General features: G+C 43.0%; 61 protein-coding genes (2 of these 61 running past the window's edge). 20 read left to right on the forward strand and 41 right to left on the reverse strand.

The features are described from left to right. Positions 1-880, forward strand: partial view of a ribonuclease J1 gene (gene rnjA, locus ACTWPX_RS15960; protein WP_128522935.1) — the 3' portion only. Its footprint begins 788 nt before the window's first position; the window shows 880 of its 1,668 coding nt (coding positions 789-1,668); the start codon falls outside the window, past its left edge; its stop codon occupies positions 878-880. A gap of 41 nt (positions 881-921) precedes the next feature. Here rnjA and ACTWPX_RS15965 read toward each other — a convergent pair whose 3' ends face one another. The 5 genes from ACTWPX_RS15965 to ACTWPX_RS15985 form a co-directional block, all read right to left on the reverse strand. Beyond that, a complete protein-coding gene (locus tag ACTWPX_RS15965) occupies positions 922-2,643 on the reverse strand; it encodes a pyruvate oxidase (protein ID WP_443120590.1) in 1,722 nt (573 codons plus the stop codon). A 319-nt stretch (positions 2,644-2,962) separates the two neighbouring features. Further along, on the reverse strand, positions 2,963-4,276 hold the full coding sequence (locus tag ACTWPX_RS15970; RefSeq protein ID WP_443120591.1) for a hypothetical protein: 1,314 nt from the start codon (positions 4,274-4,276) through the stop codon (positions 2,963-2,965). Between the two features lie 86 nt (positions 4,277-4,362). Then, positions 4,363-4,644, reverse strand: a complete 282-nt coding sequence (locus ACTWPX_RS15975; protein ID WP_443120592.1) for a hypothetical protein — start codon at positions 4,642-4,644, stop codon at positions 4,363-4,365. Next, positions 4,637-5,200, reverse strand: a complete 564-nt coding sequence (locus tag ACTWPX_RS15980) for a hypothetical protein (protein ID WP_443120593.1) — start codon at positions 5,198-5,200, stop codon at positions 4,637-4,639. Before ACTWPX_RS15980 ends, ACTWPX_RS15975 begins: the two co-directional genes overlap by 8 nt. Positions 5,201-5,545: 345 nt before the next feature. Then, positions 5,546-6,217, reverse strand: coding sequence for a hypothetical protein (locus ACTWPX_RS15985; RefSeq protein WP_443120594.1), 672 nt, complete (start codon positions 6,215-6,217; stop codon positions 5,546-5,548). Positions 6,218-6,538: 321 nt separating this feature from the next. Here ACTWPX_RS15985 and ACTWPX_RS15990 point away from each other — a divergent pair, with 321 nt between their 5' ends. From ACTWPX_RS15990 to ACTWPX_RS16000, 3 genes are all read left to right on the forward strand, one after another. Next, positions 6,539-7,591 (forward strand): hypothetical protein, encoded by a 1,053-nt coding sequence (locus tag ACTWPX_RS15990; protein WP_443120595.1) that lies wholly within the window; start codon positions 6,539-6,541, stop codon positions 7,589-7,591. Between the two features lie 10 nt (positions 7,592-7,601). Next, positions 7,602-8,003 carry a M67 family metallopeptidase gene (locus ACTWPX_RS15995; RefSeq protein WP_443120596.1) on the forward strand — a complete coding sequence of 134 codons (402 nt, stop codon included), beginning with the start codon at positions 7,602-7,604 and terminating at the stop codon, positions 8,001-8,003. A gap of 62 nt (positions 8,004-8,065) precedes the next feature. Continuing rightward, entirely contained in the window at positions 8,066-8,200 is a 135-nt protein-coding gene (locus tag ACTWPX_RS16000) for a hypothetical protein (protein ID WP_443120597.1), read from the forward strand. Positions 8,201-8,526: 326 nt separating this feature from the next. Here the strand turns inward: ACTWPX_RS16000 and ACTWPX_RS16005 are convergent, their stop codons facing one another. From ACTWPX_RS16005 to ACTWPX_RS16035, 7 genes are all read right to left on the reverse strand, one after another. Then, entirely contained in the window at positions 8,527-9,192 is a 666-nt protein-coding gene (locus ACTWPX_RS16005) for a potassium channel family protein (protein WP_128522942.1), read from the reverse strand. A 505-nt stretch (positions 9,193-9,697) separates the two neighbouring features. Then, on the reverse strand, positions 9,698-10,711 hold the full coding sequence (locus ACTWPX_RS16010; protein WP_128522943.1) for a cytochrome d ubiquinol oxidase subunit II: 1,014 nt from the start codon (positions 10,709-10,711) through the stop codon (positions 9,698-9,700). Next, the gene (locus ACTWPX_RS16015) at positions 10,708-12,072 is read right to left on the reverse strand and encodes a cytochrome ubiquinol oxidase subunit I (RefSeq protein WP_443120598.1); all 1,365 of its coding nucleotides are present in this window, start codon (positions 12,070-12,072) and stop codon (positions 10,708-10,710) included. Before ACTWPX_RS16015 ends, ACTWPX_RS16010 begins: the two co-directional genes overlap by 4 nt. 1,048 nt (positions 12,073-13,120) lie before the next feature. Next, on the reverse strand, positions 13,121-14,953 hold the full coding sequence (locus ACTWPX_RS16020) for an ABC transporter ATP-binding protein (RefSeq protein ID WP_443120599.1): 1,833 nt from the start codon (positions 14,951-14,953) through the stop codon (positions 13,121-13,123). A gap of 13 nt (positions 14,954-14,966) precedes the next feature. After that, positions 14,967-16,724: an ABC transporter ATP-binding protein gene (locus ACTWPX_RS16025; RefSeq protein WP_443120600.1), complete on the reverse strand. Its 1,758-nt coding sequence runs from the start codon at positions 16,722-16,724 to the stop codon at positions 14,967-14,969. Positions 16,725-17,000: 276 nt separating this feature from the next. Next, positions 17,001-17,453, reverse strand: a complete 453-nt coding sequence (locus ACTWPX_RS16030; RefSeq protein WP_281975639.1) for a redoxin domain-containing protein — start codon at positions 17,451-17,453, stop codon at positions 17,001-17,003. A 90-nt stretch (positions 17,454-17,543) separates the two neighbouring features. Beyond that, complete coding sequence (locus ACTWPX_RS16035) at positions 17,544-18,086, reverse strand: peroxiredoxin (RefSeq protein WP_128522947.1); 543 nt, start codon at positions 18,084-18,086, stop codon at positions 17,544-17,546. A 315-nt stretch (positions 18,087-18,401) separates the two neighbouring features. Between ACTWPX_RS16035 and ACTWPX_RS16040 the strand changes: the two genes are divergently transcribed. Next, positions 18,402-19,241 (forward strand): mechanosensitive ion channel family protein, encoded by an 840-nt coding sequence (locus tag ACTWPX_RS16040; RefSeq protein WP_128522948.1) that lies wholly within the window; start codon positions 18,402-18,404, stop codon positions 19,239-19,241. A gap of 130 nt (positions 19,242-19,371) precedes the next feature. Here ACTWPX_RS16040 and ACTWPX_RS16045 read toward each other — a convergent pair whose 3' ends face one another. The 6 genes from ACTWPX_RS16045 to cbpB all read right to left on the reverse strand — a co-directional run bounded on the left by ACTWPX_RS16045 (position 19,372) and on the right by cbpB (position 25,082). Next, on the reverse strand, positions 19,372-20,661 hold the full coding sequence (locus ACTWPX_RS16045) for a hemolysin family protein (protein ID WP_443120601.1): 1,290 nt from the start codon (positions 20,659-20,661) through the stop codon (positions 19,372-19,374). 77 nt (positions 20,662-20,738) lie between these two features. Next, the gene (locus ACTWPX_RS16050; protein WP_443120602.1) at positions 20,739-20,951 is read right to left on the reverse strand and encodes a hypothetical protein; all 213 of its coding nucleotides are present in this window, start codon (positions 20,949-20,951) and stop codon (positions 20,739-20,741) included. A 66-nt stretch (positions 20,952-21,017) separates the two neighbouring features. After that, a complete protein-coding gene (locus ACTWPX_RS16055) occupies positions 21,018-22,133 on the reverse strand; it encodes an N-acetyldiaminopimelate deacetylase (RefSeq protein ID WP_443120603.1) in 1,116 nt (371 codons plus the stop codon). Between the two features lie 161 nt (positions 22,134-22,294). Continuing rightward, positions 22,295-23,014 (reverse strand): 2,3,4,5-tetrahydropyridine-2,6-dicarboxylate N-acetyltransferase, encoded by a 720-nt coding sequence (gene dapD / locus ACTWPX_RS16060; protein WP_443120604.1) that lies wholly within the window; start codon positions 23,012-23,014, stop codon positions 22,295-22,297. A gap of 62 nt (positions 23,015-23,076) precedes the next feature. Further along, a complete protein-coding gene (locus ACTWPX_RS16065) occupies positions 23,077-24,549 on the reverse strand; it encodes an MDR family MFS transporter (protein ID WP_443120605.1) in 1,473 nt (490 codons plus the stop codon). A 65-nt stretch (positions 24,550-24,614) separates the two neighbouring features. Next, complete coding sequence (gene cbpB / locus ACTWPX_RS16070) at positions 24,615-25,082, reverse strand: cyclic-di-AMP-binding protein CbpB (RefSeq protein ID WP_443120606.1); 468 nt, start codon at positions 25,080-25,082, stop codon at positions 24,615-24,617. Between the two features lie 257 nt (positions 25,083-25,339). Between cbpB and trhA the strand changes: the two genes are divergently transcribed. After that, positions 25,340-25,978, forward strand: a complete 639-nt coding sequence (gene trhA / locus ACTWPX_RS16075; RefSeq protein ID WP_443120725.1) for a PAQR family membrane homeostasis protein TrhA — start codon at positions 25,340-25,342, stop codon at positions 25,976-25,978. Between the two features lie 91 nt (positions 25,979-26,069). Here the strand turns inward: trhA and ACTWPX_RS16080 are convergent, their stop codons facing one another. The 4 genes from ACTWPX_RS16080 to ACTWPX_RS16095 all read right to left on the reverse strand — a co-directional run bounded on the left by ACTWPX_RS16080 (position 26,070) and on the right by ACTWPX_RS16095 (position 29,454). Next, positions 26,070-26,222, reverse strand: a complete 153-nt coding sequence (locus ACTWPX_RS16080) for a hypothetical protein (RefSeq protein ID WP_443120607.1) — start codon at positions 26,220-26,222, stop codon at positions 26,070-26,072. Between the two features lie 272 nt (positions 26,223-26,494). Continuing rightward, a complete protein-coding gene (locus ACTWPX_RS16085; protein ID WP_443120608.1) occupies positions 26,495-26,695 on the reverse strand; it encodes a cation transporter in 201 nt (66 codons plus the stop codon). 22 nt (positions 26,696-26,717) lie between these two features. Beyond that, entirely contained in the window at positions 26,718-29,123 is a 2,406-nt protein-coding gene (locus ACTWPX_RS16090) for a heavy metal translocating P-type ATPase (RefSeq protein ID WP_443120609.1), read from the reverse strand. A 13-nt stretch (positions 29,124-29,136) separates the two neighbouring features. Beyond that, complete coding sequence (locus tag ACTWPX_RS16095) at positions 29,137-29,454, reverse strand: metal-sensing transcriptional repressor (RefSeq protein WP_443120610.1); 318 nt, start codon at positions 29,452-29,454, stop codon at positions 29,137-29,139. Between the two features lie 151 nt (positions 29,455-29,605). Between ACTWPX_RS16095 and ACTWPX_RS16100 the strand changes: the two genes are divergently transcribed. Continuing rightward, positions 29,606-30,262, forward strand: a complete 657-nt coding sequence (locus tag ACTWPX_RS16100; protein WP_443120611.1) for a DUF4396 domain-containing protein — start codon at positions 29,606-29,608, stop codon at positions 30,260-30,262. A 353-nt stretch (positions 30,263-30,615) separates the two neighbouring features. Here the strand turns inward: ACTWPX_RS16100 and fadH are convergent, their stop codons facing one another. After that, positions 30,616-31,383 (reverse strand): 2,4-dienoyl-CoA reductase, encoded by a 768-nt coding sequence (gene fadH / locus ACTWPX_RS16105; protein ID WP_128522958.1) that lies wholly within the window; start codon positions 31,381-31,383, stop codon positions 30,616-30,618. A 141-nt stretch (positions 31,384-31,524) separates the two neighbouring features. Between fadH and ACTWPX_RS16110 the strand changes: the two genes are divergently transcribed. From ACTWPX_RS16110 to ACTWPX_RS16125, 4 genes are all read left to right on the forward strand, one after another. Continuing rightward, the gene (locus tag ACTWPX_RS16110; protein ID WP_443120612.1) at positions 31,525-32,385 is read left to right on the forward strand and encodes a metallophosphoesterase; all 861 of its coding nucleotides are present in this window, start codon (positions 31,525-31,527) and stop codon (positions 32,383-32,385) included. Positions 32,386-32,483: 98 nt separating this feature from the next. Next, positions 32,484-33,059, forward strand: coding sequence for an SCO family protein (locus tag ACTWPX_RS16115; RefSeq protein WP_443120613.1), 576 nt, complete (start codon positions 32,484-32,486; stop codon positions 33,057-33,059). Positions 33,060-33,127: 68 nt separating this feature from the next. After that, on the forward strand, positions 33,128-33,598 hold the full coding sequence (locus tag ACTWPX_RS16120; RefSeq protein ID WP_128522961.1) for a YkyB family protein: 471 nt from the start codon (positions 33,128-33,130) through the stop codon (positions 33,596-33,598). A gap of 70 nt (positions 33,599-33,668) precedes the next feature. Continuing rightward, on the forward strand, positions 33,669-33,884 hold the full coding sequence (locus ACTWPX_RS16125; protein WP_241655923.1) for a hypothetical protein: 216 nt from the start codon (positions 33,669-33,671) through the stop codon (positions 33,882-33,884). Positions 33,885-33,940: 56 nt separating this feature from the next. Here ACTWPX_RS16125 and ACTWPX_RS16130 read toward each other — a convergent pair whose 3' ends face one another. The 6 genes from ACTWPX_RS16130 to ACTWPX_RS16155 form a co-directional block, all read right to left on the reverse strand. After that, the gene (locus ACTWPX_RS16130; RefSeq protein ID WP_443120614.1) at positions 33,941-34,846 is read right to left on the reverse strand and encodes a chemotaxis protein; all 906 of its coding nucleotides are present in this window, start codon (positions 34,844-34,846) and stop codon (positions 33,941-33,943) included. A gap of 602 nt (positions 34,847-35,448) precedes the next feature. After that, positions 35,449-35,649 carry a PLDc N-terminal domain-containing protein gene (locus ACTWPX_RS16135; RefSeq protein ID WP_241655924.1) on the reverse strand — a complete coding sequence of 67 codons (201 nt, stop codon included), beginning with the start codon at positions 35,647-35,649 and terminating at the stop codon, positions 35,449-35,451. 65 nt (positions 35,650-35,714) lie between these two features. Beyond that, complete coding sequence (locus ACTWPX_RS16140; RefSeq protein ID WP_128522964.1) at positions 35,715-36,122, reverse strand: hypothetical protein; 408 nt, start codon at positions 36,120-36,122, stop codon at positions 35,715-35,717. 62 nt (positions 36,123-36,184) lie between these two features. Continuing rightward, positions 36,185-36,889, reverse strand: coding sequence for a DNA alkylation repair protein (locus tag ACTWPX_RS16145; RefSeq protein ID WP_443120615.1), 705 nt, complete (start codon positions 36,887-36,889; stop codon positions 36,185-36,187). A 154-nt stretch (positions 36,890-37,043) separates the two neighbouring features. Then, entirely contained in the window at positions 37,044-37,895 is an 852-nt protein-coding gene (locus ACTWPX_RS16150; RefSeq protein WP_443120616.1) for a patatin-like phospholipase family protein, read from the reverse strand. Positions 37,896-38,010: 115 nt separating this feature from the next. Next, entirely contained in the window at positions 38,011-38,157 is a 147-nt protein-coding gene (locus tag ACTWPX_RS16155) for an FbpB family small basic protein (RefSeq protein ID WP_443120617.1), read from the reverse strand. Between the two features lie 108 nt (positions 38,158-38,265). Here ACTWPX_RS16155 and ACTWPX_RS16160 point away from each other — a divergent pair, with 108 nt between their 5' ends. Beyond that, positions 38,266-39,420, forward strand: coding sequence for an aminotransferase A (locus tag ACTWPX_RS16160; protein WP_443120618.1), 1,155 nt, complete (start codon positions 38,266-38,268; stop codon positions 39,418-39,420). Positions 39,421-39,683: 263 nt separating this feature from the next. Here the strand turns inward: ACTWPX_RS16160 and ACTWPX_RS16165 are convergent, their stop codons facing one another. After that, positions 39,684-39,842 (reverse strand): Spo0E family sporulation regulatory protein-aspartic acid phosphatase, encoded by a 159-nt coding sequence (locus ACTWPX_RS16165; RefSeq protein WP_443120726.1) that lies wholly within the window; start codon positions 39,840-39,842, stop codon positions 39,684-39,686. Positions 39,843-40,134: 292 nt separating this feature from the next. Here ACTWPX_RS16165 and lepB point away from each other — a divergent pair, with 292 nt between their 5' ends. Further along, positions 40,135-40,656 carry a signal peptidase I gene (gene lepB / locus ACTWPX_RS16170; protein ID WP_443120619.1) on the forward strand — a complete coding sequence of 174 codons (522 nt, stop codon included), beginning with the start codon at positions 40,135-40,137 and terminating at the stop codon, positions 40,654-40,656. 61 nt (positions 40,657-40,717) lie between these two features. Here the strand turns inward: lepB and ACTWPX_RS16175 are convergent, their stop codons facing one another. The 3 genes from ACTWPX_RS16175 to ACTWPX_RS16185 form a co-directional block, all read right to left on the reverse strand. After that, positions 40,718-40,858 carry a YvrJ family protein gene (locus tag ACTWPX_RS16175; protein WP_128522971.1) on the reverse strand — a complete coding sequence of 47 codons (141 nt, stop codon included), beginning with the start codon at positions 40,856-40,858 and terminating at the stop codon, positions 40,718-40,720. A 64-nt stretch (positions 40,859-40,922) separates the two neighbouring features. Beyond that, entirely contained in the window at positions 40,923-41,135 is a 213-nt protein-coding gene (locus tag ACTWPX_RS16180) for a DUF2922 domain-containing protein (RefSeq protein ID WP_128522972.1), read from the reverse strand. A 16-nt stretch (positions 41,136-41,151) separates the two neighbouring features. Continuing rightward, entirely contained in the window at positions 41,152-41,379 is a 228-nt protein-coding gene (locus ACTWPX_RS16185) for a DUF1659 domain-containing protein (protein ID WP_443120620.1), read from the reverse strand. Positions 41,380-42,032: 653 nt separating this feature from the next. On the opposite strand from ACTWPX_RS16185, the gene ACTWPX_RS16190 reads away from it, so the two are divergent. The 5 genes from ACTWPX_RS16190 (at position 42,033) to ACTWPX_RS16210 (ending at position 47,300) form a co-directional block, all read left to right on the forward strand. Beyond that, positions 42,033-42,536 (forward strand): DoxX family protein, encoded by a 504-nt coding sequence (locus ACTWPX_RS16190; protein WP_443120621.1) that lies wholly within the window; start codon positions 42,033-42,035, stop codon positions 42,534-42,536. A gap of 749 nt (positions 42,537-43,285) precedes the next feature. Continuing rightward, complete coding sequence (locus tag ACTWPX_RS16195) at positions 43,286-44,056, forward strand: carotenoid biosynthesis protein (RefSeq protein WP_443120622.1); 771 nt, start codon at positions 43,286-43,288, stop codon at positions 44,054-44,056. Further along, positions 44,037-44,699, forward strand: a complete 663-nt coding sequence (locus ACTWPX_RS16200; RefSeq protein ID WP_443120623.1) for a lysophospholipid acyltransferase family protein — start codon at positions 44,037-44,039, stop codon at positions 44,697-44,699. Before ACTWPX_RS16195 ends, ACTWPX_RS16200 begins: the two co-directional genes overlap by 20 nt. 22 nt (positions 44,700-44,721) lie before the next feature. Further along, the gene (locus ACTWPX_RS16205) at positions 44,722-45,831 is read left to right on the forward strand and encodes a glycosyltransferase (protein ID WP_443120624.1); all 1,110 of its coding nucleotides are present in this window, start codon (positions 44,722-44,724) and stop codon (positions 45,829-45,831) included. Then, positions 45,828-47,300 carry a phytoene desaturase family protein gene (locus tag ACTWPX_RS16210; protein ID WP_443120625.1) on the forward strand — a complete coding sequence of 491 codons (1,473 nt, stop codon included), beginning with the start codon at positions 45,828-45,830 and terminating at the stop codon, positions 47,298-47,300. The genes ACTWPX_RS16205 and ACTWPX_RS16210 overlap by 4 nt, the downstream gene beginning before the upstream one ends. 111 nt (positions 47,301-47,411) lie before the next feature. Here the strand turns inward: ACTWPX_RS16210 and ACTWPX_RS16215 are convergent, their stop codons facing one another. From ACTWPX_RS16215 to ACTWPX_RS16230, 4 genes are all read right to left on the reverse strand, one after another. Next, on the reverse strand, positions 47,412-47,558 hold the full coding sequence (locus ACTWPX_RS16215; protein WP_164908453.1) for a hypothetical protein: 147 nt from the start codon (positions 47,556-47,558) through the stop codon (positions 47,412-47,414). Between the two features lie 147 nt (positions 47,559-47,705). Continuing rightward, complete coding sequence (locus ACTWPX_RS16220) at positions 47,706-48,542, reverse strand: phytoene/squalene synthase family protein (RefSeq protein WP_443120626.1); 837 nt, start codon at positions 48,540-48,542, stop codon at positions 47,706-47,708. Positions 48,543-48,544: 2 nt separating this feature from the next. After that, positions 48,545-50,020: a phytoene desaturase family protein gene (locus ACTWPX_RS16225; protein WP_443120627.1), complete on the reverse strand. Its 1,476-nt coding sequence runs from the start codon at positions 50,018-50,020 to the stop codon at positions 48,545-48,547. Beyond that, positions 50,017-51,501 (reverse strand): phytoene desaturase family protein, encoded by a 1,485-nt coding sequence (locus ACTWPX_RS16230; protein WP_443120628.1) that lies wholly within the window; start codon positions 51,499-51,501, stop codon positions 50,017-50,019. Before ACTWPX_RS16230 ends, ACTWPX_RS16225 begins: the two co-directional genes overlap by 4 nt. Positions 51,502-51,855: 354 nt before the next feature. Between ACTWPX_RS16230 and ACTWPX_RS16235 the strand changes: the two genes are divergently transcribed. Together ACTWPX_RS16235 and ACTWPX_RS16240 are read left to right on the forward strand one after the other, a co-directional pair. Further along, complete coding sequence (locus ACTWPX_RS16235; protein WP_443120629.1) at positions 51,856-52,059, forward strand: hypothetical protein; 204 nt, start codon at positions 51,856-51,858, stop codon at positions 52,057-52,059. 75 nt (positions 52,060-52,134) lie between these two features. Then, complete coding sequence (locus ACTWPX_RS16240; protein ID WP_128522983.1) at positions 52,135-52,260, forward strand: YjcZ family sporulation protein; 126 nt, start codon at positions 52,135-52,137, stop codon at positions 52,258-52,260. 448 nt (positions 52,261-52,708) lie between these two features. On the opposite strand, the gene ACTWPX_RS16245 is transcribed toward ACTWPX_RS16240, so the two are convergent. From ACTWPX_RS16245 to moaA, 4 genes are all read right to left on the reverse strand, one after another. Next, on the reverse strand, positions 52,709-54,679 hold the full coding sequence (locus ACTWPX_RS16245) for a sensor domain-containing protein (RefSeq protein WP_443120630.1): 1,971 nt from the start codon (positions 54,677-54,679) through the stop codon (positions 52,709-52,711). A 27-nt stretch (positions 54,680-54,706) separates the two neighbouring features. Next, entirely contained in the window at positions 54,707-56,068 is a 1,362-nt protein-coding gene (locus ACTWPX_RS16250; RefSeq protein ID WP_443120631.1) for a TrkH family potassium uptake protein, read from the reverse strand. Between the two features lie 163 nt (positions 56,069-56,231). Next, entirely contained in the window at positions 56,232-56,657 is a 426-nt protein-coding gene (locus tag ACTWPX_RS16255) for a YwpF-like family protein (protein WP_443120632.1), read from the reverse strand. An 85-nt stretch (positions 56,658-56,742) separates the two neighbouring features. After that, positions 56,743-57,216, reverse strand: partial view of a GTP 3',8-cyclase MoaA gene (moaA, locus tag ACTWPX_RS16260; RefSeq protein ID WP_443120633.1) — the 3' end only. It continues 558 nt past the right edge of the window; the window shows 474 of its 1,032 coding nt (coding positions 559-1,032); its start codon lies off the right edge, out of view — the gene reads right to left on this strand; its stop codon occupies positions 56,743-56,745.

Consider the following 57,216-nt stretch of genomic DNA (forward strand, 5'->3'; position numbering starts at 1 on the left):
CAGAATCGGTCAAGAACTTGGATATATCCGTGCCCCTAAGGATACATTCATTGAACCACAACAGATCAACAAGTTGCCGGCTAATGAAGTCGCTATTCTCTGTACGGGTTCTCAAGGTGAGCCGATGGCTGCCCTTTCTCGTATAGCAAATGGGACGCACCGCCAAATTCAAGTACAGCCTGGCGACACTGTCGTGTTCTCTTCTTCCCCAATCCCTGGAAACACGATTAGTGTCAGCAGAACTATCAATAAACTTTACCGTGCCGGAGCAGATGTCATCCACGGTCCATTGAATGATATCCATACATCTGGTCACGGCAGCCGCGAAGAGATGAAGCTTATGCTCAGCTTGATGAAGCCGAAGTACTTCATGCCTATTCATGGTGAATACCGTATGCTTAAAGAGCATGAGAAATTAAGCTATGATTGTGGAGTTGAACCGGATAACTGCTTTGTCATGGATAACGGTGATGTACTTGCTCTCGGTAAAGAAGAAGCGATGGTTGCTGGAAAAATCCCATCCGGAGCCGTCTATGTCGATGGCAGCGGAATCGGTGATATCGGAAACATCGTTTTACGTGACCGCCGCATTCTTTCTGAGGAAGGTCTCGTGATTGTCGTGGTCAGTATCAACATGAAGGAATTCAGAATAGCTTCTGGACCGGACATTATCTCACGTGGATTCGTTTATATGAGAGAATCCGAAGACTTGATCAAAGAAGCGCAGAAATTGGTCAGTTCCCATGTTGAAAAAGTCATGGAACGCCGTACTACTCAATGGTCAGAGATTAAAAACGAAATTACGGACACAATTGCACCGTTCTTATTTGAAAAGACGAAGCGTCGTCCGATGATTTTACCTATCATTATGGAAGTATGATTAAAAAAAGCCCCGCTGGCAGACGCCAGCGGGGCTTTTTTTTATCTCAATCGTTGAATTGATTTTTTCATGTCAGGCAAGTCAAGAGATCCTGATTCAAAGAAGTTTTTCACGATATATTTTGAAAAATTAACAGCCGATTGATAATCGATTTTACCTGGTAGAGGGGCTTGATCCTCAATAGCCACATCGATGATTACCGGTTTGTTTGAAACAAAAGCCTGTTTCATCTTTGGCGCAAGTTCTTCATACGATTCTATACGGTACCCTTCTCCACCGCACGCTTCTGCGAACTTGGAAAAATCCACTTCTCCTAAATTCGTTGCGTAATTCAAGTGACCCATTTGTTCTTGCTCGTATTTGATCATACCGATTTTACTATTATTCAGTACAATCATTTTAATAGGCAAATCATATTTAACAGCTGTGACAAAGTCATGCATCACCATGGAGAAACCTCCATCTCCGGATACGCCGATCACCTGTTTTTCTGGATAGGCTTTCTTGGCAGCAATCGCGCCAGGAAGTCCGCTTCCCATGGTCGCAAGCCAGCCGGACAATACAAACTTCTGATTGACTAGATGTAAAAAGCGTGCCAGCCATACCGTTACATTTCCTACGTCTCCGGAAATGACCGCTCCGGGTTCCATGTGCTTCTCAAGCTCATACATAACCTGAGGAGCGTGAAGAGGGTCCTCGGTTGAACGTTTCTCCTCCTGGATAGCAATTCTCCAATCATTCATTTTTTCCTGGTAATATTCAAGGTAAGACCGCTTCTCTACAGGGCTAATGAGTTCAGACAATGCTTGCAGTGTTTCTTTGCTGTCTCCTGCCAGGCCTAGTTTGATGGGGTAGTACTTGCCGAGGTTATCCGGCTTATTATCAATTTGAATCGCAGGTACATCCTCTGGCAAAAAGTCACGATAAGGAAATTGTGTCCCTATCAGAATCAATAGATCTGTCTCTTTCATCGCATGATAGGCAGGTTTCGTTCCTATCTGACCAAGTTGCCCCAGACAATATGGGTGGTTATCAGGAATCATTCCTTTGCCAAGCAAACTTAGAATGATTGGTGCTTTAATCTTCTCAGCAAAATCTATCAATTCGTTCTGTGCATCTTTCGTCCCTTGTCCTGCCAGAATGATCGGTTTTTCAGCTTTTTCAATAAGACTGCGTGCCTCTTTCAAATGAGCTGGTTTAGGGATCATTTCCGGCTTATAATGATCTCCCGACGTGAGCATTACTTCACTGCTCTGTTTTTTGGCGAACAAATCATCAGGCACGATCAAGACGGAAACACCTTTATTCGTATAGGCTTCTTTAATTGCTTGGTTCAGCAAATCCGGGAGCTGCTCTTCTGTAGCTGCGCGTTTATTGAATACGGCGACATCGTCGAACATACGCTCCAGATTAATCTCCTGGAACGCTCCTGTTCCGACTTCCTCACTTTGGACTTGGCCAACAAGGGCTAGAACAGGCGCTTTATCTGCTTTCGCATCATAAAGACCATTCAGCAGGTGTACTGCGCCAGGCCCTGCAATTGACAGAGTGACGCCGAGTTTACCAGTTAACTTTGCATAGGCTGAAGCAGCCAATGCTCCTGTTTCTTCATGTCGGACCTGCATGAAAGAAATCTCTTCCTGTCTTTTTCTCAAGTCATCGATCAGTTCATTGATTGAATCTCCAGGCATTCCGTAAATGTGGTCGACGCCCCAATCGATCAATTGTTGTGTCAGGACTTCTCCGGTTCGCTTTTCAAACATGTATGCTCATCCTTTCGGTATCTCCTAGTATGATTAAAGGTCTATAACTTTTCTTATTTCCTTTCCCACACCTCTTTAAACAAAACGAGCGGAACTTTAATTGTTTATTCTTAATTAGTATTGATGATTGTAGAAATATTATTTTCCTGAACCCTCTCAGGTTCAATCCAATATCCGAAGAAAAAAAGAAGGCTAGGCAACGAAAATGGCTTTGGTGATGGGCGTGAAGGAAAACCCTTTATCCGGTTATTTGAATAATTCTTATACAAACAAAAAAACCTACCCAGACAGGTAAGTTAATAAGGAGGAGATCGTTATATCATTCTTTGGAATGTGCATTTTTACTTTCTTCCACCTCTAAGGCAAGTATTTCTTCTCCTAGCTGTTCCACCTTATTTTCCAATGCTGTCATGAATACGATTTTAGAATCTAACTCTTCCTCATACTCAAAAGTTTGACCGAGAAGTTTCTTTATTTCCTGATCTAAAAGGCTCAGAATGTCACCAGATCCGGACTCTTCACCAGAGCCTTCTTCTGGAAATACGCCTAATATTTTATCATTTTGCTTTTTGAGTTGTTCATTTGCTTGCTTCAGATCATTGATCAGCCCAGCTTTTTCGTCCAGCTTTACATTTAAGTCTTTTTGCTGATTTTCATACTTCTGCCTTTCTTTTGCCCAGTCTTTCGCTTGTTCTTGATGGTTACGTTTTGCATCTTTCCATTCTTCTTTTTGATTTTTCAGTTGGTCATACGCTTGTTTCAACTCATTAAGCTTTTTGTCCCTTTGGCTCAGTTTTTCAGTCCACTCGTTTTTGTTCTTTTCATATGTTCTTTTTTCCTCATCCCACGTTTTGGCTTTTTGTTGAAAAGTGAGTTCTTTCTCTTTCCAATCCTCTTGAGCTTCGCGTAGGAATGATTTTTGTTCTTTCAATTCTACTTCCGCTTCTGACAACAGGTTTCCTAAACGCTTCACTTGATGATAATAGCTTTGGGAATCAACTGAAAGTGTCTCATTCTTATCTTCGAGCACATATATTTCTTCAGTCAAATGCTTCAGATGGTTCTCTTGCTCTTCGTTTTTAGCTTTTACTTCTATGATTACTCCATCTGTTTCTTCCAAACGTTTTTTTAGATTTTGTGATATTGCTTCATATTCTTCAATGCGTGAGCAATAATCATCTTCTGCTTTTTCAAAGTGCTGTTTTTGCTGGTGAAACTCTTCTTTTCTTTTTTCAAGTTCGTCTTCTTGTTTTTTCAGGCGGTATTGCAAACTTGATGCTTCCTTTTGCAAGTCAACTACTCGTTGGGAGGTCTCTTTATAATCCTCCTGGAACCGATTCGCCTTTTCTTTCCAAAGTTCTGTTTCCTGAACCTGTTTTTCCTGCAGTCGTTTCACATTTGATAATTGCTGTTCGAGGCCTTGCATTCGTTTGTTGGCCTCTTGTATTGATACATTGCGATCCCTTTTCAACTCTTCTTGCTCTTCGATCAGGTCTGCGTTTTCTTTCTTCAACTTTTCGAGCAAAGCATAATGGTAATTTTCCTGATAATCCTTCACCTTTTCTTTATATTTTGCCAATTCAGATTTGAAATGAATGATTTTTTGTTGCAATAAAACTGTATCTTTTTCCATTTGCAAACCTCCTTGTGAAATGAGCTTTTCACTTATAAACCCCAACGGTTATATATATATGAACGTAGGCGCGACGAATGAACCCTCTACTTTAATAGATCTCTGATTTCTTTAAGAGCTTTTTCGTTTTCTTTCATAAGTTCTTCCCACTCTCTGCTTGTTCCATTGCTTGATGAATGAACTTCACAGGACGGAGGGTTTTTATTCATCATCAACATCATCAATAACATTTGGATGGTTTGATCATCGAGAAACACAAAACTTTGATTTTTTCTGTCTGCACTACCCACTTTTGCTTCCTGCAACTGTCCATTCATCCAATCTTTGAGCCACTTTTTTAATAATAGCTGAAGTTCCCGATCATCCATCTGACTCCCCCTCCTGAATGATGTTGGTACCACTTATATTAATTTGATTCAGCGCCGGTGTTCCATTTTTATTTTCTTCTCCATAGGTATAACCCAACAAACTCCCGGAATATTTCTGATCTGCGGACCACTTGAGTTGAAAATTGGGAAAAGAAAGAGTCTCATTTGGTTCTATTTGTGCTGTACTTGAAGGCTGCAACCAAAACTCTTCCTTATCGGTATGTTCATTCATTCGCTCCCAGGCGCCTTGCATTTTCATTTTTTGGAGCGAATCCTTATACACATATTTACCTGAAAAGTGAAAAGGTGCTTCCGAGGAAATTTTCAAACATATATAAGGAGACGGAAAAGGCTGATCTCCTATGTTGTGAACATGATAACTCCCGAGCACCATGCTATCCATCTTGGGGTCATGAGAAAAATGGATCGCATATGTAAAATAACTAATGAGCTTCCACCCTTCAGTCTGCTTTAACTTGGAAATCAACTGTTTGATTTCATCGAAATACTGATCATTCTTCTTTTTCCATAACAAGATTTCCTGGGATGAATCCATTATTTCACCTCCGAAGTATCTAATGCGCAAGCGCCCTGAAAGACACGAAACGCATAAGCAAAACGGCCGGTGGAAGGTGCTCTCCCTTCCACCGGACGGGTTGCTTATGTCGCGAGTGGCTGGGCGCTGGAGCTGGATGGATCTAATGCGCAAGAGCCTTGGTCACCCCCGACAAGCTTAAGACAAGACTCGCCGTGACGTACTTTGTCACAGAGAGGATTGACTTAAGACCTCGAGGGGGTAGGCGCTGGAGCTGGATGGATCTTACGCGCAAGCGCCTCAAAAAATTCCTGGACAACAAAAAAAGAGAGGACATAATCCTCTCTTTTAACATATGCGATGAAATTACCCGTTAGTACCGTCGTCTCCGTTAGGGAACAACACTGGGCATTGTGGTGGCATCATAGGAGCAGGGCATGGTGGGATAGGAAGCTGATCTCTTGGCTCACAGAAGTCAGCTACGATTTCAAGTGTTACGTCGAATGTAGATTGAATGCTCTGGCACAATCTTACTGATACAGTGACATCGTCTAATGTGTCTGTTTCTGTACCATTTTCTTCACAAGTAAAGTTACAGATGAAGCAATCCAAATCCGTGTAAGTGACATCCACATCTGTTCCTTCTGGTGCACATAACAGGACTTGCTCACAACGTGTGAAGTCTACCTCACCAACTTCAACGAGTCCTCCCCCTAGTTCTGGTACCAGTTCGACAAATACTGTTACCGTAAAGTTTTTACGGATATTAACAAGTTGGAGCGTCAACATTGTTCCATCGATAACAAGCTCCTGGTTCACTCGGCCGACGATTTCAATCGGGTCTACTTCCGCTGGTTCTACTGTACATGAAACATTGACAATGTCATCACACTCAATAGGATCTCCAGTCGGTCCAAGTGGAAGATCGAAATCACCTAGAGTCAAATCAAATGACGCTTCATTGATGATCCAATCATAAACTTTTTCTGTGTTGATACATAGGAGCTCTTGGCCCCCTGTTAAATTTTTTGCTTGCATGATTTGCAAACACCTCCGAATAAGATTTTTTCTTTCATTCGTAGCATATGAACAAATGTACAGTTGGGTCTAGTACTATCGCTGATATTTGATATTTTTTTGCATTTTGTGCGAACACCTATATTAGATTCATAAGAACGAAACTTGGTGACTGTCCCCTTGAAGAAACATCTAATAAATACGATGTTCAAGCATAGAATGATAAGTAAAAGAAAAGAACGGAAAATACGCTTTTAAGCAAGGTTTCGATATTCTGCACATTTGTCACGTATTGGTGAATTATCAATAGTATATTAATGTGCTGAAAAAGGGTGATGAGTGATGGACCGATACAGATTGTACAGCACGGATGAAATGCAAACATTAAAGGAGAAATTACGCCTTTATAAAGAAATTTTGTATTTCATGAAATCAGGCAGTGTCACAGACGACTACCTTCTTACAAAAATGGAATCGAATGATTTCAAGTTTAATTTAGAAGGAGTAATGAATAAAATGGAAGATTATAATTACGAAGCAGGGGAAAAAACAAAGCTGCTCTCTGCTCAGCTTCAATCTGTAAATGAAACGGTGAATGTATTGAAGAAAGACCTAGAAAACATTAAAGACAAGATGGATCGCCTGCAAATCCACGACTTAATGGAAAAAATGAATCGTGTCATCGATACTCAACAGAATTCAGTAAAACAAGAAACAACCTCTGAGGTCGATCGCCTAAAAGATGAAATTACCTATTTAAAGGGCCAAATACAATCAACCCCTCAACAAACTATGCCAGAAACCCCTGTTCCTGTTCAGGAAAGCAGGCAGTCTCCTGCAAAGACATCGGAATACCGTAAATTGCAAAATATGCTCCAATCATCCCGTTCCTACACTTCAGCAAGGAATGACCATTACCCACCAATGAGCAACAGGCAGGATAGTAATCAATCGTCTTATTATCAAAACCAACAAGCTGCTAATCAAACCTCTTTTCCTAACCAGAGTATGAACGATGGAAAAAGGAAGAAATACAACAATCCGCAAATGGATATGAACAAAAATACGATCATTCGAAAAAAAAACGCTGAAGAATCCGCCCAGTCAATAACAGATGGTGACAACACAGAAGAAAATAAACTCCAATTCCATTATCTAATAAAGAAAGCATTGGAAAATGGACCTATGTTGCAGAAGACCGAGGAGCAGGAAAATCTTTCAAAAGATTCAGCAGAGCCAACCGAGAAGATCGAAGAGAAGAAAAAGGAAAAGCAGGAACAGCATTCTATAAAAGAAGAAAACCATCCATCGATGACAAATGACAAGGAAAATAAAGAACCAGGTAAAAAGATGGAACTCTCCTCATTATTTTCGATCTTCCAGAAACGGAATTGATGGAGAAATGATGAAGATATCTAAGACCCTGTACGACCAAATGATTAATCATGGGCTGCAAGACTTGCCTTATGAAGCTTGCGGACTACTAGCCGGAGCGGAACAAGGTCATATTCGATCTGTATGGCCATTAAAGAATGAATGGAAATCAAGCACTCGTTTCTATGTAAGTAAGAAGGTTGTAGAAGAGACACTGGAGCAAATTGATTTGAAGGGACAAAAGGTGTTGGCTGTATATCACTCTCACCCTGCAACAGCACCTTACCCCTCATATACTGATCTAAAGAATCACACCGAGTATGGAGTGAAAATGGTGATCGTTTCTTACAAAACAAGCTACCCCCATACCAAATGCTTTTCGATCAGTGAGAAATCCTATGACGAACACCCATTTCTTATAGATTTTTCCTAATCGCCCTCCCCATTTTTATCAAAATACTTATAATACAATATAAAGAATAAGGAGAGGTAGTCGTGAAGGCTAAAAGAGTGAAAAGACAAGTTCAGAGTAGTCGTTTCAAAAAATCCAATGGACCGATTGTCATCAATACGTCCCCAAGCGACCGTAAAGTGAAACGTGGCGGATGCTGCGGTAAGAAAAGAGCTTAAGAATCATTTTTCTCGCCTCCGAATGAGATGAATGGACGTTCTTATAAAATTATAAAATAAGTGTTAACTTCTTTATTACTGACAAGAAGTTTTATCTATAGATCAGAACAAAAGCGCAATCGCCCTGCTCAGCCTCGACAAGCTTAAGACGATCCTTGCCGTGACGTCCTTTGTCACAGAGAGGTTTGACTTAAGTCCTCGAGAGGCTAGGTGCTGGAGCAAGGCATAAAAAACCAGAGAATAGCGCTCTGCGGAATGTGAAAAATATACTTTATTATCTTTTAAAATAAGCCCCTCTATCACTAAGGATAGAGGGGCTTTTCACATCAATCTTCTACAACTAATCTCTTTTCAAAGCGGCTGATATCCTTATCGGCTCCAATGACGATGAGAATATCACTTTCTTTGATTTCTTCTGTTGCCATCGGCGAAACGATGACATCTTTATCCCGTTTGATAGCGACGACGTTACAGCCGTACTCGGCACGAATATCCAGGTCAACAAGCGATTTACCACCCATTTTACTACCAGCTTTTACTTCTACGACACTATGGTCGTCGGATAGCTCGATATAGTCAAGAATATTGTTGGAGATGATATTATGCGCAATCCGTTTCCCCATGTCCCGCTCTGGGTGGACAACCTGGTCCGCTCCGATTTTATTGAGAATTTTCTCGTGATAATCATTTTGGGCTTTAACTGTGATGGTTTTGATGCCGAGTTCTTTTAAAATCAAGGTTGTCAGCATACTTGCCTGGATGTTGTCACCGATGGCTACAATCACATGATCTATATTCCGAAATCCTAATTCTTTCAAAACATTTTCATCTGTCGAATCCGCGATGACCGCGTGTGAAGCAATATCGCGATACTCGTTCACTTTATCCTCGTCCAAATCCAATGCAAGGACTTCCATGCCTTCCGTACTCAATTCCCGGCATATACTTCCGCCAAATCTTCCTAGACCTATAACTGCGAATTCTTTCTTCATATCTGCTCCTCCATCCGTTCACCGAAATCTATTCCTATTCTACCATAGAACTTCAGTAAAACTGAACAACAGTCCAGCGCCTATCCATATCGATGTTATATTTTAATAGGCAAAAAAATAGAGCGGCATAAATGCGTGGCCACTGAAAAACCCTTTTCAATCTAGAGGAGCTGTTAAAGTTTGGTGTTGCTTCTCACGAATCGCTTGTCGGTGGGTGCTTGCCGCAGGCTTCACCACCGAACGCTCATCGTGGAATCAACGAGGCCCATCTGAAAAGAGTGATTTTCTTTTATAAATCAAAAAAATACCCTGCATGTACAAGGGTCGGGGGCGATATTCACCGTCAATATCAAACGAATACTAAAGCTCATGGAGGAGTAAGAGCCTAAATGTCTCATCGGAATAAAGAAGCCGAGTTGAACGATAAAATCGTCTACTCGGCTTTTTTATTTGATGCATAACTCAGAAAGTTGCAGTTCTTCAGTAGCCTCGCTTAATGCCTACTCTATTTTTTCCCTTTCACATAATCGGCATCGAAGAGGAACATGCGCATCAATAATATCAAGGATGGAATCAAAAGCAGTAAACCGGCTATGAAAACGATGATCAGTGCGACGGCCATCGCTTCGTTCGTCACCCCGCTCGTAAGTGTTACATAGGGTTTTAATAGATACGGCAGGTGTGACGCTCCATAACCGAAGAAAGCGACAAAGAACTGCATCATCACAGCAATGAAAGCCCATCCGTAATATTTCCCTGTATAGACGAGAAAGACAGCGATCATGAAGAAGCCGACGGAAATTCCGAATACCCACCATAGCTCGATGGCGCGTTGGAAATGATCCATATTTTGCTGGCTTAATGCGATGAACGTCGTCAAACTGGCGATAATCGTTGGTGAACTCCAGAACAACGCATATTTCCGAACGATTTCAAGAGCTGGTTCATCTCCTGCCCGATCGGCGTAATAAGTGAGAAACATGGAACTTATATAAAGTACCGAGACTATCGCGAGAAAGACAACACTCCAGGAATAGGGGCTCGTTAATAATTCTCCGAATAACAACTGTACTCCATTGGCTGTTTCTTCAATATACCCGCCTTCTGAAATCGTCAGCGCAGTCGATAATGAAGCAGGAATCAGAAGTCCTGTTGCTCCATAGAGGAACATGTAAAAATGGTTATTCTTCGATCCATAGTTTTCAAACGCATAAAAGGAACCACGGATGGCAAGGAGTACGATTGCAATACTACCTGGAATGAGTAAAGCTTGACCAAAATAGTAAGCCATATCCGGAAAGAAACCGATCAATCCGACGAAGAAAAAGACGAAGAAGACATTCGTCACTTCCCACACCGGTGATAAATATCTTGAGATCAGCTGGTTGATCAAGTGATCTTTCTTGGTGAGTTTTGCATAATAGGCAAAAAAACCAGCACCGAAATCTACAGAGGCTACAATCAAATATCCATAAAGGAATAACCAAAGCACTGTAATTCCAATTAATTCATAACTCATGTGCGCTCATCCTCCTTAGTTGCAGCGGCTGTATGAGGATAACGGTGTTCCAGTTCAAGCTCAGCCGGTTTGTTTTTGAATATCTTTCTAAGGGCGATGATACATCCGATCGCCAGGACTACGTAGAGCGCAGCAAATAATACGAACATTTCAAACACATAAGGAGATGTAGTCGCTCCTTCTGCTACAGTCATGAAACCCCGTAAGATCCATGGTTGACGTCCGACTTCAGCAAAAACCCAACCAAACTCGACGGCAAGCATGGATAACGGTCCTGCCAAAGCTATAGCCCATAATAAAATCGGGTGAAATGGGTTCCATTTCTTCACCTTCCAGAACAATAGGAAGAGAAATGAAATGCCCAGTAAATAAAAACCGATGCTGACCATTAAATCAAACATATAGTGAATCCAAAGTGGCGGTTGTTCATCAACCGGTGTTTCGTCAAGTCCCTCAACTTCTGCGTTAAAGTCTCCGTGTGCAAGGAAGCTCAGTGCATTCGGAATCCGTATGGCGTTTTCTACTTGATTATTTTCGTTCAACGTACCGAAAACAACAAGGTCTGCGCCCTCTTCTGTTTCAAAGTGCCACTCTCCTGCTGCCAATTTCTCAGGTTGGTGCTCAGCTAAGAATTTCGCTGACATATCACCAGCGACAGCAGTCAAAATAGCAAACAGGAACATCATAGAAACCGTAAGCTTCAATGCTTTTTTATGGTATGCCGTTCCTTTTTTCATCAAAATGATGAAGGCAGCAATTCCAGCAAGGATCGCAGCTGCTGTCAAATAAGATGAAGAGATGACATGAAAGACTTTTGTCGGTGTAGCCGGATTGAACATCGCTTTCAGAGGATCGACAGACGTAAACCGACCTCCTTCAAGGTCGAACCCTTGCGGTGTGTTCATGAATGAATTCACTGTCGTAATGAAAAAGGCCGACATCGTGCCTCCGATCACGACAGGAATGGAGAGCAGCCAATGATAGATCGGCTTTTTGAACCGGTCCCAAGTATAAAGGTAAATACCTAAAAAGATCGCTTCAAAGAAGAAGGCGAAAGTTTCCATGAACAATGGCAGTGCAATCACATTCCCTGCGATTCGCATGAAACTCGGCCAAATCAGAGAAAGCTGCAAACCGATCGCCGTCCCTGTCACAACCCCGACGGCAACCGTTATGGTGTACCCGCGTGTCCAGCGCCTGGCTAGTAATGTATAGTGTGAATCCTTTTTCTTAATTCCTATTAATTCAGCGGTAGAAACCAGAACCGGCACGCCTACGCCGATAGTGGCAAATATCGCGTGGAAGATCAGCGTCATGGCCGTGAGCGCTCGGCTCATCGTGACCGTATCAAATTCAAACATCTTTCTCCCCCTAACTACAAATGGTCATAACAAGTCGTTTAATAATAGTATAAAACTTATAAACAGCTTATGGGCACATCGTTGTTGACGATTTTGTGACATCCTTCACAAACTTTCATTTGATATTTATTTTATATAAATAAGCTTACTTTGTCGACCATTCTGCCTATCACCAATTCTGTACCCTTTTTCTCTTTTCCATTAACAATATGTCTTTATGAGTTTTCATGTAAAAATTAAGGCCGGGGTTTCTACTTTGCTGCTCCTAATCGACTCTGTGGCTTGAGCATTGATGAAATAAACGATAGGAATATACCAACAGAAAGCACTCCCTCCTTCCCTCGTACAAAATATAAGCTGCATAGCTGTACGTGACTGGATTTGGACACCCCATCCCCCAGATGGATTTTATAAAAAAGTTCTATTAAAGCTAAAGTAGATATAAAATAAACCCCCCCTTGCTGCCATATAACAGCCAGAGGGTGTTTGTAATTCTCCATTTTTCTTAGTTTAAGGCAGTGCGAAGTTCTTCAAGCTTCATATAATGAACACTCGTGACTTCATCCTCTTCATTCGTTTGTGCGTTACCATTAACATACATCGTTTTACTTTCATTACTTTCATTGTTCGTATAGGTCACTTCCACAGTGAAGTTGTAATTGTTTTCACTTTCTTCAAGTGTTATATTTTCACTGAGGACACCCTGTAATTAAGCGTAAGGTGTTTGATTCTCACTCAAATATGACAGTTTTTTTCTGAACGAATTTCGAGAAAAACATATAGCAAGGGGCGGCGGGGAATGCGAAGACTCCTGCGGGAAGAGAGGGCATGTTGAGACCCCACAGGAGAGCGTCCGAGGAGGCTCAACGCGCTCCCGCGGAAAGCGAAAGCATTCCCCGCCGACCCGATCCTCTCCTAAAATGTCTCGAAATTGAGTCTTCATGAATCCTACCATATAACTGAATGACTCTCATATGAAAAATCAACAACAACCTTTAACAAAGCCAATTAAAAAAGGCACCGGGGGTCCGGTGCCTTTTCGTCATTCCTAAATCGCATCAAGCATTTGGAATTGTGATTTGACTAATTCATAATATTCACCTTGCTGATCCATCAATTCATCGTGTGACCCCTGCTCGAGGATGCGGCCATTTTCTAATACGAAGATGTTATCCGCTTCCCGAATGGTCGAAAGGCGGTGGGCAATCATAATCGCTGTCCGGCCCTTCAACAATTTCTGTAATGCTTTCTGGATTTTGAGTTCTGTTTCTGTATCAATACTTGCGGTTGCCTCATCCAGGATGAGAATTCGCGGATTGGCAAGCAAAGCGCGAGCGAAGGACAGCAGTTGTCGTTCACCTGCTGACAAAATGTTCCCCCGTTCCTCTACTTCTGTTTCATAGCCATTATTCAACCGCTGAATGAAATCATCCGCTCCTACAACTTTAGCTGCCTCTATGACATCTTCATCGGATGCATCGGGGCGACCGAAACGGATATTTTCCATAATCATACCTGAGAAAATGAAAGTATCCTGAAGTACGACACTGATTTGCTGACGTACACTATCTATCGTGGCATCTTGAAGGTCGACACCGTCAATTTTTACAGATCCTTTGGTAGGGTCGTAAAAACGGCTGATCAAGTTTGCAATCGTCGATTTTCCTGAGCCCGTATGACCGACAAGGGCAACTGTTTCCCCTTGTTTCATCTCAAGATTGATGTCGTGAAGGGCGATGCGTTTATCATCATAGGCGAACTGTACATGATCGAACTCAATATGTCCCTTCATATCTTTCAATTGCTTGGCGTCGTCCTTCTCTTTCACATTCGGCTGCTCATCAAGAAATTCGAAAATGCGTTCAGATGCCGCCATCGCCATGAGTAGCTGATTATACATCATTCCAAGTCTTGAAATCGGCTCCCAGAACATGCCGAGAAAGAAGGCGAATGATACAAATGTACCTGTAGTAATATCACCTTGTATAATCATATAGGCACCAAAAGCAACAAGTATCACGGTACCAACCGCATTACTCATCTCAACGAATGGCCGGAACATCGCACTTTTCCTTGTCGCTCTATTCCAGGATTGGAAGGTATCTGTGTTCACTCCATCAAAATATTCTGTGTTTTCTCTCTCTTGAGAAAATGATTGAGTGATGCGGATCCCTTGCAGACTTTCATTCAAATGCGAATTCAAGCGGGACTGTTGGATACGTACATCCTGCCAAGATCTGCGAATGTTTCTTCGCAGTTTGGTAGAAATGTAGAACATGATCGGCATGATGATCAAAATCGCCAGCGCCAGTTTTGGACTGAGCGCAAACAATATAACGATAATTCCTGTCAGCATGACGACATCCATCAACAAATTGATGATTCCATTCGTAAACAGCTCTTGCAGTGAATTGATATCGTTCATGATCCGGACGAGAATCGAACCAGCGGATTTAGAATCAAAAAATCGATGGGATAACCTTTGGACATGTGAAAACAAATGCTGTCTTAAATCATAGATGACATTTTGACCAAGAATGTTTACATACTTGATCCTGAGTGCGTTTCCTATATAACTCAATAAATATAAAACGGCAATACCGACAACCAGTTGAATCAAGAGATTCGCATTGGCATCTGCAATAGCGACATCAATGGCCACTTTACCAATCAAAATCGGTACGACGAGGCGGACGATCGTCGAAACGAGCATGGCAATGATAGAGATCGGCAGCAATTTTTTAGCATAAGGTTTAATATATGTCAACAGACGCCACATTTGGGACCAGTTGAATGGTTTTTCTACTGCCTGGTCTTGTGTGTACTTGAAACGGTTCAAGTGTTTATTCGTTTCTGGTTCATGTTTCGGTTTTTTAGCCACGGTCACCCCTCCTTCAGGAAACACTCGACGTGTTAATGATTTTCTCTTTATCTTGATACTGGATATCGTAGATTCTTTGATATGGCCCGCCATTATTAAGCAGCTCGTTATGGACGCCCCGCTCTTTAACAGCTCCATCCTCAAGGACTAATATTTCATCAGCATGTTTCAATGAAGAAATACGGTGCGCGATGATAAACGTCGTGCGCCCTTTCATTACGTCTTGCAGCGCTTTTTGAATCTTGAACTCTGTTTCCATATCAACTGCTGATGTCGCATCATCAAGAACCAAAATGGCAGGGTCGATCAAAATCGCACGGGCAATCGCAATCCGTTGTTTCTGACCACCCGAAAGGCCCATGCCGCGTTCTCCCAGCAACGTATCATAACCCTCAGGCATTTCCATAATGAAGTCATGCGCTTGCGCCCGTTTGGCAGCATCCATCACGTCATCAAGGTCCGCATCAGGATTTCCATAGGCAATGTTTTCCTTAATTGATGTGGAAAATAAAAAAGATTCTTGTAAAACAAAGCCGATATTCTTGCGCAATGTTTTGAGTCCGTAATCCTGGACAGGTTTACCGTCCACGAGGACTTCTCCTTTTTCAGGCTCATAGAAACGAGTGATCAACTGGGTGATACTCGTTTTTCCGGCGCCTGTGGCTCCGATCAAGCCTATTGTTTTTCCAGGCGGCGCATCAAATGTGATATTTTTAAGCGCAGAGTCATCGTCTTCTACGTATGTCAATGTCACATCATTAAAGGATACGTGACCTTGCAGACGATCTGTGACAATAGCTTCTTCTTTCTCGGTGATTTCTTCTTCAGCCTCTAAAATTTCCAACAACCGCTCTCCTGAGGCCTTCGCCTGTGAAAACAAGTTGATGACGAAGCCTAAGTTCATCAATGGACCGAGAATGTACCAAACAAGGCTGAAGAACGCAACAAGTTCGCCTAGTTGCAAGGCATTATTCATGACCAAATAACCGCCGTATGCCAGTAAAGCGACAACCGAGACATTTCCGATGAATTCCATCAAAGGAAAGTACTTCGACCAAATGTTTGAAGTCGTAATGAATTTGGTTCGGTAATCGTCACTTCTATTAGAAAAGCGGCCGATCTCAAAATCTTCACGGGACAATGATTTGACTGTATTCATCCCACTGATATTTTCCTGGACTCTCGTATTCAGTTTACCGAAAGATTTACGGATTTTTCTGAATGCCGGGTGCACTTTACGATCGAAACGATAGACGACAATTGCCAAAAATGGCATAGCTGCCATAGTCACTAGTGCAAGTGGAATCGAAAAGTAGAACATGACACTCAAACTGATGACGATCAACAAAACGATACGGACCAGTTCTGAGAATCCCATGGAAAGAAAGAAGCGGAACCCTTCTACATCTGCAGTCAACCGCGACATCAAGTCTCCCGTCTTAGCATTGTCATAGTAGCGGAATGGAAGACGCTGCAGCTTTTGATAAAGTGCATCCCTTAGTGTATAAACGGAGCGAATACCAAAAAAATCACCTAAATACTGATGGAAGTATGTAGCGATTCCCTTAATGATCATTAGGATAATAAATGCTGCACAAAGATATGGAATAAGATTGTATCGTTCCTGACCCACTACATCATCAATGGTGATTTTCAGAATGATCGGATAGGCTACAGTGATCCCTGTCACGAACAAGAGCGAAAAAAGCGACCAGAAGAAAAACTTCCTATATGGCCAGTAAAATTCCTTTAATTTTTTAAATGTATCCATAGGTGTCCCTCCTTTTAAGAATTTCAACGTAACTATAAATATATCGGGTATCGAAATAAATTTCCACCCATTTGTAATAATTTTTTAAATTTTCCGACCTGAAGTGGATATGATCCCGGTCTTCAGACCGAAGTCTTAGCTTCACATCATCCTGCGGGGCTAAACTTCGGAAAGGCTGGGTGCTGGAGGAGCCAAATGGTAAAGCTTCTTGATCAGCCGCTACAAGATAAAAAAGCAGCCCTTCCATTTCTATGGGGGCTGCTGACATCCTATACTTTATTTTTGATTGACACCTAATACACGGTTCACGCGTTTGCGAAGCATTTTCATGCCTCCGCCGCCCGCTTGGAAGTGACGCAAATTGCCTTCTTCATCAAATACATAATAAGCAGGAACGTATTGATTTTCGAAAGCGTCAGTCAACGCGTGTTGATTGTCTACATAAATCGGCTGCGTAATGCCGTGCTCTTCAGCGACTTGCTTGATTTGTTCCAGGTCCAAGTCCTTCTCTGAACGTGGCATGTGCACGGCAATGACATTTAAATCGTCACTGTATTCATCACGAAATTCATTGACATTCGGCATTGCTTCTTTACAGAGGCCACAGCTGACGGACCAGAAATGGATCAACGTAGGTTTGCCTCCAACCAAATCTTCTTTAGATAATGGTTCACTATTCAACCACTCTGTAGCTTCTGGTAATTCTGGTATCGGTGTGCGTAAACGCATCGTTAACATCCTCCTTACATGCTGTTAAATAAGAAAGAAAAGGGTCTAACAAATAAATGTTAGACCCTAATTCTCTAATGTTACGGAAACTTATAGGGTTTCTTGACCTGGTTTCCAGTTTGCCGGGCAAAGCCCTCCGGTTTGAAGAGCTTGTAGGACACGAAGCGTTTCATCAACGTCGCGACCGATATTGTTATGGTTAACCACCTGGTACTGCAGCTCTCCCTCAGGGCTGATGATAAATAGACCACGAAGGGCTACACCTTCTTCTTCAAGAAGGACACCATAGTCACGGGACACTTGATGATTCGTGTCTGCTGCCAAGGAATATTGTAAATCTCCAAGTCCATTTTCATCACGAGATGTATTGATCCATGCCAGGTGTGTGTGGATAGTATCTGTAGACACGCCCACAACTTCTGCATCCAGATCTTCAAACTCGTCGAAACGGTCAGAAAGCGCTGTAATTTCTGTTGGACAGACAAAGGTAAAGTCCATTGGATAAAAATAGAGAACCGTCCATTTGTCATTTTTCATGTTTTCTTCAAGTGATACTTTACCAAATTCTTTGTTTGGAAGCACCGCATCCATTTCAAATCGTGGTGCCTGCTTAGCTACCATACGTTCTGCCATTAGAATCCCTCCGAAATATATTACTCTTTTTTCTACACAATTGTCAGTATAACGAAAAGTTTATTTATAGTCAATTTTAAGTAATAATTACTTTAATCTACTGACAAAAGGAATGGACATCCGCCTATCCGCTATTCTTAACCTTCACTTTTTTATTAAACACAAACTCTTAAGGAAAGTAAAATTATTTGCCCTGCTAATGTATCTCGACAAAATTCATTGCATTTCAACCTACTAATCGTTGAAACTTCCCTATCATTTCAGCTATCCTATTATAGTAAGAGAATGGACTGTAAGAAAGGAGTCACACCTATCATGAACTTATTTGAAGAAGGATTTAAATTCAATCCGACAGTAGTCGTCGAATGGTTGATTACTGGCGGCTTAAAGGTTCTCGTCTTATTAATCGCTTTTGCCATTATTAAGCCGATTGGCAGTAAAGCAATTGAAGCTGCCATCAACCGAATGAGCACACAGCGAAAAATATCAGAAAGGCGAAACCAAACACTCCAGAAGCTTACTGTAAACATTTTCTCCTATGTCCTATTTTTTATACTTGTCATGATGCTATTGAGCACAGTAGGTATAGAAATCGGCCCACTTCTTGCCGGGGCTGGAATTGTCGGACTTGCCATCGGATTTGGTGCACAGGGACTTGTCTCTGATATCGTTACAGGTTTCTTCCTGTTGCTGGAGCGGCAAATTGAAGTCGATGATTATGTTACAGCAGGCGGCTATGATGGTGTCGTTGAGGAAGTCGGCATACGTACAACGAAAGTACGCAGCTTTGACGGTACGCTCAACTTTATTCCCAACCGGAACATTGCCGGGGTAGCCAACCATTCCCGTGGCAACATGCGTGCACTCGTGGACATCGGCATCGGGTATGATGAAAACATCGACCAGGCGATGGATGTCCTGCATAAGGTAGCTGAAGACTTCGCTGAAGATGAACGCTTCAAGGAAGGTCCAAGTGTCCTTGGCGTACAAAGTCTCGGTTCCTCTGACGTTGTCATCCGTATTTTAGGTAAAACGGAAAACATGCAGCAATGGGCTGTGGAGCGTGACTTAAGAAAAGCTATGAAAGAAGCACTTGATGCAGCTGGAATCGAAATTCCGTATCCACACCAGGTTTTTGTACAAAAAGAGTCTTAAGTCAATGCTGGGTCCGTCTATAGTGAATGGACATTGAAGATGAAAGGGAGGACTTCCAAATGTGGGAGTCCCCCCCTTTTTTAGTTTGAATGAAAGGATACGAGCCCATCTTCTGTAAACGGTGTCTTGACTAATCGGTCTCTTTCCACACTTCTACTTTTTTGATCTTGCCTTTGACCATATCAACTATTTTGAAATGATGATCTTCTTCTGTCACCAATGTCCCTTCTTTTGCTTCATAATCTTTTGTGTAAAGCCAGCCAGAGATGGTATCAATTTCATGATGATTCAACTGAATATCAAAATAGTCATTAACATCCTGGATAGCTGTCTTTCCTTCTAAAAGGAAGTGGCCATTTTTCAAACGTTTAATGTCACGCTCCTCTTCCGAGTCAAATTCGTCCCTGATCTCACCGACAATCTCCTCCAGAATATCCTCAACGGTCACCATACCTGCTGTACCCCCGTATTCATCAATTAATATGGCTAAGTGTGTATGCTCTTTCTGCATTTTCACAAGCAAATCCTGGATAGGTACATTTTCAAATACTTTCATGACAGGGCGGAGGAATGGACGCAGGCTTCCCTGATTTTCAGCATCGTCATAGAGCAATTCCTTCATATGAATAACTCCGACCACCTGGTCTTTATCTCCTTCGACAATCGGGTACCTTGTGTACCGGTTGTGTTTGACTTCCCGTATGGCGTTAGTCACTGATTGATGGACATCGATGACTGCCATTTCTGTTCTCGGAATCATGATTTCTTTCGCAGTCCTATTATCAAACTCGAATATCCTATCCACATACGTATATTCAGATCGGTTTATTTCGCCTTTTTGATAACTTTTCGTCAGAATGTGGCGTAATTCGTCTTCGGAATGGACTTCATCTGCTTCTCTAGCGGTCTGAAAACCGAACATCCGCACCAAAATATTAGCAGATCCGTTCAAGAGCCAAATCAATGGATACATAAGCTTGCTATATAACATCAGCGGTTTAGAAAGGAACAAGGTGATGCTCTCTGCCTTCTGAATGGCCATTGTCTTTGGTGCCAGTTCCCCGAGAACCACGTGTAAAAATGTGATGACAAAGAATGCAACTGCAAAAGATATCGTATGTGTCACGCCCTCGGGGAGCGCGAACTGATCCAGGACCGGTCTTAAGAGCACCTCCAGTGTCGGCTCTCCTAACCAGCCGAGTCCGAGAGCGGTGATCGTAATTCCTAGTTGGCACGCGGACAGATAATAATCCAGATCATTCAGCACTGTCATAGCATTATTCGCTTTCGAATCCCCTTCGGAAGCCCTCGATTCTAGTCTCGTCTTCCTGACTTTGACAATGGCGAACTCGCTGGCGACGAAAAAAGCTGTCAAAATGATCAGGAAAGCCACAGCGAAAAGTTTGATTGTTGTTTCCATCAAAGACAACCCCTTCAATTATGTAAATGCCAGGCCAGCAATCCCCGGCACAGCCAGGAAAATCAGGAATCGCATGTCTACTTCATGGCACACTTGATCTGCTGTTTTTCCAATCGGCCCCAAAGCCAGCGGACATTGAATCCCACACCATCACGGTCTTGTCCTGATATGGCACAACAAATAAGCTTGCTGCACCCATCCTGGTTATTCAATTTGTTGAACTTAATAACTTTCGCTTGAAGTGCAGCGTAAGTATATTTAAAATCAGCTTCGATCCCTATTTTCTTCATTCCAAACACCGTCAGATCACATCCATGGGATAGTGTTTGCAGGAATCTCGATCATATACAACCTGTTCAGAGTTCGCGCAACGTCTGTTCCACAATATCCACGCCTACGACAAGGGCCTCTTCATCTGGTTTTAATGTTGATTGGTGCAGTCCCGCTTCGGAATCAACCCCTAGCCAAAACATGAAACCAGGGATTTCCCTCAGCATATACCCGAAGTCCTCTCCTGTCATCGCCATCTTCGCCTCTTGAAAATTGTAGGGTGTCCTTTCCATGATTTTTTTAAAAAGCTGGACATGTGTCTCTTCATTGAACACTTGATGATAATTCGAACCATAATCAATGGCGATTTTGCAATCATCGGCGATTTCAAAACCTCTTGCAATCTTTTCTATTTCCTTCTTCACTTTATCCATTGCATCAGGAGAAAGGGTACGCACTGTCCCTTCTAGCCTGGCATTTTGAGAAATGATGTTCTGCACAGTACCCGCTTCTATTTTCCCTACAGTGATAACAGCACTGTCGAGCGGGTCGACTCTGCGCGCTATGATTTGCTGCAGGTGCGTAACGAATGCACTTGCCGTTACGACCATATCATGTGTCAAATGAGGAAAAGCTGCATGCCCGCCGACACCTGTAAAATCGATGAACAATTCGCTCGTATTGGCAAAGAGCAAACCCGGTTTTGATGAAACCGTACCAACGGGTAAGTCTGGCGCAATATGAAGACCGAAAATGACATCCGGGCGGAAATGTTCCATCATTTCAGACTCCAGCATAGGTTCTGCTCCACCTGGCCCTTCTTCTGCCGGTTGGAAAATAAATACAACATCATCATCTGCCGGATCCTCAGCTAAACGCGTTAGGGCGCCCAGTGCGATCGTCATGTGAAAATCATGACCGCAAGCATGCATCCGCCCTTCATGTGTAGAGGAAAAAGGAAAACCCGTTTCTTCTTTTAATGGCAGTCCGTCGATATCTGCGCGATACCCCACAGTCTTGTCCCCTGTCTCTCCTTTCACACGAACAAAAATCCCTGTTTTCCATGTCTCTACAGTCAAAGCTTCCTGAGGCAATGCTGCGATATAGTCTAATAGATATTGTTGCGTTTTGAATTCCTCGAAACCAAGTTCAGGGATTTTGTGCAGATCCCGCCTGATGGAAGTCAATTTTTCCTGCTGCATCATGATTCCTCCTTAGAAGAAGGGCCTTGCTGTCTGCAGCAAGGCCCTTTCGGCATTTATTCCCGTGTCTTACGTTTCTTTTAATGGTGCTATTTATTGAAAGCGATCACTTCAAGCGTTTGCTTATGCTTGTCGGAGCTTTCAAGGCGCATACGCTTTTCTTAATTATCCAATTTTCGTAATTCTTGTTTGATTTCTGTTTTTGATTTTGTTTGGTCGTCGATCTTTTTGATCACTTTCGCTGGGGTTCCTGCTACCAGGGTGTTCGCTGGTACGTCTGCTGTAACGATGGAGCCTGCAGCGACTACAGATCCTTCGCCGACAGTCACGCCTTCCAATACGACCGCATTCGCTCCGATTACGACCCCGTCTTCAATCACGACTGGGCTGGCAGAAGGTGGTTCAATCACACCTGCTAATACGGCACCAGCACCTATGTGGCAGTTCTTCCCTACAGTTGCGCGGCCACCAAGGACGACGTTCATATCAATCATCGTACCTTCGCCGACAACAGAACCGATATTGATCATCGCACCTAGCATAATGACCGCGCCATCTCCGATTTCAACCTGATCACGGATGATTGCACCTGGTTCAATGCGGGCATTCACTTTCTTCAAGTCAAGCAAAGGAATCGCTGAATTACGACGGTCATTTTCAAGCACGTAATCCTCGATCTCGTTCTGATATTTTTCTAAAAGAGGCTGGATCACTTTCCACTCTCCGAAGATCACACCAGAATTTCCGGATAAGAAATCTTGTACTTGTTCACCGAAATCAAGGTTCTCCAAGTTTTCCCCTTTGAGATAAACTTTGACCGGGGTCGATTTTTCACTATTTGAAATAAATGAAATGATTTCATTTGCGTCCATTTGCTTCATTGCGTTCTCCTCCTTTATGTATATCTTTCCTCCTTTACTTTATCAAAGCAAGGATAGGTTTATCAATCTTCTTTTTTAGGAAGTTGCAGAATTAGCAGAAAACTCAGGACAGCTAAAGTGAATAATCCAATATAGACAAGCTGCAAGCCACTGGTGAGGCCGTTTTGAAGCACCTGCAATGCTTGCGGGCCTAATGCCTCCCTGCTTTCTGCTCTTAACAGGGCGTTGGTGGAGTCGACATCAAAAGATGCTGGAAGGCTTGAGTTTTCGATTGCTCTTGCGATTTGACTATTGAGGAGACCCCCGAGCAAAGCCGCTCCGATGGCACTACCAATTGTACGCATGAACATATTCGTCGCCGTTGCGATGCCACGTTTTTTCCATGTCACACTATTCTGGATGGAAACGATGAAGGATGTCGTCGAAAGCCCCATGCCGATTCCGATGAACAACGAACCGAGAGCCGCAAACCAAGGTCCTTTTTCCGGAGTTAATATAGAAAAAAGACCACTTCCGATCATGAGGGAAATCCCACCTGACAATGCAGTCGGTCGATAGCCGATTTTCAAAATAAGACGGCCGGCTACCGTTGCTGCGATGGGCCAGCCGATCGACATCGTTGTAAGGGTAAAGCCTGCCACTGTCGCAGATTCCTCCATCACCCCTTGTACAAAAGCGGGCAAATAACTGCTCACACCAATCAAGATCATCCCTGTGGTTAAAGATGTCAAATTAGCAAATCGGATTGAACGGATATTCCATAAGTCCATCGGCATCATCGGATCAGCTGCCTGACGCTCATGGAAAAAGAAGATGATCGCCCCTGCCAAGCTGACTGTGATCATTGAAGCCATTGTCCAGGATGCCCAAGGGATACCGACACCACCTTCGACAAGAATGATCATCATTGTACTTACCGTTGTGACTACCCATAAAGAACCAGCAATATCGACGGAACGTTTTTCCTTGGATATGTCCTCTTTGAAAAAAAGGAGAATACCCGTTAAGGCTAGCAGTCCCAAGGGAACATTCATCCAGAAGACATAAGGCCAGCTCAGAACATCTACGAAAAAACCGCCTAATGCCGGACCAGTGACTGCAGAAATTCCCCAAACACTAGATAAATAACCTTGAATTTTCGCTCGTTCTTCCTTTGTATATAAATCACCGACAATCGTCGTTGCAATAGGCATGAGAGCCCCGGCGCCGAGTCCCTGGATTAGCCTTGCCCCAATCAATACTTCCATCGATGGAGCTAAAGCACATAGCATTGCACCTGCGAGGAACAAGCTGATTCCAATCATGAAAATCGGCTTCCGCCCGAACACATCTGACAACCTGCCGAACATTAATACAGTTGCAGCATTTGTCAATAAGTACGCAGAGAAGACCCAGCTATACAGGCTGAACCCACCTAAGTCAGAGACGATACTCGGCATGGCTGTAGAAACGATTGTCGCTTCAATAGCTGCCAAAAACATGGCGAGCATGATCGAGCTTAAAACAAGCCATCGTCTGTGTTTGTATGATTGCATATGTATGTTCACCTTCAATACAAAAATAGATGACACCTTAGAGATGCCATCTATTCTACATAATATTATAGAGTCGTTTCAGTCATTGTATGTTTTAACGTTTCGTGATAGTGCTTACTGAACTGTTTAAGAATTGTACGACGTGTCACAATGCCGTCAAACTCACCCTCAGTGTTCGTCACGCAAACAAAAGGATAATCGATCAACTTGTGCATCGCGTCAATCATGTTGTCATCCAACTGTAGACAAGGGACTTCATTGTCCATCACTTCACTGACTGTAATCTCTGACAACCGATTTAATTCAAACTCCTCGATACCTAACGTTTCTTCCAAAATCTTCGTCTTGCTTATGACACCCTGGAATTTAAATCTGGGATCAAGAACTGGCACTGCTGAATAACCTGACTTAACAAGGACTAACAGAGCATGTTCCAATGGATTACCGACTTGCACATGGGCGACTTTCTCCGAAGGGATCATAAGTTCTGAAACGAGAGGAATCCTTAATGCTTCTTTTTCTAAACTTACCATTTTCATGTTCACTCCTTTTTCCAAACACATCTGAAGGAACAGAAAGAGACGCTATTTGGAAACACTACTTATTCTATCATACATTTTCAGGAATCTCGAATCGCATTTCCCGACATTTCTCTCTCTGGCGCTTTCAGACGAAATACTTATACCCCTGTTCCAGTGCAACCCAAACCATTAATTTGCACTTAACTTTATAATTATTCTGCAGGGGCGTATAATGAACTTATCAGTAAGTATTGGGGTTGAAAAAATTGATGACACACACCTTCTCGAAGCGCGAGGAAATAGCCAATGCCATCACTCATGGGATCGGGGCAATCCTCAGTATCGCCATGCTTGTCCTGCTTATCGTTTTCGCCAGTTTCGGTGGAAACGCATGGCACATTACAAGTGTGACGATCTACGGTATTACGATGCTGATACTCTATGTTTCTTCGACACTCGTCCATAGTTTTCCTGCCGGGAAGGCGAAAGACCTCTTCGAAATCTTCGACCATTCGGCGATTTACTTGTTCATTGCAGGAACCTATACACCCATTCTGCTGGTTCCATTACGCGGCACCCTTGGTTGGACGCTTTTCGGGACAGTTTGGGGCATAGCTGTCCTAGGTATTCTCTTCAAAATGTTTTTCGTAAAGAAATTCGTCGTCATGTCGACCGTTTTTTATGTATTAATGGGCTGGTTGATCGTGCTTGCATGGGGGCCTTTGACAGCACAGGTACCTGCAGCCGGTATCACTTATCTCGTCATTGGAGGAGTCATGTATTCCATCGGGGCGATCTTTTATGTGTGGCGCAGCTTCAAGTACCATCATATGGTTTGGCACTTGTTCGTGCTTGGCGGTTCAATTCTCCATTTTTTCTCCATCTTCTTTTATATTGTCGGGTATTGACCCTTATAATTAGTCAGCTCAAGATCTCGAGAGTCTCAATTGAATCGAAAAAGCTGTCCTGAAATTATTCGAGGCCACTGAAAAACCCCTTTCAATCCAGAGGAGCTGTTAATGTTTGTTGTTGCTTCTCACGAATCGCTTGGCGGTGGATGCTTGCCGCGGGCACGGCCTCAGCTAACTTGGCCAAGAAGATCACTTGACCAAGTGGATCTTCGGCTCGCGCTGTTCCCGCAGGCGTCACCACCGAACGCTCATCGTGGAATCAACAGTGGCCCACCTAAAAAAGAGTGATTTTTTTGTCCATTAAAAGAAGCCGAGTCGGACGATAAAATCGCCCAACTCGGCTTCTTTATTTGATGCCTAACTCAAATAGATGCAGTTCTTCAGCCACCTCGAAATTATTCAAGACGATTTTTTTCTGCTCCTTGCTATTGGAAAATACTTTTTACACAGCCCTTTCATCGGAGACAAAGGCATGTTTACAGAATGGGAAGTGAACATATAGCTGGTTGTTGTTCAAATAACATCATAGCCCTGTTCTTCTACAACTTCTCTCATCTCCACTTTATTCGCCGTTTCTGAGTGAGTAACTTCTACTTTTCCTGTCTCCAAATCGACATCGACTTGTTCGACACCATCCACTTCTATCAATGCCCCATTGACAGCACTCTTACAATGTTCACAAGTCATTCCTTCTACATTCAAAACCGTCTTCATGAAAAACTTCCTTTCCTTTTTTTTATATTTTCGCTCTCTTCAAACGTAGCGAGTTCGTGACGACACTTACAGAACTGAAAGCCATCGCGGCGCCTGCAACCCATGGTGCGAGTAAACCGATAGCAGCTACCGGGATTCCTGCTGTGTTATATGCAAGTGCCCAGAACAAGTTTTGACGGATATTCTGCATTGTTTTACGGCTTAAACCGATCGCCTTGCTTAAATGAGCTAAGTCGCCGCCGACTAAGGTAATATCTGCCGTTTCGATGGCCACATCTGACCCTGTTCCAATCGCAATACCTATATCAGCTGTAGCCAGGGACGGGGCATCATTGATTCCATCTCCGACCATGGCGACTTTCTGACCTTGTTTTTGTAACTCCTTTACTCTTTCCGCTTTTTCTTCAGGTAACACTTCTGCAAATACACCATCAATGCCTACTTGGCTGGCAATTGCTTCTGCGGTCCGTTTATTATCACCAGTGACCATGAAAACTTGTAAGCCAAGATCTTTCAAATGACGAATGGCTTGCTTGGATGTTTCTTTCACTGTATCCGCAACAGCTATATACCCTTCAAGCTGACCTTCAACAGCTATATACATCGCTGTTTTTCCTTCTTCTTCAAGCCCTGAGATGACTTCCTCATAATCTTCCCAGGTGATTTTTTCACGGTCCATCAATTTTCTTGTGCCGATATCTATACGTTTTCCATCTATAGCTGCTTTAATGCCATACCCTGGAATTGCTTCAAAATCAGTGGTCCCTTCCACCTGAACACCCTGGCTGTCTCCGTACTGTACAATCGCTTCTGCTAAAGGGTGCTCAGAAGGTTTCTCGGCAGCTACTACCTTAGCAAGGAGCTCTTTTTCCTGCCCGTTTACCGCAACGAAATCCGTGACTTCGGGTTTTCCTTTCGTCACAGTTCCCGTTTTGTCTAATAGTATCGTCGTCAATCGATGGGTGCCTTCTAAATATTCGCCGCCTTTGAATAAAATCCCCTGCTCTGCTCCTTTGCCTGTACCGACCATAATCGATGTCGGAGTAGCGAGACCGAGGGCACAAGGACAAGCGATGACAAGAACCGCAATTGCTGCCTCAAGTGCAGGGGGGAGCTCACCTGGTGCCACAAAGATATACCAGATAAGAAATGTCACCACCGCGATCCCTACCACAATAGGAACAAAGATTCCTGAAATAGTATCAGCAGTCCTCTGAATCGGTGCTTTGGAACCTTGCGCCTCTTCAACGATTTTCACTATTCCGGAAAGTGCGGTATCTTTACCGACGCGTTCTGCTTCCATCCGAATGGTTCCGTTCTTATTAAGGGTAGCACCAATGACCGGCTCGCCTGCTTGTTTCTCTACCGGAATCGACTCACCTGTGATCATTGATTCATCTACAGAGGTTTTTCCGCTTAAAATCGAACCGTCAACAGGAATTTTCTCTCCTGGTTTGACGAGAATTTCATCACCCACTTGCACCTGGTCGACAGGTATTTCCTCTTCTTTGCCCTCTCGTATGACAGTTGCTTCTTTAGCCTGTAAATTCAATAACTTCGTCAATGCCGCGGTCGTCCGGCCTTTCGCCAGCGCTTCAAAAAGCTTCCCGACAAGAATCAAGGTGATCAGTACAGCACTCGTTTCAAAATACAACTCGGGCATAATTTCAGGATTCAGCTGCCAGCGGATCGCTTCCACCACACTGTAAAAATATGCCGCCGATGTACCGAGGGCCACGAGCACATCCATATTGGCACTTTTATTAGATAATGCCCGATAAGCTCCATTATAAAAAGAAGCACCAATATAAAATTGGACAGGTGTCGCTAAAATGAACTGAAACCATGGGTTCATCAACAGGTCCGGCACAGGAACACCGATATCCCACGGCAAGTGCGCAAACATTGTATAAAGGAGCGGAAGAGACAGAATGGCAGACAACAATAGCTTCCGCTTCTTCTTAGATAGCTCCTCTTCTTTTTGTTCTTTCTGTTCCTCACGATCTTGTTTGGTCACCGCATCGTACCCTAATTTTTTCACTTTACTGATGATATCTTCCACGCTTAACTTTTCGGGATCGTATTCCACTACTCCGGCTTCTGTTGCCAGGTTTACGGTCGCGTGGCCAACACCTTCCGTTTTATTCAATACCTTTTGAATGCGGCTTGAGCACGCCGAACAAGTCATGCCTTGAATGTCCAATTCCACTCGTTCTTTTTGCACTCCATACCCAAGCTTTTCGATTCTGCTCTTAATATGTTCAGGATCGACAAGATGCTCATCGTAACGGACATTAGCCTTCTCCATCGCCAGGTTCACATTTGCTTCGACGCCCTCCATTTTGTTCAACACCTTTTCAATACGAGTGGAACATGCGGAGCACGTCATACCGGTAATACCGACATTCATGTTCTTTAGTTCTGACACTATCAAAACCTCCTTACTTGGAGAATTGCTGCACAACTGTCATCAGCTCATCAATCGCCTCTTCGCCTTCTCCTTTTTTAATCGCATCTGCAACACAATGATGGGTATGGCGTTCTAATAACGAATACCCTACTTTATTCAAAGCATTGTTAATGGCGGAGATTTGGACAAGAATATCTACACAATACCGATCGTTTTCCACCATCTTTTGTATCCCTCTCACTTGACCTTCTATACGTTTCAACCGGTTCAGCAGGGCCTGCTTCTCATCTTCTGTTCTTGGCTCTACAGGCTGCTTACCACTGTTTTCAGGTAATGTTTCATTGCTCATCGTCATCTTCCTTTCTAATTATAATATACCGGGTATAGGTATTTAAATCAACAAAAATGATTGATGATTTAACAAAAATCATGTAGTTTATTATTTTACATATATGGGGTATAGATTAATGAATAGTGAAATTATTAGTTGAGGTGATAGCATGTTAGTTCTTATATCCTGGATTGCCCTGACGATTGGTTTTTTATCATCTTTCATCATTATTGTGGATATCAGCCGACATCCTCAAATGATGAAGGTTATGAATTTCGTCTGGCCGATCAATGGATGGTTTTTCGGCCCCATTGCCCTTTGGACCTATTTTAAGTGGGGAAGATTAAAAGCGAAGGACCTATCACATGAAGATCACCGTGGAAGACCTGCTAAAGTTTTCGTTTCGACAAGTCACTGTTCAGCAGGTTGTACATTCGGAGATGCCGTCGGGGTTCCAATTGTGGCACTGACCGGCTTAATGATCGCAGGTTCGACACTCTTTGCCCATTATACCGTCGAATTCATCCTTGCTTATATTTTCGGTATCATTTTTCAGTTTTATGCGATTTACCCGATGAACAAGGATCTTGGCGTTAGAAGATCCATATGGGCAGCGGTAAAAGCAGATTCAATTTCGCTCATAGCCTTTGAAGTAGGAATGTTCGGCTGGATGGCCATCGTCCATTTTGTATTGTTCCAAGAACCACCAAAACCAACCGAACCCACCTACTGGTTCATGATGCAAATAGCCATGCTGTTAGGATTCATCACAAGCTACCCCGCCAACTGGATCCTTGTCAGAAAAGGAATAAAAGAAGAAATGTGAATTCAAAAGCGCAAGCGCCTTGTTCACCCCCGACAAGCTTAAGAACATCCGACCTGTGAAGCGGTTTTTCTTCACAGTAAAGATACAGAGGAAGTTCGGCTAAAATCACAACATCCTGTTGCACGCCGAGCGACCCCACATCGTATGGGACCAAGACCTCGAGAGGCTAGGCGCTGGAGCTGGACGATTCAAAGGCGCAAGTGGTTCTGGTTCGAATAAGACAATATTTTTAAATACAATGAAAAGAAGCAGAGATCCCTCAATAAGGGTTCCTGCTTCTTTTATTTATTCCTTCACCATCCACCAATCTGGTACTATCAATTTCTACGCTGGAAACTCCTATGGCATATCAATCAAAAGGGAAACTGGTTCAACCACTGTCCGCCGTCCAGTGTCACCACTTCACCATTCATATAGGAAGCTTCATCGGATAGAATGAACTTAGCAAGACCAGCAATTTCCTCAGGTGTGCCCAAGCGCCCTAGTGGAACGGAAGCCAGTGTACGCTTGGCGGCTTTCTCAGATTCGAACAGTTTGTCTGCTCCTCCTGTCCGTTCAATCGGACCAGGGGCAATCGCATTGGCCCGAATACCATATTTAGCACCCCACTCCACTGCCAATGTCCGGGTCATAGCCAGCACCCCTGCCTTCGCTGAAGCGGAATGAATGACTCCCGCTCCGGCATTCCAGGCATAAGTAGCTACCATATTCAAAATCGATCCTTTGATCTTGTTTTCAATCCAATAGTTTCCGACTGCCTGGCTGCAATAAAAGGTTCCGTTCAAAACAATATTGATGACAGAGTTCCAGCCATTCGTTGACAATTTTTCAGCTGGAGCTATGAAGTTTCCTGCTGCATTGTTCACTAAATGGTCGATGCGCCCGAATGCTTCCACTGTCTCTTTTACCATCCGCTCAGCATCTTCCACTTTGCGTACATCCATTTGAATAGGCAGTACAAAATCTTCTTTGCCGCCTGCAATCTGCTTTTTCGCTTCTTCTAACCGCTCAATATTCCTTCCGGTAATAGCCACTTTCGCCCCTTCTGCTACAAAGCGTTTGGCCATATAGAGTCCCATACCACTGGAACCACCTGTAACGATCACCACTTGATTCTCCATATGTAATTCCTCCTCTTCTCTTTGTTACATTCCACATACACAAAATGAATTCCTGTTCATTTTTAAAAGTAGTGTTAAATTCCGACATTTTGCTTAAGAAATTCATGATATAATTACGTGAGAATTCGGAGGAGAGCTGTTATGAAAATAACCCGTCGCAAATTCATCAAGCAAACATTGGCGAGTGTAGCTGGAATCCTCGGATTCAGCGCATTCGGTTACTCTTATGCGCGCTTTTTCGAACCACATATGCTCACAGTTCAAAACTATACGATCGAAAATGAAAAGATCTCCCAAAACTTTCATAACCTCAAAATCCTACAATTTTCTGATACCCATATCGGGTTCCACTACAACCTTTCCCAACTCGAAGAACTTGTCGAGACCATCAATGAGCAAAAACCAGGTTTGATCCTTTTTACCGGGGACCTCGTTGATGAACCACATACGTATGATTTTCCTCCGCAGCTGCCGAAGATACTGCAGCGGCTGGACGCACCACTCGGAAAGTTTTGGATTTACGGAAACCACGACCATGGCGGCTATGGCACTGATAAAATTCGCGAAGTGATGGAACAGGCAGGATTTGAATTGTTACAAAATCAACACACAGTGATTCGAAATGGGAAAGAATCTTTCACCTTAGTAGGCATCGATGATGTGATGCTTGGCAGACCTGACATTAAGAAAACGCTGAGTCGTGTCGGGGGGGATCCTTTTACAATCTTAATGGTTCATGAACCCGACGTCGCTTCAGAGTATCAGCACTACCCGATTGATGTGCAGCTATCCGGCCATAGCCATGGCGGACAAGTACAGCTCCCCTTTTTCGGTTATTTAGTCACCCCTCCATATGCTGAACGGTTCGTCGAAGGCTATTATCACTTAAACCAGGGACTTCATCTCTATGTGAGTCGTGGGATTGGAACCACACGTCTTCCCTATCGTTTTTTATGTAAGCCGGAAATTTCAGTTTTTCAATTAAAAATGAAGGAATCCTGAGAGAACGTCAACATTTTTGTGACAGAACCTCACGAACACTGGGATGAGTTTATTCAAAGTGATACACTAAAGAAAGTTCAAAAAAATGGAGGCAGAGCATGAAGTTAAGAATTTGGTTCGGAATGGTTATACTGCTCCTGATCGTGAGCGCGTGCGGTTCACCGATTGAAGAGAATATGTCTAGAAATGTCGATCAAATGACAACGGTCAATCAACACAGAAATGAAGTGAATCTGCCGGAGGATTTCAAAGGGGATTACTGGATAGCGGATTTCATTTTTACTAATTGTGATACGGTTTGCCCACCGATGACAGGTAATATGTCTCGCTTACAAAATCAATTGAAGGAAGAAAACCTCGAGGTCCCTCTCGTTTCGGTCAGTGTCGATCCAAAAAATGACACCCCAGAGGAACTGGTGGCATTTTCCAAAGACTATCAGCCGGATTATGAGCAGTGGGATTTCTTGACGGGGTACACGTTCCAAGAAGTGAAAGAATGGTCAATCAAATCCTTTCAATCTCCCCTGAAAAAATTACCTGATTCTAATCAAGTCGCCCATGGGACAAGCTTTTATCTGGTTACACCTGAAGGAGAAGTCATCAAAAGCTATAGCGGAACCGATGCTGACAGCGTGACAAAAATCGTCGAAGATTTGAAAACACTAAAAAAGTGACAAAGCTTATGTAAAATATTGTAATCACACAAGAGTACCGCTATACTTGGATGGAAAGGAGATTTCAGATGAAAGAGAACCAACTATCAAACCGCGAATTAGCCGAATCTTTATTCATCGTCAATCGCCACGCAAAAACGGCCCCTGAGCCTAAACACCTGTACGACATTAAAAAGCACACCATCGATAAGCTGCTAACCGAGAAGCGAGCAAAAAAAGTCGGACTTCATTTTTCTGACCACCCTAAATATAGTCAACAACACTCGACCCTCCTTATTGAAATCGGTGGCTATTATTTTCATATCCCTGCAGACAAACAGGACTTCCAGCAATTGAAGCACTTAGGCAAGGTCGATCAGTCCTATCGTAATCCGAAACCTAAACTATCTTTGTCGAGAGCAAAGCGGACGCTATATCAATTTCTGAATTGGAAACAGCCGAAAAAACCGGCACACACCCTACAAACCTCCGCGCAGTCGAGCCTACTTGGACAACCTACCGGAACACCGTGGAATCAACGGCCGAGAAGAAGACCATAGCCGAGCACCTATTCACAGGTTTCATTTCTAGCGAAAGAAGGAATGAGGCTTGTAGAGGAGGTTGATAGAGATGCCACCAAATGAAATGGAAGATTTCCTATATCATTTGAAGAAGTACATGGAATACACGACTGAAATGAGAGCGGCGTATGAACATCTCTCTGAACACGGTAAGAGTTTGGTCGTCGAAGCCTCTCCAACGAAACAGGGTCCCGAAACCCTATCTCAACAAGCTTATGCTTGGCACGATGAATTGTACAAGCGCACAAATATCAATGACGCATGAAAAGAGCCGCTGATTCACAGCGGCTTTTTTTCTGAGCATGCTCTTTAAGTATTCAATTATAAAATATGGTGGTCGATGATTTTGACCAGTTCCACAATCTCCGGCTTGGAAACTTGAGCATCAGCTCCGACTACTTCCCCTTTGTGTCTCAGATCGTCAGTAATTAAAGAGGAAAAAATAATGACTGGCAATGCGTTGAACTGAGGTTCTTCTTTAATCAGCCGGGTCAGATGGTGTCCATCCATGCGCGGCATTTCAATGTCTGTGATCATCAATTGGTATTCCTCTTCCACAGACTTCCCTTCTGCTACTAAGCTCTCTAAGTGTTCATATGCTTCTTTTCCATCTTCAAAGCTGATGGTATTTTCGTAGCCAGCTTCGCCTAATGTTTCTTGAAGCATCGCTCGAAGCATTCCTGAATCTTCAGCTATGAGGATCTTTTTCTGAGAACGTTCACGCTCTCCAAGTTCGCGAAGCTGTTCTGTATGAATGCTTGATTCCGGATTAATATCTGCAACCACTTTTTCGAAATCGAGGAGCAGCAGCATTTCTTCTCCCATTTTGATAACACCTGTGATTTGCGTTTCCAAACCCTGGTACATTTTGCTCGGCTTTTCAATCTGCTCCCAGGAAATGCGATGGATTTGTGTAACCGTATGTACGTGAAAAACGATTTTGGTTTTGTTGAATTCAGCCAAAATGAATTTGTCTTGTTTTGGATTTTCTGATGGAGAAAATCCGAGCGCGTGCGCGACATCTACTACTGGCACTACTTCACCGCGAATCTCAATGATCCCCTCTACTGACGGATGGGAATGAGGTATCTTCGTTACTGCCTGAGGATTCAAAATTTCTTTAACTTTTATGACATTAATGCCGAATCGATTGTTTCCGATACCGAATTCGACGATTTCCAGTTCGTTCGTCCCTGTTTCTAGTAAAATCCCTTGATCTTTCTGCATGGCCATCGCCCTTCCTGTTATATAATCCACTTTATATATCGTCATATAGAGGAGAAGGTTAAGCCATGACCAAAGATTCAGTTTCGAGACATTTAAAAGGTTTCCGTGACTGAGGGGCCGGGGTTCTTCATAATACAAATAGGAATACTCTCACGGGAAAAGGGACTCGGAAATAGCCTACAGGAGTCTTACCATTTCCCATCCACCAAGTAAAGGGCACATACTTCCTATATCGATTTCGAGAAACGTATAGCGCAAGGTCGCCATTCCCCGCCGCCCCTTGCTATAAAATCTCCTCGAAAACATGAGATATAAGCCGCTATTCATTGTGGAGCATTTATCTTTCCAGTCGTGTGTAGGGCATTTTTAGCAAAAATGTTCCTGACCATATAGGGAGTTTCGAGCACGTCCCTAATTATGGAGGATGGGAAAACGGTGAGACTCCTGCGGGAATGGATGGGCAGGCTAGACCCCACAGAGCTTTAGCTCGAGGAGGCTAGCCGCCATCCCCGCGGAAAGCGATCCGTTTTCCCGCCCACCATCGCTCCATGCAAAAGCATCGAAACTGAACATTAAAAAAGAGCAGAGCTTTTTGCTCTACTCTAATCATTCCTTATGATTATATAAACGATCAGTCCGACGATAGGGAAAAAAAGCGTTCCGATTAAAACGACAAGGCTGTATGTGCTGTTTTGGCCTTTTCGCAACGAATCACGGTACGCCCAGACGCTCGTGACGATATTCAAGATAAGCAAACCCAACCCGAATAAGAAAAACATAAAAAACATGATGCCGATTTCCATGATGAACCCCCTCAGTTTTCTTGTTTCACCTTATTATACGAGGAAGGGGGCTCTCAGTTTCATTCTCAAGCCACTTTTCTTTTGTTCCGTTTCGAAAATTTCATCCATGCTTTACGCGTCGCCTTTGCGCCTACATAAACAAGTCCATAACTGCTGATAGCGAGAAGGCAGATCGACCAGTAATATCCAGGTAAAGTAGATGTCGTATCACTCATAGCGTAACGATCGATGAGCTGCAGGAACACCAGAGCTAACAGTGCGCTTGCTACATAACTCGATAGTGATTTCCAATGATTCAGTATCATCCACTCAATCACCGGCTTCACCACCCACATCAAGGCCATCATAAAAAGGAAAACGAGAGAAAATTGCACATGGACCGGTTCTAGTCCAAATACGTTTAATAGATCATCGTCTAATAACCTTATTGTATCCTCAAGAAATGATAGGTCGACCCATTCACCCAAATTCATTCAATCCTCAGCTCCTTGTTCAATCTATCACCATTATGAACAACAGAAGCTCAGGGTAAACGTCAGGACAGGATTCGTTCCGGGTGTTTATTCTTCAGCCATTTCAAACCTTCCCGCCGGCTTAATGGCCGACATTCTGTTTTCTCCAAGAAACGTACTACGGCGTCTGGGTTCGTTTTGCTATATTCACGCAAGGCCCATCCGATAGCTTTTTCTATGAAGAACTCTTTCTCATGTTTCAGCGAATCGATCGTTTCGAACAACAGTTGTTCATCTGTCTGCTCCTTGAACTTTAACTGGTGCAGCAAACTCGAGCGCCTTACCCACATATGAGGGGAACGACTCCATTCTTTTGTAAGAGGGGTGAGCAGCTCAGGATATCGCTTGAAATAACCGCCGCATAAATGGGTTGAAATCATATCTACCGTATCCCACCATGGCTTAGTCATGAGTAATTCTTTATAGACAGCAATAGCGGAAAGCGGTGCTTTTTTCACTCCTTTTTCCAAAAAGGCCAGTCCCGCATATTGGCATTCCCGTTCTGGTTTTTGAAACAGTAGCAAAGCCGCTTCCACACGTTCCGTATCAGAGACATTCCTATACTCTTTTAACATCGGTTGGAGTATTTGTTTCCGCTCGGGCGACTTGATTCCAAAAAAAGAAAAGTGGTGCTTCATATAAGCCTCCATCGGTCCTCTATTTTCGTCATTTCTATGTGCGCTTAACGCTTCATAAACTTCATTCGCAAAAGTGCTGTTCCGGTTCATCCCACTGCCTCCTCCTATGTGAGCATGTTTCAAAAACCATTTCCACTCTATGGCATCATACTGACTATCTTACTAATCGGAAGGAACCCATTGATAGGCATCCGAACATTTTCATGGCTCATATCCAATTTCCTGAACGCAAACACCATTCCCCTTAACTTTGTAAAAATTGTTCCAGGCGCTCTGCCTGGTCTTGTGCTTCTTCATACCCTTGTATGTAAAGCTGATGCAGACGATCCCGATTCCTTTCAATTCTGCTCACCCGCAGCGGCTGAATAGGACGAATCACGAAGGCCGATCCATCTTCCTCTGCCTGTTTCACCTTCTCCAATTGCTCATTATAGCGGAAGTGACGATTGAGCATAGCTTTTGCAAATAATGGAAATTGTTTATATTTACGGTTGAAATACCAGCCTGCTTTCATCTTTCTTTTAATATAACCGTCATTTCGAGTCAACACTACGACGTGCTTTTCATTGCCGTGATCAAGAGAGGGCTGAAGTGGAATTGGATCAGATATTCCTCCGTCCATCAAATGTTTCCCCTCATACTGAATACTTGGCGCCACCATTGGCAGAGAACTGGAGGCACGGATGATTTTCAGCAAACTGTCCCTATCAGGAAAATGGTCATAAAAAACCGGGTCACCTGTCTGCATGTCTGTGGTTCCGACGACGAATTTTGTAGTTTGCTGATGGAATGTTTCATAATCGAAGGGGACAAGCTGGTTCGGCAGTTTATCAAAAATAAAATCCATTCCGAAGAGCTGTCGCTGGGTGAACATTCGTTTGTATGATAAGTATTCTGGATGATTCCCATATTCGACAATGACTTCATAATTCCTCCCCCGCTGCCTGGCAACGTAAGAACAGCCATTGCATGCACCGGCAGAAGCACCGACAACATAAGGGAGATGGATTCCTTCATCGAGGAAAAAGTCTAAAACACCTGCCGTATAGGCACCTCTCATCCCTCCGCCTTCGAGAACTAATCCGACATTATTCATTGCAAACACCTTCTATCATTCGATAATATGTTACCTATCTACATTTTGCCACTTCCTTTAACAAAAGTAAAAAAAAGCAACCCCTATACGGCGGTTGCTTTGGTGTGTGGTATCATCAGCTTACATATTCATCGAAGTCGATTCTTTTAGAATGTTTTTCATCTATTTCCTGCTCGATTTTTTCGATAGCTTCTTGATCTTGCAAAAGTTGTTGTTTATTACGATCGACTAAGTCTTCAAACGAAATACGATTAGGTCTCATCATCAAGCTCCTTTCGTTGGCTTATTTTGAATTATAACAAAATTCTACATGTTTTGCGTTTGAATTGTTTGAACATTTTGTTAACTTTTTGTAAAAGGAGAGAATATTATGGAGAATTTAATTAATTCCAAAGTAAAAGATATTGAAATTTCAGGGATCCGCCGCTTTTTCAACATGGTCAGCCATTATGAGGATGTCATTTCATTAACAATCGGCCAGCCGGATTTTCCTACACCGGACCACATCAAACAGGCTGGTATACTGGCCATTCAAGACAATCAGACAAGCTACACTCACAATGCCGGGCTGTTATCACTACGAAAAGCGATTGAAAACCATGTGTCTACGACCTATCATTTATCCTATCGCGCTGAAGAGGAAATTATCGTAACGGTCGGGGCTTCCCAGGCGCTTGATATTACACTAAGGACCATACTCCAGCCTGGGGATGAAGTATTACTGCCGGGCCCCGTCTACCCAGGATATGAGCCTTTGATTCGTTTAGCAGGTGCGACTCCTGTATTTGTTGATACAAGTGAAAATCAATTCAAACTGACAAGCGACCTGATTGAAGCCCACTTGACAAACAGAACAAAAGCAATCATTTTACCATATCCCTCGAACCCTACCGGTGTATCCATGACAGAAGATGAATTAAAGGACATTGCTGAAACTCTGAAAAAACATCAGCTTTTTCTCCTGGCCGATGAAATATACAGTGAACTTGTATATGAGCAAAAACACACATCCATTGCCACGTTTCCGGAAATCCGCGACCAGGTAATCGTCATCAATGGGGTTTCGAAATCCCACAGCATGACAGGATGGCGGATCGGCTATCTCCTTGCGCCTGCCTGGCTCAGTCGTCATATTCTGAAAGTCCATCAATATAATGTCTCCTGTGCGACATCCATCAGCCAATATGCCGCTTTAGAAGCACTGACCAAAGGATCTGAAGGTAGTAAGAAAATGAGGGAAGCCTATAAACAACGTCGTTCTTATGTAACGAGACGCCTGCAAGAGATGGGGCTGGAGTTTGCCCAGCCTGATGGTGCCTTTTACATTTTCCTCCGCTTCCCCTTAAAAGGAAAATCAACCATGGATCGAGCGATTCAACTCGTTGAAGAAGCGGGTATCGCGCTCGTACCCGGAGACGCCTTTTCTGAGTATGGGAAAGGCTATATGAGACTATCCTATGCCTATAGCATGGAGACCTTGGAAAAAGGCTTGGACCGGCTTGAAAAATTCCACCAGACCTCTTGAAAATTGCAGAGGAGGAATCCTGCTAAAGAAATATGATAAACGCTTCCAAGGTAATGGAGGGAAAGAGCGAAATGTAATAAATAAACGGCGATGTTTCAGCAGGAAAAAAGCTGAAACATCGCCGTTCCCCCATTCGATGAGAATACCGCCGGCCGAACAGGCCGGTTCTATCTGTTCAATGGAGAAAGAGATCCACAAACCGTTTCATTTAATGAATTCCAAAAAACAAAGAACTTATGGAAATATCCGTTCCATAAGTTCACTCAATTCGTCCTTTGTTTCTGTATTTCATTTAAAAGCGCATCTAATTCTTGACTTATTTTGACAGATTCTGCACTTGCCAGTCCTTTCTCAAGTGCAACTTTTGTCATCCGTTTTCTTAAAACTTCCACTTCGGTTAAGAGAGGGTCTTTTTCGGTCATCTGCACCCCGCCTACCTCCTGACTGTTCACACTCTATTTTATCTTTATTTTGGTAAAAAGGAAAGAATGTGTGTTCGCATGCATTTCTTGCACGAACAGAATTATCTCAATTTTCCATCTGTTTGTAAATAAGAATGATAAAACTTCTTATCTTTCGACAAGCTTACCTTTTTCTCCCAATAAAAACAGTTCCATGTTACAGCATTGTAAAATCAAAGTCTCCTTCTTCCTTTTTGTATGGAATATGGTAAAATGAAGATGATTATGAGTTCATCGAGAAAGGAAGATGAGATTGTCAGAGCGCTCAAAAAAAGAATGGTTGGAGTGGTTGAAAGCCATCGCCGTCGCCATAACGCTGGCCTTTATCCTGAGAACGTTTTTCTTTGCAACTTCGATCGTCGAAGGTGCCAGCATGGATCCGACACTACAGAACGGTGAACGAGTCATGTTCAATAAAATCATATACTATATAGATGAGCCCGACCAAGGCGATATTGTCATTATCGAACGTCCGGTGAAAAGTTATGTGAAACGGATCATCGGTCAGCCTGGAGATACAGTTGAAATCCGCAATCATCAGTTATATGTAAATGGAGAAAAAGAAACCCAGAGCTATTTGACTGAAGGGGCGGAATCCGCCACGAGAGACTTCGGTCCTGTAAAAGTCCCAGAGGGCGAATATTTCGTTATGGGTGATAATCGTTCCATCAGTAAAGATAGCCGTAATGGTCTCGGATTCGTTAAAGAAGAGGAAATTATCGGTCGTACTGAACTCATCATTTATCCGTTCAATGAATGGGGTTTGACCAAATAACAGCCCAAACACAATTTATGTTAAACAACCGTCTAGTCGAATGATGACTAGACGGTTTCCTTTAGGAGGAAATGATTTTTTCAGGCAATTGGTGAAGCGTATCAATGAGCTGATCCAGCTTCCCTTCGACCCGGTGCAATAAATAGAATGTCACGGCCACAGGGAAACCGACATCAGCAATAATAGAGATCCACGGTTCCATTTCCAAAGCACCCCCTTCTTAAAATGAGAGAGCCGCTAAATCCATAGCGGCTCTCCCTCTCCCATTAAATTTCTACTGTGAAAATATTACGTTCAACAATCCGTGCTTCTTTTTTCTTCACTAAATCTCCACCGCTTGAATAAAAGCAGTTCTGTGCAATGATCGCATCCATGGCGGCATTAACCAATGCAGGATCAGCAGGTTCAGTCGGCTCATCAAGAGAAATGGTAACAACCTTGTCATCCTCATTCAGAAATTTCAATTCCAGCTTTTTCATTCATTCTCCTCCTCGATTATGATTCCTCTAGTAATAGGGACTGGTCGTTTCGTTCGACTTTGAATAGGATGCGCTCTTGAAGAGTAGCCAGGGCGTTTGATACTTCATACAATTGTTCATTTGTCGCAGCAATCTTCACATTGTTGAAGGACTTACGAGTTAAAACCATGTTCCCGTCTGCGTCTATACCTTTGTCAAAAACGAGTTGCAACCGTGCATCTGTTTTTTGGGAAATAACAGCCATGTCTTTCACCTCCCCTCACTTCTATAATCGAAAGAAAGGGGTGGAAAAGTGTCATTCATTATTGAAATTGCCTGATTTGTTGTACATCATATGAGTACTCACCTATGGATCGAGGGTTATTAACGACATTTCGTTCGGGGAAAAGTACGCTGTGTGGGAGAGCAAATAAGCAACCGCGCTGATTACCTGCGGGAAGTGTAAATATGAAATAAGGTTCGAGTCACGGGCTCTCTGCTTGAGCCGGTTTCTCGAACCTTCTGCTTATGTGCCTATTATTTTTCATTAAGTATCAGCCATTATCAAAAATAGTCAAACCGATCAAACCTAACATGACAATTATACTGATAACGAACATAACCATTTCCATACTTCATCCACCCCTCTTTCTACTTTCTATTTTAGCAAAAAACGAGAAATTCTGCTTTGTATATTTTCAGAGTGATGTCCCTTCTTTATTCATTATAAAAATTCCCTGTATAAATGAAAAGCAAACAAAAGATTCATAACAATGACATAACTTTTCGAACAGATTGTGAAATGATGAGCATAATAGAAATTTTCTGTTCTTTTTCCTGTATATTTAAATTGTAAGGAAGGTCTTCTTACCTCCATCATGTGAAATGTTGAACAAACTTTAATAAGGAGTGAGGTTCATGATCAACCAAATGTTAAGAAACAACAAAGTATTCGCTGTTATTTTGACCGTTTTCCGTGTGTACTTAGGATATGCTTGGCTGACTTCTGGAATTGGCAAGCTCACAGGCGGATTTGAAATCATCGGTTTCTTGAACGGGGCGATAAGCAAGGCCGACGGAGCTCATCCCGCTGTTCAAGGGTGGTGGGCAGTATTCTTAGAACAATTCGCTCTGCCTAATCACGAACTGTTTGCTTACCTGGTAATGTGGGGGGAAGTTATTGCAGGAACCGCCCTGATCCTCGGGTTATTCACGAACTTAGCCTCTCTCAGTGGAATTCTCATGAACTTCGCTTTCTTATTCAGCGGGACTACGAGCACCAATCCGCAAATGGTTTTATTGACCATTTTCCTGCTTGTGGCAGGCGCCAATGCCGGACGCTACGGAGTGGATCGCTGGTTACTCCCCCTTTTACAAAAACGTACACTCAGCTTTCATAAAAAAAAGCTTATGCTGCAATGAATTGAATGTGCTTATTCGATTAATCGGTGAGAGAGATTTTATAACATGAATCTGGAGACCCAGACCATAAATCAACACTCTATGTGCCTGCATAGGGCGTTTTTCGTTTATTTTTTTCTTCAATGAGGTATGATGAAATAGAATAAAAAATTTTTTTACATGGCTCTGTTAAATTTCAATGTTGATTTATTGATATAAGCTCCCTAACTCAGTTGCGAGGCTTTGTATAAGGTTATGGTTGGCTGGGAAACGGCTCACTTTCCTGCGGGGAGGACGGCAAGCCTCCTCGAAAGCGCTGTGGGGTCTTGCCAGCCAATCCATTCTCGCGGGAATCTCGTTCCCAGCCAACCATACGATTAGGAAGACTCTCGAAATTTCATCTCAAGGGGAGCATTCATCGAGGACATTCTGTAATTAAGCGTAAAATGTTTGATTCTCACTCAAATATGACAGTATTTTTCTGAACGAATTCCGAGAAAAACATAAAGCAAGGGGCGGCGGGGAATGCGAAGACTCCTGCGGGAAGAGAGGGCATGTTAAGACCCCACAGGACAGCGTCCGAGGAGGCTCAACGCGCTCCCGCGGAAAGCGAAGCATTCCCCGCCGACCCCGATCCTCTCCCAAAATGTCTCGGAATCGAGTCTTCCATAATACTGTTATAACTGAATAACTCTCATATGAAAAAGACAACAACCTTTAACAAAGCCTTTTACATAAGCCGAGCCACCAGTGAAAGAAAGAGGTACTCTATGACAACCTACATTTTTCGTTTCTTCATCTTTTGGTATGTATGTGGTCTTTTCCTTATATCATTCGACCTCCTCCCCCCATGGCTGGAGTGGGCGAACAGCGTGTTTTTAATCACCGCTGGAATCATTGCCTGCATCTATTTTTCTAAAATGTACGGAACCTGGAAGGGGACCAGCTACAGTCTATTCATCATTTTCTTCAGCATTTATGTGGAGCATCTCGGTGTAAAATACAATTTCTTATTCGGATCTTACGCTTACACAGAGAATTTCGGGCTTAAAATCGGGGATACCCCCTTTACGATCGGGTTCGCATGGCTGTTGATCATCGGCTGTTCACATGAGCTTGCACGCATGATTTCTTCGGGACTTCACGGAATAAATAAAGCCATTGTTTTTTTATTTACAGGAGCGTTGAGCGCTGTAACCATGGACCTTATTCTTGATCCCGTGTCTTATAAAGTGAAAGAATATTGGATTTGGCTAGACCCTGGTGTGTATTATGATATTCCTTTTTCCAACTTTTTCGGATGGTTTATTTTAGCGGCTTTTTTCCATATCATTTTTCTACTATGGGGTCCAAAAAAGCCCGCGGAGGCTGGACAATGGCCAAGACGGATGAGTCTGGTATTCGGTTTGATTATCGGTATGTTCATCATCATTGCGTTTACAGGACAGTTGTACTTTGCCATCATCCTTGTCAGTCTATTGACTGCAGGTTGGTATGTTTTGTATTTTTGGAGGAAAAAACATGTTTCAACAAGCTCGTAAAAGACCAATGGTAGAGTGGGGGTTCACCCGCTTTAACCGTCTATTCCTTAAGGCCCATTTTGCAAATATTCAAGTGGAAGGCCCTTCCTCCATTCCAAGTAAAAGGACCTTGTTCTTGATCAATCATTCTACATGGTGGGATTCGCTTATCATTTTTCATTTGAATGATAAGTTTGTACGCTCTGATGGCTATGGGATGATGCATGAAGAAGGCATTCGCCGCTTCCCCTTCTTCCGCAGCATTGGGGCTTATTCTGTCAATGCCAGCGACAGACGGCACTTGCTGAAATCACTAAGGTATAGCCTCGAACTTCTTCAAAGAGGAAGTACAGTATGGATTTTTCCTCAAGGGGAAGAACAACATCTCGAAAAAAGGCCGCTGCAATTTTTCTCAGGAGTCTCCTACCTTGCTGAGAAATGTCCTAGTATTGATGTCGTGCCTGTTTCGCTTTATTACTCATTGGAGCATACAAGGAAACCGAATGCATACATCAAAATCGGCGACCCTCTGGATAAAGATAGCTATGCTCACCTGGATCGTAAATCAATTACGGAACACTTCGAAATGAAAATGACCGACCAGATGGATGAGCTGAAAAAGAAAGTCATTAATGAACAGCATGATGCATTTATCAAGATTTAAAAGAAAGGCCGGGGATAAACACATGTCTTTGTTCACCATTCTTTTGACGGTTACGATCCTCCTTAACATATGGACGATTTTCAATAGTCTTTTTTTATACCCCCTTTCTCCTTTGACCGATTTGCAAAAGTTTCCGATGGTTTCACTCCTTGTCCCATTAAGGAATGAAGCGGAAAATGTTACAGGATTGATTGATTCACTTCGTTCACTTACCTATGAAAACCTGGAAATCATCCTTCTCGATGATCACTCTGACGATGGGACTTATGAACGATTGATCGAATATACAGAACAAGATTCAAGAATGTCGGTAATGAAAGGGAAAGATCTCCCGGAAGGTTGGAACGGAAAAGTTCATGCCTGTCATCAACTCTCCGAAAAAGCAGCTGGCGACTATTACTTTTTTCTTGATGCCGATGCCAGAGTTGCCCCTTCAATCATTGAACTGACACTCGGAACGATGAAAAAGAGACAGGCAGCCATGCTGAGTGGATTTCCAAACTATCCGAATAATAACTTTCTGAGTCATATGCTCGTCCCGCTGCAGCATATGGTGGTCCTTCTCCACCTGCCTCTTTTCATGGCGAACAAGACGACAAAGCCGATGTTCACAGCGGCTTGCGGCATTTTCATCGTGATTGAGAAAGAAGTTTATGAGGGAATCGGTGGCCACCGATCAGTTATGGATTCCTTAGTTGAAGATGTTCACATTGCCCGTGAAGTGAAAAGGCATGGCTATAAAATGGTGCTTGCCAATATTACTGGATCCGCCCTTTCTTACATGTATGACTCATCAAGCGAAACGTGGGAAGGGTTCAAGAAAAACATTTACACAGGAATCGGACGATCGGCGATGATGGTCACTTTCCTCACCCTTTTTTACACAATTGTATTCGTGTTACCAGCATTACTGGCTTGCTTTGCACTCGGAACAGGGAACATAGCGCTTCTCCTCCCTTATTTGCTGACAGTTACATTCAAAATGTATGTAGATGCAAGAACCGGCCATCCATTATGGCTTGCTTTTTTCATTCCGGTGGCTGCACTTTTGCTGATCAGTATCATGGTCGCTTCCATGTCCGTTCATAAAAAAGGGAAATCCTACCACTGGAAAGGAAGGCAATATCAATGAAAGTAGCTATTGTCGGTGGTGGTCTTGGTGGACTTTCTTCCGCGATCACCCTTGCTAAAAACGGCTCTGACGTTACAGTTTTTGAACAGAACACTCACTTTGGCGGCAAAATGATGGCCGTTAATGAAGGTGGCTATCACTTCGATTTCGGTCCGAATACGATCACGATGCCAGAAGTATTCCGTCATGTGGTCCAACAAGGAGGTCTGGATCCCGCAGAGGAGCTCCCTTTTGAAAAAATCACTAATCATACGAGAAATGAATTCAAAGACGGATCGGTGTTCGATTTTTCAACAGACCGCTCTTATATGAAAGAACAACTTCGCCACTTCGATCGTAAAGGCTACCGTGAATATGAGCGTTTTTTATTGGAAATAGAGCGGCTGTATGACTTATCCCGAAAACATTTCCTGCACAGGACTTTTACAGGATGGAAAGATTACTTTTCCCCTGCCCTAGCGAAAAGCATGGCGCAAGTCCGGGCTCTTCAGTCGATGAATCACTTTTTCAGGCAATATTTCACAAACCCGAACCTCGTCCATGCACTCAACCGCTATTCCACTTACATAGGGTCTGACCCTTATAAAGCACCGGCCACATTCAGTTTGATTGCTCATCTGGAATGGAATGATGGCGTCTATTATGTACCCGGAGGTAATACAAAGATCGCTGACAGTTTCATCAAGGCAGCAGAAAATGTCGGGGTGAAGCTTTACAGTGGTACAAAAGTGAAAGAAATTCGCACAGAGGATAAAAGTGTGACAGGCATTGAAACGATCGAAGGAGAATTTTTTGCAGCGGATTACGTCATTCTAAACGGAGATCTTCTTCATGCTTTACCTGAGCTGGTTGATAATAAAGAACGGCGCTTTCTATCAGACCGCAAGCTGCGTTCTTATGACCCTTCGATTTCGGCCTTTGTTATTATGGCAGGGTTGAATACACGCATCGGCCGCTTGAAGCATCATCACCTGTTTTTCTCTTCAGACTATGAAAGAGAGTTCAAAATTTTGAAAGAAGGACTATATGCTGATGATCCGACAATTTATATTTGTACATCGTCGAAATCAGACCCAGCTGTCTCGCCTGATGGAGATAACTGTTTTATCCTCGTGAACGCTCCTCCATTGGCGGACAATGCTGCGATAGATAAAGATGCTTACAAAGATCGCATCTATGAAAGACTGGAAGAAGCGGGAGTTCCGGTCAAGAATCATATTCGCTATGAAAAAGTGCTGGATCCTGCCGATATTCAAAAAAAGTTCGGAGCATACCGCGGAGCATTGTACGGACCCTCCTCCAATAATCGCATGCAAGCCTTCATGAGACCGTTCAATAAGTCACAGGACATTGAACATCTATGGTTTTGCGGTGGCAGCACACATCCCGGCGGTGGCTCACCAATGGTCGTCTTGAGCGGTCAGAATGTGGCCAATCAGATATTAGGAAAAATCATTCACATAGAATAACGAGATAAGATTTTTTCATCTATTCGTGGGATAGCGTACAAGATCTCCACAGACTGTGACTTTATGACATCCTGGACAACAAAAAAACTGAAGCGATCAACTGCCTCAGTTTTACAAGAGTCGGATATGGGTGATTTTGGCTTTCGGGTCTGAGAGCAAATGTGTGGCACGTGCCTGTTCCTTATGAGAGGCAATCACAGGCACTTGTTTCACAAGTCCGGATTTTGCCTGGTAGTAAATCAAATATTTTTCAGCCATCTTTACCTTCCTTTCTCCCTCGCAAAATAGTTGATTAAAGTATGCACATAAATCACAGGAATTATACTGATGAGAGCATTGAGGTGTGTCTCATCAGCTGAAGGTAGTATCAGATGATATAAATCTCACTCTAAAAAAGAAGCAGAATTACTGCATCTCTGCAATAATCTGCTTCTTTTTCTGATCAGAGACGAAATTACGTTTCTCGAAAACCTGATAGTCATTTTTCCGTACTTCTGAAAGAATCGCACGGTACATTCTCGCTGCACCACCGACGGGAGCTCTTGAATAAACAGGATAAGCTTCAAGCGTCGCCAAACCCTGCTCATAGTAAGTTTCAGCATCGCTCGCTAAATCTTCCCACAATCGGATGAACGCTTGGTTCACTTTCTGCTCTTGCAATTCCACAAATGTGTAACCATGCTGTTTCATCAAGTCTCCCGGTAAATAGATACGGTCGATTTCCAAGTCTTCTCCGATGTCTCGAAGAATATTTGTCAACTGCATGGCATATCCAAGTTCAATTGCTCCATTTCTTAACATGTCCACCCGTCCTGGAGCGATGACAGGTAATAACATTAAACCAACCGTGCTGGCAACGTGGTAGCAGTAATCAAGCAAGTCGTCTTTTGAATGGATCGTTCTTGGATAAAGATCCATTCGCTGGCCTTTTATCATATCGTAATAAGGTTGCGCATCAATGGGGAAATTGTTGAATACGTCATCAAGTGCGATCCAGCAAGGATGGTCAAGTTCCAGTGTTCCATCCATGAATGCCTCGAAATCCACTGCAAACGATTCAAGCTCCGACTTCGGATTTTCTCCTTCATCCACAATATCATCAACGCGGCGACAAAAAGCATAAATCGCCCAAACCGCTCTTTTTTGCTTTTTTGGAAGCATGGCAAAAGCTTTAGAGAACGTCTTGGAATGCTTTTCGATTAATTCACGACAATGATGGTACGCTTCATTCAAGTCCGTCATCACTAAACACCTCGCCTGTAATTATGCCTTTCTTCCTCCTCTTTTTGCAAACGATCCGCCAGTAATTTCGCCCCTTGCATGACGATCGGAACGCCTCCTCCCGGGTGGACGGACGCTCCTACAGCATAAACATTTGTTAAGGGGTACGGCTGAAGTTGTGGTCGGAAAACTCCTGATTGAAAAAGAGTCGGAGCGATTCCAAAGCTCCCACCGGCATAGAGACCTTCTCTCTCTGCTTCTTCTGGTGTACGAACATGCATCCATTCCATATGGTCCCTCAGGTTAGGAAAGCCTTGTCTTTCTAATTGATCGAGCACCATATCAATCAGGGCCTCTTTATTTTCCCAATTCACCTCTTCGCCGACCGGGACGGGTATGAGCGTATAAAGCACCCCTTTCCCTTCTGGTGCCAATGAGTCATCAATCAAGGAAGGATGGAAAGTATAAAAGGATGGATCATCAGGTAATCGTTTTTCTGCGAATATCTGTTTCATATGTTTGTCAAAATCGGCACTCATGAAAAATTGATGGATGGAATGATGATCGTAATTCTTATCAAGTCCTAAATAGAGGAGCAAGCAGCCTGAAGAAGGGGTGTATTTTCGGTTCAGCCTCTGTTCGGCCGGCAGCAAACGGTCCATGATCGGGAAATCACCATTTAAAACCACTTCACCGCATGAATATACCTCCCCCTCAACAAGGAGGGATGTTGCTTTTTCACCTGCAGTCATCACTTTCTCTACAGCAGAACCCACTCGTACCGTTACTCCTCTTCTTTTCAATTCCGTTTCCAGCATTTCTACAAGATGGGCATACCCTCCCTTCATATACCAAATGCCATGCTCATGTTCACTGTAGGAGACAAGGGAATACATCGCCGGCGACTGCTCGGGGTGCCCTCCGATGTATAAAGTTTGTAGTGTGTACGCCTCAACCAGTCTTTCATCATCGAAATAACTGCGCATCATTTTCTTTACATTTTGGTATGCTTTCAACTTGATCAATGTTCTTAAGTTCTTTCTGGAGAAAAAAGTCCGCTTATCGACAAATGACCGCTCAAGAAATTGAGCTTTTCCCCGTAAAAACCGCACTTTCATATCCCGCAAGAAGCGATCGAAGTTTATTTCATTTCCTGGGAACCTGTGTTTCAGTTCAGCTTTTTGTTTTTCAGCATCAGCATACTTGGTAAAGGAAGTTCCGTCATGAAAATGTACATCGTAGAGAGGGTCGCACGGAATGAGGGGAATGCTTTCCTTAGCCATCCCCCCTTCTTCCAAGATGTCCAGCAGCATATCCGGTAAAAGAACAATGGTCGGACCTTGGTCGATTTTAAAATCCCCATGGCGCTCATATGTCAAGCGCCCTCCAAGATGATCATTTTTCTCGAAAATTGTGATTTCCCGGCCATCCTCTTTAGAAAGAAGCAGGGCTGTCACCAATCCACCGATACCACCACCAACTATTGCCGTATGGGTCATGAAGGCTGCACCTCCTTCTCTCTTATCCAGCTCGTCGTAATACGGGCAGATTCTAAAATCGTCGGTAAACCACTCCCCGGATGGGTGCCTCCGCCGACGAGCCAGCAATGCTCCAACTCCTGGAAGCGGTTATGCGGGCGAAAATACATCATTTGAGAAAGCTGGTGTCCCATGCTGAACGTCGCCCCCTTGTGTATAAAATGGTCCGACTGCCACTGTTTAGGTGTCAGTATCTTCTCTTCGACTACATGATTACGAATATCCGAAAATCCAGTTTTTTCTTCTATCTCATTGTAAATCAGTTTCTTAAACGTTTCCTGTTTTTCATCCCAGTCGATTTCCGAATAATTATTCGGTACAGGAGCAAGGATATAGACAGCTGAGTGCCCTTCCGGGGCAAGTGTCGGATCTGTCACACTCGCATTATGGATATAAATGGACGGTTCATCAGACAAAACAAGGTCCTTAGTCATTTCATTGACATTTTTCTGATAATCATCAGCAAATAAAATCGTATGATGGGGCATGTCATACTTTTTATCCAGACCAACATAAATCATGAAAGTGGAACAGGAGTATTTCTTCTTTTCCAATTTTGCTTTTGAATGACTCTTCAACACGCCTTCATCAACTAAATGATTCATCGCTTCAGCAAAATCGGCATTGATGATGTATTCATCTGCTCTCACATGCTCTCCTGATTCGAGCTCCAGACCAGTGATTTTTTTGCCGTCAACAGCTATTCGTTTTACACCATTTTCAAGGTGAATATTTCCGCCACTCTCTCTTGTCACCGCCGCCATCGCTTTAGAAAGTCGGTTTACACCACCAATGGGATGAAACACCCCCCATTCGTGTTCCATGTAAGAGAGAATCGAAAAAGCTCCCGGGCATTCCCATGGGGACATACCTAGATATTTAGCTTGGAAGGTGAAGGCAATTTTCAGTTTTTCATCAGTAAAATAGTCAGAAAGCACATCATACACGGATTTACCAATTGATAGTTTAGGCAAGGCCTTTAGAGCTCGTTTGCTTACATAGTCGGTGAGCCTATGATGGCGGGTTTGCAAGAGGGGCATTAAAGCCTCCATCTTCTCCCTCGTATCCTCCATGAACCGCTCATAACCAAGTTCATTTCCAGGGAAATGTTCAGTGATGGTGGTCAACATTTTTTTCCGGTCCCGATACATCGGAACCCGTACACCATCAAATTGCAGCTCATACATTGGTGACAATTCCTTTAAATCCATATAATCAAGAGCATTTCTTCCGGACATTTCGAAAATCTCCTCCATGATTTGCGGCATGCTCAAAAAAGTTGGACCGATATCGAATGTATAATCACCGATGGTGAAATGCCCATTTCTGCCCCCCACATACGGTTGTTTTTCATATACATGGACATCATATCCATTAGAAGCTAGAATCATGGCTGAAGCTAATCCACCTGGGCCTGCTCCGATTATGGCAATCTTTTTCAATAAGCTCACCTTCTTTACCTGTTTTTACATTATACAAACATTATACAAAACTTAAATATTTGTAGCTATTCAATACACTTACCCGATATGCTCCATGTTAAACAACTAGGCTGGGGGGAAAGTTGTGAATAATTATTCCTGATAAAAAAACGCCTGGAGAACGTTACTGAAGAAACAAGCGCTTTAGATACTTATGTCATCTTAGACTTCCCTGATCTATTTACGCATTCTAATTAGTGATTAGCTTAATTACTTCTACATAAGAAGTTTGATTCCTCTTTTCAAATGGATCCCTCAACAAGCAAGGATAAACCGGCAAAGAAAGGGGACAATATAGGCTAAGGAGGCTAGGTTATGTATTCAAACCAAAGAGTTTCAGGGCCCTATTTCCCTTCCCATTCTACACATTCACCACCCCATAACCAGTTCAGCAATGAGCAGCTAAACCATTGGTGTGAAGAGATCGATCAGTGTGAACACCATGAAGAGCAGCGCCGAAATGAAATGCATCAGAAAAGTAAAATAACTAAACTTGCCCCACCTACTTTCATGAATTAATTTAACTGGGTGAATGACCATACACCGCCGACCTCCGTTGCATAGGCTACGAATGTAACAACAGGAGGTGAGCTTATGTACGGAGGCAATCCTTACGGAGGAAGACGTTGCGGCAGACCAAGAGGTTATGGCAATAACTTCGCCTTGATCGTCGTATTGTTCATTCTATTGATCATTGTAGGAGCAGCATTTTATTGTTGAGATTAAAAGCGGCAACCCCTTTGCAGTTTTAAGATAATCATGTGGTAAAGACAGTTTTAGAATTAAGACTATAAGGGGTTAAATGAGGAGAGGCTGGAAGTTATCTACCCATAAGCAGCAACGCCGTAAAGCATGTTTCTTTAGGTTATGTTACGCTGGTCTCTCTATAAAGGAACAGCAACAAAAAGAAAAACGCCATGGGAATTTTTCAAAAATCCCATGGCGCTTTCTTGTTCCACTATATTCACCTTGTCTTGTTACCTGAAATGCGTATTTTCGAGACATTTTGGTCCATGAGCTTTAGTATGTGGTGAATATCGCCACCAGCCCTTGTACACACAGAGTGATGTTCTTTTACCGAACTTCACTCTTTTCAGATGGACCTCGTTGATTCCACGATGAGCGTTCGGTGATGACGCCTGCGGGAACAGCGACCTTGTGTTCTTCATTAATGAACGATTGATGAATTGAAAACATCACTCAATTGTTCCGGGGGCAAGGGCTTACTGTAGAAATACCCCTGGATTTCATCACATTTTTCATCTTTGAGAAAATTCCATTGCTCCGCCGTCTCTACCCCTTCTGCAATCACTTTCATATTAAGAGAGTGAGACATATGGATGATGGATTTGACGATTGCCTGGTTTTGTTTCTGGTTCTCACTGATATATACTTTATCAATTTTCAACTTACTGACAGGGAAACGGCTTAAATACTTCAAGGAAGAATACCCTGTACCGAAATCGTCTATGGAAACATGGACACCCAGATCCCGAAGCTCTTTCAATGTATGTATGATGTATTCTTCATTCGTCATAGCCATTGACTCGGTAATTTCAAGTTCCAGGTATTCCGGCGCGAGACCGGTTTCTTCCAAAATCTGCTTCACCCTGAAAACCAGATCCTTTTGGAGAAATTGCAATGCAGAGAGGTTCACACCTACGATAACGGGGGCAAAACCTTCATCCTGCCACTGTTTATTCTGTTTACATGCTTCCTTCATCACCCATTCTCCGATTTCTATGATCTGGCCATTTTTTTCGGCGATGGGAATGAACGTTGCAGGAGAAATCATCCCTTTATCCGGGTGATTCCACCGAATCAATGCTTCTAATCCGACGATCTTGCCGGTGCCGATACTTTTTTGAGGCTGATAATGAAGCTCCAATTGGTCTTGTTTCAGTGCTTTTCTTAACTCCGAATCCATTGAGAGCATTTTCTCAAACTTCTCACTTATCGATGCGTTGTAGCACAAATAATTGTTCCGATGCTTCCCTTTGACTGTGAACATGGCACTGTCCGATTTTTTTATCAAATCATCAGCGGAACGCCCATGATCAGGAAATAAACTGATCCCTATACTGACTGAAGTGTACAACTCATAATCATCAATAGTCACAGGTCTTTGGAATATACCGATCATCTTTTCAGCATAATCTTCTGCCTTCTCTTTTGATGTAACATATCTTTGAAGGACTAAAAATTCGTCGCCTCCCATACGTGCTGTAAAGGTGTCCTGCTTTTGTATACTTTTCAATCGCTCCGCACATGCCTTCAGCAGTTTATCTCCGAACGCATATCCAAGGGTATCATTGATCTGTTTGAAATAATCCAAGTCAATGAAATGTACGGCTAACCCCTCTCCCTGTCCCGCAGCTTCCATTAAAGCTTCATTCAGCATGTCATGGAAGTAATGCCGGTTCGGCAAATCCGTCAGTTCATCATAATAGGACATGAATTCAATTTTCTTTTCATTATGTACTCGTTCCGTAACATCACGGATGATGGCAACTCTTAAGACACGGTCTTCCTGTGGATAAGGGTGGGCAAGTATTTCCAGGAAAAAAGTGGTTCCGTCTTTTTTCTTCCCTTTTAATTGGTAAGGCTCTTCAGGATATGTATGGAGCAATCGCTTCAGGTTTTCTTTACTGTCCTCATCAACAAGAGAAAACACATCTGCATTTCGTATTTCCTCCCTTTTGTACCCGAACATACGAGCAAAGGTTGAATCACAATCAATGATTCTTCCATGGTCGTGCATGACCACCCCTTCTAAACTGGCATCCATTAACCGGTCCATTTCCCTTTTCACTTCCAAGGTTTGATCGGAAATAGAAAGAGGGCGGAATAAAAGGGCATAAAGCCCCTCCTCTTTCCTTACTCTCATGCAATGGACGAAATATAAACGATCCCCTTCTGTTTGGAAATCAATTATCTTCTTGATTCCCTCATGGTCCTTCAACTTTTTAAAGTCCAACAGGTCCCTTACCGTCTGTCGTTCAGGTCCGATCACCTCTAGAGCTGCTTGATTACAACGGATGATGTCGCCCGCTTCATTTGTGAACAAAAGCGGATCTTGAATTTGCTGGAAAATCCATTCATGAATAGGTATGTTGGTATTCCCGTTTCGGTCCGGCATCATACTGCCCCCTAAGCAACGATTGTACTAACCAATAATGATTCTCTCTTTTGGAAAATGGTACTTGCCTTGTGCTTTATCCTGCTTCTTAAAGGAAAACAAGAACGTCAGCAGGCCGATTCTTCCTAAAAACATCAACAGCATGAGTACACATTTTCCGAAACTGCTGAGACCAGGAGTGATTCCCAGTGATAGCCCGACAGTTCCGAAGGCTGAGCAGACCTCAAATAAGATTTCATTCAATGTGAAGGGCTCTGTAATCGACAAAGCCATGACAGCACTGAAGCATACAAATAAGGCCACCATTGTGACAACTACCGCTTTGTTCAAATCTTCCGGATGTATTTCTCTGCGAAAGATCCGGATGTGATTTCCACCGCGGGCAAATGTTAATACAAAGATGACTACTAAAGCGAAGGTTGTCGTCCGTATTCCTCCCCCGACACTGCTGGGTGAAGCTCCGATAAACATCAGGGAAGACATAAAGATTTGGGTCTGTTCAGTGAATTGGTTGATATCCACCGTCGCTAACCCGCCGCTCCGTGTCGTAACGGATTGAAACAAGGCATAGAAGAAGACTTCATGCCAGGATTTATCTGAAAAGAAATGATTGAACTCTAAGATGGAAATCATAACCGCACCAAAAATGACGAGTGCGATAAATGTAAAGCTGGTCAACTTGGCGAATAATGAAAACCTGATGGTCTTTTCTTCACTGTTATGCATTAAATATTGTTTGACCTCAATCAACACTGGAAAACCAATCGCTCCAGAAATAATTAAGATCATATTGATGAATTGGACAAAATAATCATCTTTGAAGAGCCTCAAGGATTCTCCTGTAATATCGAAGCCTCCATTCGTCATAGCACTGATAGCTCCAAAAAACCCTTGCAGGTAAGCTTCTCCAGGATCAAAATATTGTAAATAATAAGTGCCTAAAATGAGAAAACCGATCAACTCGATAATCAATACGACGATGACGATCTCCTTAACGAGACGTACCATCCCCTGGAAGGACGTCTGGTTCTGATCGGTCATGATCAGCCGTCTCTCTTTCAAACCGATCTTTTTCCCTAAGACTAACCAAATCAAGGTACCCAGTGTCATGACACCGATACCGCCGAACTGGAGGACAAGTGCTAATATAAACACACCAGTCGTATTAAAAGTTTCCGCAGTCGGGACGGTTGTTAAACCTGTGACACTGACCGCGCTGACAGCTGTAAATAAAATATCAATGAAATTAAGTTGTACTCCATCGCGATGACCGACAGGCAGTGCGATTAAAATCGATGAAATAGTGACAGCGACTAAATAATAAATCGCAATTAGCTGGAATGGCGATAAGTCATTAAGCCAACGCAGGCCTTTTCTTCTCACCCACATAGTAAATCTCCTTTGATGTTGCTATTTCTGATCGATGATGGAGCACCATTCATATTATAGCAGTATAATCGACAAATTTCTTCTATTAATCATAACTCCCCATGACTTTTTTACTAACATATGTAGGGAGGCGCCTGGAAATGGACGCCTCCAATGTGTAAACTTATGCTTTAGACTCGTTGCCCCTTTTTTTAAACTCTTCTAACAGGTCTTCCCCTTGAAAACCTTCATCAAGCAGCTGTTTGAGCACTCTTTCCACTTGCTCCTGCTGACGATCGACAATCGTTCCCATGAAGATGACGTTCATCGCTTCCCCGATCATATTGATATCAATCGGTTTGACCATGAAAGTAGCGGGCCGGTTGCTCGGCTTCGTAATTTTGACTTGGACAATAATTTCTTCTTCGTTCTCGTGCATAGCACGGAAGAAGTCTGTATAACTCTCATCAACGAAGGCTTCAATGACCCAGCGGCCATGGTCATCTTCACGGTTGATGATTAAGCCATCCTGCAACTTGATCCGTCTTTGAGTGATATCTTCATTTTTTTCTTCCACGATATCCATTGAAATCAGCTTAAAGGTTTTCATCAAATGACCTCCGAGAATGAATGTTATCTATATTATAGAGGACACGGCCTCTCTGAGCAAAGATAGATCGACTGATTTTGATAATTCATCCTCCAATATAGGACATTTCGATTTTATTCTCTTTCATAGGTTTCCCTTTTGCTCGATCAATTGAGTATTGATCTTTTCTTCCTGCCCATATTGCAATCAAATATTCGGTTATCTGTTCATCCGAGTAATCGCTCCGCAGGCATTCACGAAGATCGTAACCCGAAGAAGCGAATAAACATGTGAACAACTGTCCATCTGCAGAGAGCCGTGCTCGGGTACAACTCGAACAAAATGCTTCCGTCACAGAAGATATGACACCGATTTCCCCATCCCCGTCTTTATAACGATAACGGGAAGCAACTTCACCATAGTAATTTGCATCTAACGGGATAAGCGGTATTTCTTTATGGATATGATCGATGATTTTTTTCTTCGGTACGACTGCATCCATATTCCATCCATTATGGTTTCCTACCTCCATGAATTCGATGAATCTCAACGTATCTCCTGTATCTTTGAAATAACGGGC

The organism is Halobacillus sp. H74 (assembly GCF_052246715.1).
Taxonomy (GTDB): Bacteria; Bacillota; Bacilli; order Bacillales; family Halobacillaceae; genus Halobacillus; species Halobacillus litoralis_A.

Coding starts and splice junctions, on each gene's coding strand:
- ACTWPX_RS16220 (WP_443120626.1), bottom strand. CDS start 48,542: ATGACGGACTTGAATGAAGCGTACCATCATTGTCGTGAATTAATCGAA.
- ACTWPX_RS16210 (WP_443120625.1), top strand. CDS start 45,828: ATGAAAGTAGCTATTGTCGGTGGTGGTCTTGGTGGACTTTCTTCCGCG.
- ACTWPX_RS16145 (WP_443120615.1), bottom strand. CDS start 36,889: ATGAACCGGAACAGCACTTTTGCGAATGAAGTTTATGAAGCGTTAAGC.
- ACTWPX_RS16110 (WP_443120612.1), top strand. CDS start 31,525: ATGAAAATAACCCGTCGCAAATTCATCAAGCAAACATTGGCGAGTGTA.
- ACTWPX_RS16135 (WP_241655924.1), bottom strand. CDS start 35,649: ATGGAAATCGGCATCATGTTTTTTATGTTTTTCTTATTCGGGTTGGGT.
- ACTWPX_RS15985 (WP_443120594.1), bottom strand. CDS start 6,217: ATGCAAGCAAAAAATTTAACAGGGGGCCAAGAGCTCCTATGTATCAAC.
- ACTWPX_RS15970 (WP_443120591.1), bottom strand. CDS start 4,276: ATGGAAAAAGATACAGTTTTATTGCAACAAAAAATCATTCATTTCAAA.
- ACTWPX_RS16225 (WP_443120627.1), bottom strand. CDS start 50,020: ATGACCCATACGGCAATAGTTGGTGGTGGTATCGGTGGATTGGTGACA.
- ACTWPX_RS16250 (WP_443120631.1), bottom strand. CDS start 56,068: ATGTGGGTGAGAAGAAAAGGCCTGCGTTGGCTTAATGACTTATCGCCA.
- ACTWPX_RS16130 (WP_443120614.1), bottom strand. CDS start 34,846: ATGCAGAAAGATCAAGGGATTTTACTAGAAACAGGGACGAACGAACTG.
- fadH (WP_128522958.1), bottom strand. CDS start 31,383: ATGGAGAATCAAGTGGTGATCGTTACAGGTGGTTCCAGTGGTATGGGA.
- ACTWPX_RS16180 (WP_128522972.1), bottom strand. CDS start 41,135: ATGAAAAAGCTGGAATTGAAATTTCTGAATGAGGATGACAAGGTTGTT.
- trhA (WP_443120725.1), top strand. CDS start 25,340: ATGACACACACCTTCTCGAAGCGCGAGGAAATAGCCAATGCCATCACT.
- ACTWPX_RS15975 (WP_443120592.1), bottom strand. CDS start 4,644: ATGGATGATCGGGAACTTCAGCTATTATTAAAAAAGTGGCTCAAAGAT.
- ACTWPX_RS15980 (WP_443120593.1), bottom strand. CDS start 5,200: ATGGATTCATCCCAGGAAATCTTGTTATGGAAAAAGAAGAATGATCAG.
- ACTWPX_RS15965 (WP_443120590.1), bottom strand. CDS start 2,643: ATGTTTGAAAAGCGAACCGGAGAAGTCCTGACACAACAATTGATCGAT.
- ACTWPX_RS16120 (WP_128522961.1), top strand. CDS start 33,128: ATGAAAGAGAACCAACTATCAAACCGCGAATTAGCCGAATCTTTATTC.
- ACTWPX_RS16235 (WP_443120629.1), top strand. CDS start 51,856: ATGTATTCAAACCAAAGAGTTTCAGGGCCCTATTTCCCTTCCCATTCT.
- ACTWPX_RS16200 (WP_443120623.1), top strand. CDS start 44,037: ATGTTTCAACAAGCTCGTAAAAGACCAATGGTAGAGTGGGGGTTCACC.
- ACTWPX_RS16050 (WP_443120602.1), bottom strand. CDS start 20,951: ATGAAGAAAATAGGGATCGAAGCTGATTTTAAATATACTTACGCTGCA.
- ACTWPX_RS16165 (WP_443120726.1), bottom strand. CDS start 39,842: ATGACCGAAAAAGACCCTCTCTTAACCGAAGTGGAAGTTTTAAGAAAA.
- ACTWPX_RS16055 (WP_443120603.1), bottom strand. CDS start 22,133: ATGCAGCAGGAAAAATTGACTTCCATCAGGCGGGATCTGCACAAAATC.
- ACTWPX_RS16035 (WP_128522947.1), bottom strand. CDS start 18,086: ATGGCAGAACGTATGGTAGCTAAGCAGGCACCACGATTTGAAATGGAT.
- ACTWPX_RS16125 (WP_241655923.1), top strand. CDS start 33,669: ATGCCACCAAATGAAATGGAAGATTTCCTATATCATTTGAAGAAGTAC.
- ACTWPX_RS16215 (WP_164908453.1), bottom strand. CDS start 47,558: ATGGCTGAAAAATATTTGATTTACTACCAGGCAAAATCCGGACTTGTG.
- ACTWPX_RS16195 (WP_443120622.1), top strand. CDS start 43,286: ATGACAACCTACATTTTTCGTTTCTTCATCTTTTGGTATGTATGTGGT.
- ACTWPX_RS15990 (WP_443120595.1), top strand. CDS start 6,539: ATGGACCGATACAGATTGTACAGCACGGATGAAATGCAAACATTAAAG.
- ACTWPX_RS16240 (WP_128522983.1), top strand. CDS start 52,135: ATGTACGGAGGCAATCCTTACGGAGGAAGACGTTGCGGCAGACCAAGA.
- ACTWPX_RS16190 (WP_443120621.1), top strand. CDS start 42,033: ATGATCAACCAAATGTTAAGAAACAACAAAGTATTCGCTGTTATTTTG.
- ACTWPX_RS16095 (WP_443120610.1), bottom strand. CDS start 29,454: ATGAGCAATGAAACATTACCTGAAAACAGTGGTAAGCAGCCTGTAGAG.
- ACTWPX_RS15995 (WP_443120596.1), top strand. CDS start 7,602: ATGAAGATATCTAAGACCCTGTACGACCAAATGATTAATCATGGGCTG.
- ACTWPX_RS16005 (WP_128522942.1), bottom strand. CDS start 9,192: ATGAAGAAAGAATTCGCAGTTATAGGTCTAGGAAGATTTGGCGGAAGT.
- ACTWPX_RS16185 (WP_443120620.1), bottom strand. CDS start 41,379: ATGGCTGTTATTTCCCAAAAAACAGATGCACGGTTGCAACTCGTTTTT.
- ACTWPX_RS16010 (WP_128522943.1), bottom strand. CDS start 10,711: ATGAGTTATGAATTAATTGGAATTACAGTGCTTTGGTTATTCCTTTAT.
- ACTWPX_RS16045 (WP_443120601.1), bottom strand. CDS start 20,661: ATGGAAACAACAATCAAACTTTTCGCTGTGGCTTTCCTGATCATTTTG.
- ACTWPX_RS16065 (WP_443120605.1), bottom strand. CDS start 24,549: ATGCAATCATACAAACACAGACGATGGCTTGTTTTAAGCTCGATCATG.
- ACTWPX_RS16085 (WP_443120608.1), bottom strand. CDS start 26,695: ATGAAGACGGTTTTGAATGTAGAAGGAATGACTTGTGAACATTGTAAG.
- cbpB (WP_443120606.1), bottom strand. CDS start 25,082: ATGGTAAGTTTAGAAAAAGAAGCATTAAGGATTCCTCTCGTTTCAGAA.
- ACTWPX_RS16150 (WP_443120616.1), bottom strand. CDS start 37,895: ATGAATAATGTCGGATTAGTTCTCGAAGGCGGAGGGATGAGAGGTGCC.
- ACTWPX_RS16175 (WP_128522971.1), bottom strand. CDS start 40,858: ATGGAACCGTGGATCTCTATTATTGCTGATGTCGGTTTCCCTGTGGCC.
- ACTWPX_RS16155 (WP_443120617.1), bottom strand. CDS start 38,157: ATGAGACCTAATCGTATTTCGTTTGAAGACTTAGTCGATCGTAATAAA.
- ACTWPX_RS16030 (WP_281975639.1), bottom strand. CDS start 17,453: ATGCGTTTACGCACACCGATACCAGAATTACCAGAAGCTACAGAGTGG.
- ACTWPX_RS16040 (WP_128522948.1), top strand. CDS start 18,402: ATGAACTTATTTGAAGAAGGATTTAAATTCAATCCGACAGTAGTCGTC.
- ACTWPX_RS16255 (WP_443120632.1), bottom strand. CDS start 56,657: ATGAAAACCTTTAAGCTGATTTCAATGGATATCGTGGAAGAAAAAAAT.
- ACTWPX_RS16100 (WP_443120611.1), top strand. CDS start 29,606: ATGTTAGTTCTTATATCCTGGATTGCCCTGACGATTGGTTTTTTATCA.
- ACTWPX_RS16115 (WP_443120613.1), top strand. CDS start 32,484: ATGAAGTTAAGAATTTGGTTCGGAATGGTTATACTGCTCCTGATCGTG.
- ACTWPX_RS16015 (WP_443120598.1), bottom strand. CDS start 12,072: ATGTTTGAATTTGATACGGTCACGATGAGCCGAGCGCTCACGGCCATG.
- ACTWPX_RS16140 (WP_128522964.1), bottom strand. CDS start 36,122: ATGAATTTGGGTGAATGGGTCGACCTATCATTTCTTGAGGATACAATA.
- dapD (WP_443120604.1), bottom strand. CDS start 23,014: ATGAAGCAAATGGACGCAAATGAAATCATTTCATTTATTTCAAATAGT.
- ACTWPX_RS16245 (WP_443120630.1), bottom strand. CDS start 54,679: ATGCCGGACCGAAACGGGAATACCAACATACCTATTCATGAATGGATT.
- ACTWPX_RS16025 (WP_443120600.1), bottom strand. CDS start 16,724: ATGGATACATTTAAAAAATTAAAGGAATTTTACTGGCCATATAGGAAG.
- ACTWPX_RS16160 (WP_443120618.1), top strand. CDS start 38,266: ATGGAGAATTTAATTAATTCCAAAGTAAAAGATATTGAAATTTCAGGG.
- ACTWPX_RS16205 (WP_443120624.1), top strand. CDS start 44,722: ATGTCTTTGTTCACCATTCTTTTGACGGTTACGATCCTCCTTAACATA.